At 56.8% G+C, this 57,671-nt stretch carries 49 protein-coding genes and 2 pseudogenes (2 of these 51 running past the window's edge); 26 read left to right on the top strand and 25 right to left on the bottom strand.

From position 1 onward, the window contains the following. From EJA72_RS07345 to EJA72_RS07315, 7 genes and pseudogenes are all read right to left on the bottom strand, one after another. Window positions 1-176, bottom strand: the beginning of a protein-coding gene (locus EJA72_RS07345) for an LLM class flavin-dependent oxidoreductase (protein ID WP_157710816.1). Its footprint begins 1,150 nt before the window's first position; only the first 176 of its 1,326 coding nucleotides appear in the window; it begins with the start codon at window positions 174-176; the stop codon falls past the left edge of the window. 7 nt (window positions 177-183) lie between these two features. Beyond that, the gene (locus EJA72_RS07340; protein WP_157710815.1) at window positions 184-2,538 is read right to left on the bottom strand and encodes a TonB-dependent receptor; all 2,355 of its coding nucleotides are present in this window, start codon (window positions 2,536-2,538) and stop codon (window positions 184-186) included. Window positions 2,539-2,665: 127 nt separating this feature from the next. Continuing rightward, window positions 2,666-3,748 carry an AraC family transcriptional regulator gene (locus EJA72_RS07335; RefSeq protein ID WP_157710814.1) on the bottom strand — a complete coding sequence of 361 codons (1,083 nt, stop codon included), beginning with the start codon at window positions 3,746-3,748 and terminating at the stop codon, window positions 2,666-2,668. Window positions 3,749-3,790: 42 nt separating this feature from the next. Then, entirely contained in the window at window positions 3,791-4,411 is a 621-nt protein-coding gene (locus EJA72_RS07330) for a glutathione S-transferase C-terminal domain-containing protein (protein ID WP_157710813.1), read from the bottom strand. Between the two features lie 15 nt (window positions 4,412-4,426). Continuing rightward, on the bottom strand, window positions 4,427-5,476 hold the full coding sequence (locus EJA72_RS07325; protein WP_157710839.1) for an ABC transporter substrate-binding protein: 1,050 nt from the start codon (window positions 5,474-5,476) through the stop codon (window positions 4,427-4,429). A gap of 259 nt (window positions 5,477-5,735) precedes the next feature. Next, a complete protein-coding gene (locus tag EJA72_RS07320; RefSeq protein ID WP_157710812.1) occupies window positions 5,736-6,140 on the bottom strand; it encodes a DUF6632 domain-containing protein in 405 nt (134 codons plus the stop codon). 299 nt (window positions 6,141-6,439) lie between these two features. Then, a pseudogene (locus EJA72_RS07315) lies at window positions 6,440-6,901 on the bottom strand (cell filamentation protein Fic); the annotation flags it as partial. 1 nt (window position 6,902) lies between these two features. Here EJA72_RS07315 and EJA72_RS07310 point away from each other — a divergent pair. The 3 genes and pseudogenes from EJA72_RS07310 to EJA72_RS07300 all read left to right on the top strand — a co-directional run. Continuing rightward, a pseudogene (locus tag EJA72_RS07310) lies at window positions 6,903-7,436 on the top strand (cell filamentation protein Fic); the annotation flags it as partial. A 585-nt stretch (window positions 7,437-8,021) separates the two neighbouring features. Then, entirely contained in the window at window positions 8,022-9,155 is a 1,134-nt protein-coding gene (locus tag EJA72_RS07305; protein WP_157710811.1) for an aminotransferase class V-fold PLP-dependent enzyme, read from the top strand. Between the two features lie 122 nt (window positions 9,156-9,277). Then, a complete protein-coding gene (locus tag EJA72_RS07300) occupies window positions 9,278-10,183 on the top strand; it encodes an alkaline phosphatase family protein (protein ID WP_157710810.1) in 906 nt (301 codons plus the stop codon). Between the two features lie 201 nt (window positions 10,184-10,384). On the opposite strand, the gene EJA72_RS07295 is transcribed toward EJA72_RS07300, so the two are convergent. Beyond that, window positions 10,385-10,906, bottom strand: a complete 522-nt coding sequence (locus EJA72_RS07295) for a cupin (protein WP_157710809.1) — start codon at window positions 10,904-10,906, stop codon at window positions 10,385-10,387. Window positions 10,907-11,668: 762 nt separating this feature from the next. Here EJA72_RS07295 and EJA72_RS07290 point away from each other — a divergent pair. Continuing rightward, window positions 11,669-12,907: an OprD family porin gene (locus EJA72_RS07290; protein ID WP_157710808.1), complete on the top strand. Its 1,239-nt coding sequence runs from the start codon at window positions 11,669-11,671 to the stop codon at window positions 12,905-12,907. Between the two features lie 45 nt (window positions 12,908-12,952). Here the strand turns inward: EJA72_RS07290 and EJA72_RS07285 are convergent, their stop codons facing one another. Beyond that, window positions 12,953-13,981, bottom strand: a complete 1,029-nt coding sequence (locus EJA72_RS07285) for an AraC family transcriptional regulator (RefSeq protein WP_157710807.1) — start codon at window positions 13,979-13,981, stop codon at window positions 12,953-12,955. A 160-nt stretch (window positions 13,982-14,141) separates the two neighbouring features. Here EJA72_RS07285 and EJA72_RS07280 point away from each other — a divergent pair, with 160 nt between their 5' ends. The 6 genes from EJA72_RS07280 (at window position 14,142) to EJA72_RS07255 (ending at window position 25,338) form a co-directional block, all read left to right on the top strand. Further along, on the top strand, window positions 14,142-15,080 hold the full coding sequence (locus EJA72_RS07280; protein ID WP_157710806.1) for a 3-keto-5-aminohexanoate cleavage protein: 939 nt from the start codon (window positions 14,142-14,144) through the stop codon (window positions 15,078-15,080). Between the two features lie 44 nt (window positions 15,081-15,124). Then, complete coding sequence (locus EJA72_RS07275) at window positions 15,125-16,441, top strand: MFS transporter (RefSeq protein ID WP_157710805.1); 1,317 nt, start codon at window positions 15,125-15,127, stop codon at window positions 16,439-16,441. Window positions 16,442-16,452: 11 nt separating this feature from the next. Further along, on the top strand, window positions 16,453-17,244 hold the full coding sequence (locus tag EJA72_RS07270) for an SDR family oxidoreductase (protein ID WP_157710804.1): 792 nt from the start codon (window positions 16,453-16,455) through the stop codon (window positions 17,242-17,244). A gap of 706 nt (window positions 17,245-17,950) precedes the next feature. After that, window positions 17,951-19,054, top strand: coding sequence for an alpha-xenorhabdolysin family binary toxin subunit A (locus tag EJA72_RS07265; RefSeq protein ID WP_157710803.1), 1,104 nt, complete (start codon window positions 17,951-17,953; stop codon window positions 19,052-19,054). Window positions 19,055-19,142: 88 nt separating this feature from the next. Further along, window positions 19,143-23,891: a hypothetical protein gene (locus EJA72_RS07260; protein ID WP_157710802.1), complete on the top strand. Its 4,749-nt coding sequence runs from the start codon at window positions 19,143-19,145 to the stop codon at window positions 23,889-23,891. A gap of 97 nt (window positions 23,892-23,988) precedes the next feature. Further along, window positions 23,989-25,338, top strand: a complete 1,350-nt coding sequence (locus tag EJA72_RS07255) for a hypothetical protein (protein WP_157710801.1) — start codon at window positions 23,989-23,991, stop codon at window positions 25,336-25,338. Window positions 25,339-25,422: 84 nt separating this feature from the next. On the opposite strand, the gene EJA72_RS07250 is transcribed toward EJA72_RS07255, so the two are convergent. From EJA72_RS07250 to xylA, 5 genes are all read right to left on the bottom strand, one after another. Further along, window positions 25,423-25,635, bottom strand: coding sequence for a hypothetical protein (locus EJA72_RS07250; protein ID WP_157710800.1), 213 nt, complete (start codon window positions 25,633-25,635; stop codon window positions 25,423-25,425). A gap of 807 nt (window positions 25,636-26,442) precedes the next feature. Then, the gene (locus EJA72_RS07245; RefSeq protein WP_157710799.1) at window positions 26,443-27,579 is read right to left on the bottom strand and encodes a sugar ABC transporter permease; all 1,137 of its coding nucleotides are present in this window, start codon (window positions 27,577-27,579) and stop codon (window positions 26,443-26,445) included. Next, entirely contained in the window at window positions 27,580-29,136 is a 1,557-nt protein-coding gene (gene xylG, locus EJA72_RS07240; protein ID WP_157710798.1) for a D-xylose ABC transporter ATP-binding protein, read from the bottom strand. It abuts the gene before it with no gap. A 153-nt stretch (window positions 29,137-29,289) separates the two neighbouring features. Beyond that, complete coding sequence (gene xylF / locus EJA72_RS07235; RefSeq protein ID WP_157710797.1) at window positions 29,290-30,291, bottom strand: D-xylose ABC transporter substrate-binding protein; 1,002 nt, start codon at window positions 30,289-30,291, stop codon at window positions 29,290-29,292. Between the two features lie 148 nt (window positions 30,292-30,439). Continuing rightward, window positions 30,440-31,756: a xylose isomerase gene (xylA, locus tag EJA72_RS07230; RefSeq protein WP_157710796.1), complete on the bottom strand. Its 1,317-nt coding sequence runs from the start codon at window positions 31,754-31,756 to the stop codon at window positions 30,440-30,442. A 175-nt stretch (window positions 31,757-31,931) separates the two neighbouring features. Between xylA and EJA72_RS07225 the strand changes: the two genes are divergently transcribed. Next, on the top strand, window positions 31,932-33,113 hold the full coding sequence (locus tag EJA72_RS07225; RefSeq protein ID WP_157710795.1) for a DNA-binding transcriptional regulator: 1,182 nt from the start codon (window positions 31,932-31,934) through the stop codon (window positions 33,111-33,113). Here EJA72_RS07225 and EJA72_RS07220 read toward each other — a convergent pair. The 4 genes from EJA72_RS07220 to EJA72_RS07205 all read right to left on the bottom strand — a co-directional run bounded on the left by EJA72_RS07220 (window position 33,110) and on the right by EJA72_RS07205 (window position 37,027). Next, window positions 33,110-33,550, bottom strand: a complete 441-nt coding sequence (locus EJA72_RS07220; protein WP_157710794.1) for a TspO/MBR family protein — start codon at window positions 33,548-33,550, stop codon at window positions 33,110-33,112. The genes EJA72_RS07225 and EJA72_RS07220 overlap by 4 nt on opposite strands. 130 nt (window positions 33,551-33,680) lie before the next feature. Further along, window positions 33,681-34,031: a hypothetical protein gene (locus tag EJA72_RS07215; protein WP_157710793.1), complete on the bottom strand. Its 351-nt coding sequence runs from the start codon at window positions 34,029-34,031 to the stop codon at window positions 33,681-33,683. 8 nt (window positions 34,032-34,039) lie between these two features. Next, window positions 34,040-35,509: a DUF1254 domain-containing protein gene (locus tag EJA72_RS07210; RefSeq protein WP_256679644.1), complete on the bottom strand. Its 1,470-nt coding sequence runs from the start codon at window positions 35,507-35,509 to the stop codon at window positions 34,040-34,042. A 105-nt stretch (window positions 35,510-35,614) separates the two neighbouring features. After that, entirely contained in the window at window positions 35,615-37,027 is a 1,413-nt protein-coding gene (locus tag EJA72_RS07205; protein ID WP_178129147.1) for a DUF1254 domain-containing protein, read from the bottom strand. Window positions 37,028-37,124: 97 nt separating this feature from the next. Between EJA72_RS07205 and EJA72_RS29170 the strand changes: the two genes are divergently transcribed. Beyond that, window positions 37,125-37,664 carry a hypothetical protein gene (locus EJA72_RS29170; protein WP_256679643.1) on the top strand — a complete coding sequence of 180 codons (540 nt, stop codon included), beginning with the start codon at window positions 37,125-37,127 and terminating at the stop codon, window positions 37,662-37,664. A 125-nt stretch (window positions 37,665-37,789) separates the two neighbouring features. Further along, a complete protein-coding gene (locus EJA72_RS29595; protein ID WP_157710792.1) occupies window positions 37,790-38,098 on the top strand; it encodes a hypothetical protein in 309 nt (102 codons plus the stop codon). A 38-nt stretch (window positions 38,099-38,136) separates the two neighbouring features. Here EJA72_RS29595 and EJA72_RS07190 read toward each other — a convergent pair whose 3' ends face one another. Then, entirely contained in the window at window positions 38,137-39,156 is a 1,020-nt protein-coding gene (locus EJA72_RS07190) for an amidohydrolase (RefSeq protein WP_178129145.1), read from the bottom strand. A 625-nt stretch (window positions 39,157-39,781) separates the two neighbouring features. On the opposite strand from EJA72_RS07190, the gene EJA72_RS07185 reads away from it, so the two are divergent. From EJA72_RS07185 to EJA72_RS29165, 7 genes are all read left to right on the top strand, one after another. Then, window positions 39,782-40,531: a DUF72 domain-containing protein gene (locus EJA72_RS07185; RefSeq protein ID WP_157710791.1), complete on the top strand. Its 750-nt coding sequence runs from the start codon at window positions 39,782-39,784 to the stop codon at window positions 40,529-40,531. Between the two features lie 210 nt (window positions 40,532-40,741). Continuing rightward, window positions 40,742-41,770, top strand: a complete 1,029-nt coding sequence (locus tag EJA72_RS07180) for an acyl-CoA dehydrogenase (protein ID WP_157710790.1) — start codon at window positions 40,742-40,744, stop codon at window positions 41,768-41,770. Next, window positions 41,770-42,540 (top strand): PIG-L deacetylase family protein, encoded by a 771-nt coding sequence (locus tag EJA72_RS07175; RefSeq protein ID WP_157710789.1) that lies wholly within the window; start codon window positions 41,770-41,772, stop codon window positions 42,538-42,540. Before EJA72_RS07180 ends, EJA72_RS07175 begins: the two co-directional genes overlap by 1 nt. Continuing rightward, a complete protein-coding gene (locus EJA72_RS07170) occupies window positions 42,537-43,136 on the top strand; it encodes an SAM-dependent methyltransferase (RefSeq protein ID WP_157710788.1) in 600 nt (199 codons plus the stop codon). The genes EJA72_RS07175 and EJA72_RS07170 overlap by 4 nt, the downstream gene beginning before the upstream one ends. Window positions 43,137-43,267: 131 nt before the next feature. Beyond that, a complete protein-coding gene (locus EJA72_RS07165; protein ID WP_157710787.1) occupies window positions 43,268-43,804 on the top strand; it encodes a hypothetical protein in 537 nt (178 codons plus the stop codon). A gap of 168 nt (window positions 43,805-43,972) precedes the next feature. Continuing rightward, on the top strand, window positions 43,973-44,674 hold the full coding sequence (locus EJA72_RS07160) for a glycosyltransferase family 2 protein (RefSeq protein ID WP_157710786.1): 702 nt from the start codon (window positions 43,973-43,975) through the stop codon (window positions 44,672-44,674). Between the two features lie 60 nt (window positions 44,675-44,734). Further along, window positions 44,735-44,947 (top strand): hypothetical protein, encoded by a 213-nt coding sequence (locus EJA72_RS29165; protein ID WP_372240686.1) that lies wholly within the window; start codon window positions 44,735-44,737, stop codon window positions 44,945-44,947. On the opposite strand, the gene EJA72_RS07155 is transcribed toward EJA72_RS29165, so the two are convergent. Beyond that, on the bottom strand, window positions 44,938-45,219 hold the full coding sequence (locus EJA72_RS07155; protein WP_372240684.1) for a hypothetical protein: 282 nt from the start codon (window positions 45,217-45,219) through the stop codon (window positions 44,938-44,940). The genes EJA72_RS29165 and EJA72_RS07155 overlap by 10 nt on opposite strands. Before the next feature lie 353 nt (window positions 45,220-45,572). Here EJA72_RS07155 and EJA72_RS07150 point away from each other — a divergent pair, with 353 nt between their 5' ends. From EJA72_RS07150 to EJA72_RS07135, 4 genes are all read left to right on the top strand, one after another. After that, entirely contained in the window at window positions 45,573-46,004 is a 432-nt protein-coding gene (locus EJA72_RS07150; protein WP_178129143.1) for a DNA methylase, read from the top strand. Window positions 46,005-46,221: 217 nt separating this feature from the next. After that, entirely contained in the window at window positions 46,222-47,361 is a 1,140-nt protein-coding gene (locus EJA72_RS07145) for a glutathione-independent formaldehyde dehydrogenase (RefSeq protein ID WP_157710784.1), read from the top strand. Between the two features lie 99 nt (window positions 47,362-47,460). Beyond that, window positions 47,461-48,285 (top strand): alpha/beta fold hydrolase, encoded by an 825-nt coding sequence (locus EJA72_RS07140; protein WP_157710783.1) that lies wholly within the window; start codon window positions 47,461-47,463, stop codon window positions 48,283-48,285. 200 nt (window positions 48,286-48,485) lie between these two features. After that, the gene (locus tag EJA72_RS07135; RefSeq protein WP_178129141.1) at window positions 48,486-48,725 is read left to right on the top strand and encodes a hypothetical protein; all 240 of its coding nucleotides are present in this window, start codon (window positions 48,486-48,488) and stop codon (window positions 48,723-48,725) included. 45 nt (window positions 48,726-48,770) lie between these two features. Here the strand turns inward: EJA72_RS07135 and EJA72_RS07130 are convergent, their stop codons facing one another. Continuing rightward, window positions 48,771-50,594, bottom strand: a complete 1,824-nt coding sequence (locus EJA72_RS07130) for an NAD(P)/FAD-dependent oxidoreductase (protein ID WP_157710781.1) — start codon at window positions 50,592-50,594, stop codon at window positions 48,771-48,773. Window positions 50,595-50,837: 243 nt separating this feature from the next. Here EJA72_RS07130 and EJA72_RS07125 point away from each other — a divergent pair, with 243 nt between their 5' ends. Continuing rightward, window positions 50,838-52,733: a sigma-54-dependent Fis family transcriptional regulator gene (locus tag EJA72_RS07125; RefSeq protein WP_157710780.1), complete on the top strand. Its 1,896-nt coding sequence runs from the start codon at window positions 50,838-50,840 to the stop codon at window positions 52,731-52,733. Between the two features lie 191 nt (window positions 52,734-52,924). Here the strand turns inward: EJA72_RS07125 and EJA72_RS07120 are convergent, their stop codons facing one another. The 3 genes from EJA72_RS07120 to EJA72_RS07110 all read right to left on the bottom strand — a co-directional run bounded on the left by EJA72_RS07120 (window position 52,925) and on the right by EJA72_RS07110 (window position 54,254). After that, a complete protein-coding gene (locus tag EJA72_RS07120; RefSeq protein ID WP_157710779.1) occupies window positions 52,925-53,107 on the bottom strand; it encodes a hypothetical protein in 183 nt (60 codons plus the stop codon). 83 nt (window positions 53,108-53,190) lie between these two features. Continuing rightward, entirely contained in the window at window positions 53,191-53,985 is a 795-nt protein-coding gene (locus EJA72_RS07115) for a glycosyltransferase (protein WP_157710778.1), read from the bottom strand. A gap of 59 nt (window positions 53,986-54,044) precedes the next feature. Then, on the bottom strand, window positions 54,045-54,254 hold the full coding sequence (locus EJA72_RS07110) for a co-regulatory protein PtrA N-terminal domain-containing protein (protein WP_157710777.1): 210 nt from the start codon (window positions 54,252-54,254) through the stop codon (window positions 54,045-54,047). A gap of 248 nt (window positions 54,255-54,502) precedes the next feature. On the opposite strand from EJA72_RS07110, the gene EJA72_RS07105 reads away from it, so the two are divergent. Further along, window positions 54,503-56,629, top strand: coding sequence for a TonB-dependent siderophore receptor (locus EJA72_RS07105; RefSeq protein ID WP_157710776.1), 2,127 nt, complete (start codon window positions 54,503-54,505; stop codon window positions 56,627-56,629). 114 nt (window positions 56,630-56,743) lie between these two features. On the opposite strand, the gene EJA72_RS07100 is transcribed toward EJA72_RS07105, so the two are convergent. Continuing rightward, a protein-coding gene (locus tag EJA72_RS07100) for an aldehyde dehydrogenase family protein (protein WP_157710775.1) crosses the window boundary here: on the bottom strand, window positions 56,744-57,671 show its 3' portion. 545 nt of this gene lie beyond the right edge of the window; 928 of the gene's 1,473 nt are visible here — the last part of the coding sequence; its start codon lies off the right edge, out of view; the stop codon is at window positions 56,744-56,746.

Here is a 57,671-nt window from a genome sequence, read left to right as displayed (position 1 = left end):
AGGTTATCGGCGAAGAATATCGCGTCGAACTTGCCGCGCTCTGCGCTCACCGTCAGTTTTTTGAAGTGCTGGAAATCCAGCCCGCCGCCTGACCAGGCGCGAGGGTGACGCCATGCAGCCAGGTGATGACCGCTGCTCATGAGAAAGGCGCCAAGGCTCATCTGTGCTTGTTTCATAGTTACCTCAGAAGTCATAACGCAGGGTCACACCGGCGGTGCGAGGCTGGCCGGGCGATGCGGTGTAAAGGCCGTTGGAGCCGCTGCCGACCGCCAGGTAATACTCGCGATCGAAGGCGTTTTTGACCCACAGCGAGGCGTCCAGCAAGCCATCGCCATAGTCCACGCGAGCACCCACGGAGAAGTTCGCCAGGCCGTAGCCATCGATTTTCGACAGGTCGGAATTGTCCAGCGTGCCTTCGCTGTCGGAGCGATAGGCGTAGCTGCCCGTGGCGTAAGGTTCGATGCCGTCGATGCGCGGCCATTTGTATTCGCCGTTGACGTTACCGATCCAGCGCGAAGCGCCGGCCACGCGCTGGCCACTCAGGTCGCACGTGGCGGCCCCGGTGGTTTCTGCAGGGCAGGGCGCGTTCTTGAACGACAGGTAGGTCACATCGTTGAACGAGCCGTTGACGTTGAGCGTCAGGCCGCGCACCGGAACGGCAGTCGCCTCGAACTCCACGCCGCGTGAGCGCACCGAGCCGGCATTCGTCAGCAACTGGTAACCCGTGAGTGAACCGGGCGGCTGGTAATACGTAGTCGCCTGATAGCCATTCACACCGGTCCAGAACACGTTCGCATTGAGCTGCAAGCGATGGTCGAACAATTGGCTCTTAATACCCAGCTCAGCATCGTTCGCCCGTTCCGGACCGACCAGCAACGATTCCGCCCCCGCGCTTGGAGCCGAGCCTACGGCGAGATTGACGCCACCCGACTTCTCGCCGTGGGACAGCGAGGTATACCCGAGTACATCATCGGTAAAGTGGTAGCTCAAGTTGGCCAGAAACGATGGCGCCGCGTTGTGCATGTGCAGGTCGCCGCTGTCGTAGGCGCCGACCTGGCCCGCGCGTATCGCGTTGCCGTCCACCACACCGGGAATCACCACCGGTGTACCGCCGCCCGTAGGCGCAAAGCGCTGCACATTGGCGTCTTTTTCTTCGTAGGTGCCACGCACCCCGGCGCTGAAATCCAAGCGATCGGTCAGGTGCCAGGTGCCTTGGGCGAACAAGGCATAGCTCTCGGTATCGACCTTGCCATTGACCTTGCTGTTGACGTTGTTCAGCGCATTGAGGTTCGCGCCAATCAGGTTGAGATCCGCCAGCGGACCGAGGTTGGTGAAGATCCGGTTGCCCAGGTCCTGCTTGAAGGCATAAGCCCCCAGGACGTAATCGAAGTACTCGCCCTTGGGCGAGGCCAGGCGGATTTCCTGGGAAAACTGCCGGTCGTGCACTTCGTAGCCAAAGTCCTTGATCACCGGCACTTCCAGCTGGTCGGCGTCGTTGGCGGGGTTGAAATGCCAACTGCGGTAGGCACTGATGGAGGTCAGCGTGTAGCCACCGGCGAGGTTCCAGTTGGCTTCCACGGAGCTCGCGTTCTGATGCACGCTGACGTTCTGGCGCCCATCGATGTTGCTTTTGCCGACTTCGGGGTGGGCGCCGACCAGCGCAGCCCTGCGCCAGAATTGCGCGCCGGCACCGTAGATCACGCTGCTGCCGCTGCTGGAGTTTTCGCTGTTGTATTCATTGATCCAGCGCAGGCTGAAATCGTCGTTGGGCTTGAACAGCAATTGCCCGCGCAACCCTTCACGTTCACCGCCGAGCAACGTGCGGTCGTCATGCTGATTGTTCAGGTAGCCGTCATCCCGCGTGCGGTAGAACGACAGACGACCTGCCAGGGTGTCGGTCAACGGCCCGGACACGCTGCCTTTGCCTTGAAAATAACCGTCCTGTCCGCCCGACACTTCGAGGCTGCGCTCCGGGGTGAACGTCGGGGCGCGCGTCGTAATGTTCAGCACGCCGGCCGTGGTGTTCTTGCCGAACAAGGTACCTTGCGGCCCGCGCAACAGCTCCAGTTGCTCGACGTCCAGCAGGTCGAACGCCGCCATGCCGGGGCGGCCCAGGTAGACGTTGTCGAGGTAGATGCCGGCGCTGCCTTCGAGGCCATCGCTGGCCGGGTTGTTGCCAATTCCGCGCACGGCGAAACTGGACACCCGGGCATGCACGTACGCAACGTTAACGCTGGGCAATGCCTGTTGCAGGTCCTGAATCTTGTAGATGCGCTGGCTTTCCAGATTGGCGCCGCTCAGCGTGGTGATCGGCGTTGGTACGTCTTGCGACGCTTCTTCGCGGCGGCGGGCAGTCACCGTGACGTGCTCCAGCCGGGGCGTGGCGTCATCCGCCTGAGCGGCGGTATTTACCGGCGCGTCGCTGTCGCTGGCAGCAAAACTCTGGGTGGCGGACAGCACACCGGGCAGCGCCAGCCATAAGGAAAAGCTCAGCGGCTTGAGGCGATGGGCCGTGGTGGCCGAATAACGTAAAAGCATGGACAGAAGGCTCCTTGTTGCCGCGCGACGCTTGGGGTCGGGCACGCTAGGATTGCCATGCTAAGGAGTGTGTCGGTGAGAAAAGGGGCCTGCGCGGACAACCTATGGTCCGTCGCAGACAAGCGGCCTAGACCGCAATCGAGAACGCCCGGTCAAAGGCTGAGGAAGAGGCGACTGCTGGCCTTGGCACATACGACTCGGGCACCAGGTGCAGGTCATCGCGCCGCCATTTTCCTGGGCTCGCCCCGGTCCAGCGGCGGAACGCGCGATTGAAACTGCTGGGTTCGTTGAACCCCAACCGATAGCAGATCTCGTTGATCGAGCAATCGGTCTGGCGCAGGTAACTGAAGGCCAGTTGACGACGGCTTTCATCGAGCAATGTCTTGAAGCTGGTGTCGTGCTTGAGCAAGTGCCGATGAAGATTGCGCACGCTCATGCCCAGATCCTCGGCGACACGGCTCTGCTGCACTTCTCCCAGCGGCAAATAACGGACGATGGCGCCGCGCACCCGTTCCGGCAGGTTGAGTTTGCGTTGGCGTTCCAGGTAGTCATTCAGCACGCTGTCCAGCCCCTGAGCCACTTCGTGATTGGCGCTGCTCAGCGGCGCATTGAGCCAGCGATTGGTGTACTCGATGGCGTTCTCGCTCGCGTCGAAGTGCACCGGGCAACCGAGCATCCGTGCCCAGCGCAGCGGGTCCTCGGGGGCAGGGCGGGCGAGCCGTACGCAGTGCACGATCGGCAAGTCGCCCCAGGTCTGGCGGGTGAATCGAACCGCGCAGGCGATCGACGCTTCGGTGGCGATCTGCTCCACCTCGGCGCCCGCAGCCACCCCGTAGATCAACCGCGCCGTGTGAGGGCCGTGCACCAGGCTCATTGCCGCCGCCGTCGTGATCACCGGGGCGTAACGGACGCCGCGCTCCAGTGCCTCGATCACGGTCGAGCTACTTTGCGCGGCGAAAAACAGTCCGTGAAAGTCTGTCGCGTAACTGTGCTTCGCCACGTGCAGACCGAAACACTCGTCATTGCTGACCCGTCGCGCCGCGCGCCAAAATGCACTCATGCACGCGAGCGCAATGCGCTGGTTGGGGTCATGCAGATTACACGGGCCGATACCGGCTTCACGCAGCAGCGGGGCCGTGTCGATGCCCTGGGCTTCCAGCGTGCGGGCGATGACTTGGGCCCAGGTGGCAATGGTATCGATGGTAGGCATGCGGTCACTCCGGCTCGCTCAAATATCCGTCCACGATGGCACTCAGGCCAGGCCTTCTGCGGCCAGTGCCTGCACCACCGATTCCCGCGCGCGATAACGCCCGAGGAAGGCCCGCAACGCCGGGAACTCCGCCAACAAATCATCCGCACGGGCGCTCCAGCCCACAAACACACCGAGGTAGATATCCGCCAGGGTCAGGCGATCGCCCACCAGATAATCCGACTGTGCCAGCCGCGCTTCGATGGGTTTCAAGGCGTTGGCGAGTTGCTGCAACGCTCGCTGACGGATGCCGGGGAACGCCGCTTCGTCGACGCTGTAACGCTCGGGACGGTTGATCGGCCGAAACGCGCCAACGTGCACCTCGGTCGCCACGTAACCGAGCCAGGCCTGAATCTGCGCACGCTCCACCGAACCGGCCGGGGCAAACAGCGAAGTGCCGGGGCGCAAGTCGGCGAGGAACGGCAGGATCGCGGTGTTTTCGGTCAGCAGGGTCTGATCATCCAGCAGCAACGCCGGCACTCGGCCGGTCGGGTTGATCCGGCGATAAGGTGAATCCTCACTACCGAGCACAACTCGCTCGACGGTGATGGGCAGTTGCAGTTCGTGAATCACAACATGGGCGGCGAACGAGCAGGCACCGGGGAAGATGAACAAAGTGGTCATGGGGAATCCTTATTATCAACGACTGGCTTGAGGAGATTGGAGGGCGTTGCTGGCCTGTTTTGACTCGGCTTGCAACGCATCATCGAGGAAGCGCGGTTCCGCCCAGCTCTTCACCTCGAACCCCTTGCGGATCAATTTGGCGTCCAGCGCGAGATCAACGCTGCGCTGCAAATTGTCGAGGAAGGGGGCGTCCAGTTGCGGTGCAAAAATCTTCACCAGCGACTGGCCTTCGGCATCCGCGGTGAGTATCTGCGCAGGAAAACTGGCGAGCCGTGCGACCAGGTTAATGTAGTCCTGTTTGTGTTCGTCATTGCGCAACCAGGCAATGGCGGGTTGCTGGGCCTTGATCAGGCGGGCGACCAGTTCGGGATGCTGGTCAACGAAGGCACCACGACCCAACAACACGGCCTGCATGCTGCCGGCGCCGTCCAGGTCCGCGGTGTTCAGCGGCACGTCGGCCAAGCCGCGAGCCTTCAGGGCAAACACGCCCGCGCCGGCCCATGTGCCGTCAATCTGCTTGGCCGCGAGCGCAGCATTCGCCGCGTTGTAATCCAGGTTGACCACTTTGTAGTCGCTTTCCTTCAGGCCCTGGTGAGCCAGCGCTGAAGCAAACGACAGCTGAGTGGCCGTACCGCGGAAAATCGCCACGCGTTTACCCTTTAACGCTTCGAGCGTGGTGATGCCCGAGCCAGGCTGCACCGCGAGGTAGAGCTTGACGTCACGGGCCACCGCGCTCAGCAAACGGGTGTCCAGGCCTCCGGCCTTGCCGATGATCGCCGGGAAATCACCGAGGTAGGCGAAGTCCTCCTGGCCGTTGGCCAACGCCTCATTGATGGCGGGACCAGCGCCTTTGAAGAAGTCCCAGCGAATCTTGATCCCGTCTTTTTCGAATTCCTTTTCTAGCGATTGTTGTTCGCGCAGCACATCGACAATCCCGGCCCCACTGGGGGTGGTACCCGCGCTGATGTCGGGAACTGCAATACGAATCTCTTTGACCGTATCCGCATTTACCTGGCTGGACACCAATAATGCGGCGAGTGAAAGCGCGGCGGCGGGAAGGGACATGCTTTTGAAAAAAAACGTTCGAATCACGCTGATGCTCCTGCAAATTCCAGCGAGACGCTGGATCGAAGCGAACATATAACGGTGCATAAATGAAGAAATAAAATACTAAAAAATACGCTGCTTATTCTTTATTGGCATATTCAATGTCGCTTAAGGCTTACGCGTGAAATGCCTTTAAAGCATATAAAATATGCATAGCGAAGACTTGTTTTCGGCGGGTTTTTCACGCTGTGGATCTCGATCCTGACAGCACCTGTTCTTAGGCCCCCTTGTGTGTTCGAGGCCGAGCGGCCAATTGCGTGCGGGGCGTCAAGATGGCCAAGGCAACCGCCACGATCAAGAGTGCCGGCACGTCACCTGCCAAGTGGCCCATTTGCTCCGGCTGGGTGACCGCCTGGACGGCCATGATTCCTCCGTGCACGGCGCTAGACCACACGGTGAACCAGATCAGGCTCAGATTGGCTAATGGATCACGGGCGGCCAGGATCAAGAACACGCCAAGTGTGGCGTAGAGGCCAACGATCATCATCGGATAGTCCGAGTGACCGACGTGCCAGGCCCAGCCGGACGGCCAGAACAACATCAGTGGGTAGAGCGCAAGGCACGCGAGGCCAGCCAAAACCAGAACGACGCGCAAATACCTGAGGCGATCGACTACGGACATGACGGACTCCTCTTTGGGTCTGACGCTAAACTGACCTCAAGTGGGGTGATTCACGGGCTTGGTGGATTACATTCCTTGTTCAGTCGTCTAACTCTGACAAGGTAGGGCATTGTGACAGCGGGTCACCACTGAAGGGGTTGATACACCCTGGGCGCAAAGCCCAATCTGCTCAATCGTTTCCGACAGTAGCCCAAGCATAGCTTTTCATTTGCTGTCGCTCCTTCCACCGGCTGCTTCTGGCCGATTGATGCCTTTCACGAAAGGCCGTTTCCGACCCAAAGGAGAGTTTGGCCAGAGGCCTATTGGTCGTCAGGCTCTGCGTAGGTTTCTGCCAGAAGAGCCTGGGCTTGACCTTCGAGGAAGTCGAAAACCTCTTCTTGGATATACCCGTTGTATTGCTTGCGCCGGCCCTTTGATACGACCCCATTCTGGTCTAAACACTGCATTATTAGCTTGCTCAAGAGGCTGCCGCGCACGTCGTAATTGTCATTAACAACCTTGAATAACGTGTCGTATCGTCGCAGATACTCGGTTTCTTCCCTCAGTTCGATTTCCAATGCCCGCTTGGCCATTTCCAGCGTGAAGGCCACACATTCAGTCGCATCCCAGTAACGATAGAGGCTTGGGTCGCCGGTGAAGTTTAGCGACATGTTGTCGGCATCGATCCAACGAACGTCCCAGAATTGCCGCGCAGGTTTCGAGAAGCTCTGTAGAGATTCAAGATAGCGTTGCTCCTCTCGTTTCATGGCCACGGAGACAGGGGGCGTCAACCTCTCGGTTTTGGCGCAGGCTCTACCTCGAATTGAAGATCAAATCCTTGTCGAGGCCGTAACCCAATCTCCCAGCAGCGGCTATCTGCGCAAAGTCTGCTTCCTCTTGGAAGCCTATTCCGACCATTTACTGGACTACACCGATAAGCCTCGGGGCCCCGGCGTACTGCTTTTTGATCCAGAACGCTACATCACGGGCCCATCGGGGCGAAACAACCGCTGGCGCGTGGACTTCAATGGGCTGGGGACGCTCCAATATTGCGTGACGGTAGAACGCACGCCTGAAGTCCAGGCTCTGCTTGAATACGACATTCTAGGGCGTTCGAAAGAGTTCATTGCTTCCTTGCCTAAGGAAATGATGGACCGCGCCATCAACTGGGCGTACCTGAGCGAAACAGATTCCTCATTTGCGATTGAAAAGGAAGCACCAAGCCAGCAGAAGTCAGAGCGTTTTGTGCAGTTGCTGCGCCAGGCACATGACCGCCAACCACTTACCGAAGACTACTTGGTCTCCCTGCAAAACAATATCAAATGGGCGTAACCCACTAGATTTCCCATTTTTTCCCCTGCCGCTGGCTAGATTTTTTTAACCGAGCCAAGATTTTCTTAAAATACGCGCCGAGCACTCAGAAAACATTAACAGAGAATGGCCGCGTAACCACTATTCTTGGGCTTTCTGCTTATCGGCGCGATGGGAATCTGCGCCGGCTCTGCCGCGCTCAACAAGGTTGGCCAACCTGAAGTTGGGCCGTTCGCGCCCTAACAGACCTGGACCATTGCAATATCAGCTTCGTGCTCTAGGGCATTTGGTCGCCGCCGCTGCGCACAGACTGGAGCGTGCCGGGTTAACGGCATCCCATGCCCAAGCACTGTACCGCCTGACAGACAGCTGAGATAAACGGCTGAAAATAACCGTCCGCTTCTGGCCGATTGATGCCTTTCACCAAAGGTAGCAAGCGAGTTGTTGGTCAACGGTAGAACTTGGCCAGGAGTGGATCTGCAGAAAGATTTGATTGCCGTGTTGTGTCATTCAATCCCAAGCAATCTTGTCATTTGCCAAGGCTTAAGGCAGGGTCGATACCACGGACATCTCTGCCAAAGGAGTCACCCCATGTCAAAGCTTTATCCCGATATCGATCCTGAGGGGCTGGTCGAGTACTCGGTGGTCTACACCGACCGCTCGCTCAACCACATGTCGCAGTCGTTTCAAGGCGTGATGAAGAACATTTCCACGACCCTGAAGCAGGTCTACAACGCCCAGGCGGTTGCGGTGGTGCCGGGCAGTGGCACCTTCGGCATGGAAGCGGTGGCGCGACAGTTTGCCACCGGTCAGCAATGCCTGGTGATACGCAACGGATGGTTCAGTTATCGCTGGAGCCAGATCCTTGAGATGGGCAACATCCCGGCGGCCACCACGGTGCTGAAGGCCCGACCGGTCGAGACGGGTCGCCAGGCGGCCTACGCCCCACCGCCTCTGGACGAAGTGCTGGCCGCCATTGCGGCGCAAAAGCCGCAAATCGTCTTCGCCCCCCACGTTGAAACCTCATCAGGGATTATCCTGCCCGACGAGTACCTGCGGGCCGTCGGCGATGCCGTGCATGCGGTGGGGGGCCTGTTCGTGCTGGACTGCATCGCCTCGGGCACGATTTGGGTAGATATGCAGAAATGTGCAGTCGACCTGCTGATCAGCGCACCGCAAAAAGGCTGGAGCGCTTCCCCTTGCTGCGCACTGGTGATGTTCAGTTCGTTGGCCCTCGAGCGTATCGAACAGACGCAGAGCAGCAGTTTCGCCTGCGACCTGAAAAAGTGGCTACAGATCATGCAGGCCTACGAACAGGGCGGGCATGCCTACCATGCGACCATGCCCAGCGATTCCCTCGCTCGGTTCAACGAAGTGATGAAAGAGACGCAAGCCTACGGTTTCGCCAAGGTCCGCGACGAACAACAGGCGCTGGGCGACCGGGTGCGCGCCATGTTGACCGGCAAAGGTATTAAAAGCGTGGCGGCAGCCGGTTTTCAGGCCCCGGGCGTCGTAGTGAGCTACACCGATGATGCCGACATCAAGAGCGGCAAGAAATTTGCCAGCCACGGCCTGCAGATCGCCGCCGGCGTGCCGTTGCAATGCGACGAACCGGCCGACTTCCAGACCTTCCGCATCGGTCTGTTTGGGCTCGAAAAACTGAACAATATCGAGCGCACGGTCAGCACCCTCGAGCAGGCGCTGGACGAGGTGATGGTTAACTAAGTCCTCATCTTGTGCGCAGCACCTACCGAACGTGTGAATTCCAGGAAGGCTCCTGCCCGGCCCATGGCGCAGAGGACGACTCTGAAAGGGAGTCTCCTGGATTTCATTGGAGATATTCAGCATTGGTATTCAATACCCGGCATTTCACCCTGTCATCGAGACTCAAGCTGCTGCTGACGCTATGCGCGATAAGCCTGCTCGGCTGTTCACGTAGCGAAGAGACAGGGCAATGTACTGCTGCGCCGCTGGCGCCTGTTCGACAGGTAATCATTATCGGCATCGACGGCCTGCGTACCGATGCGGTTAGCCCGGTACTGACCCCGTTCCTGTCCAAGTTGGCAGAGTCCAACGGTTTGGTGTGGGGGAGGGTCGATGTCAGCAACGGCCGCACGCAGCAGACGTTTTCCGCGCCGGGCTGGATCAGCGTGCTCACCTCAAGCTGGGCCAGCGAACATGGCATTGTTGATAACGACAGCCGGGGCCCCGTCAAAAGCCAAACCGTGTTTGAGCGTCTTCAAACCCGCAGGGCTGACAGTCGCAGTATGCTCATTACCTCTTGGAAGCCGCTGTACGACTTGGTCGAGGGACGATTGCGGGAGACCTCGGGGCTACACCATGCGGCGTTTTTGCGTAAGAACGATGCAGCGGTCGAGCAGGAAGTTTTGACCACCTGGCCCACATGCCAGCCCGATCTGGCCTTCATTCACCTCGATGCAGTAGACGATGCGGGCCATAAAGGTGCTTTCGACCCGAATGATCCGGGCTATGCGGCCGCTGTGCGAGAAACAGACGCGCGCATTCGTCGCCTCTGGGAGAAGGCATTTGCGTCACCCACCGCACAGGGTGCGCGGCCCCAGCGTCTGGTCTTTTTTGTCAGTGACCACGGGGGCATCGGTAACAAACACGGCCGCTTTTCAGAGACTGAACGCTGGGCGCCGGTGCTGGCCATATCGCCTGCTGGTTATCCCGCTGTGAAGATCAGTGAGTTGGTGGATGTTGGTCAGGCTTCGCTGGATTTCGTCCAGTGAGGGCTGGACGATCCTGGCTCAGATAGACCGCAGGTCCCGGCGGCATCGCGAGTTGCCGGCCGTAACCGTTTGATTTCCCCGTCAGTCATCGGGTCATGCGGTGAAGCCAAACAGGCGTGCCGGGGGGGGCCAAAGAATCTTCTGGCGGTCACTGGCATCCGGGAACATCTCGCCGAAGTTGCTCAGCACGGTGCCCTCCATTCAAATCCAATGTCGGCTAACTGGCCCGTGCAAACCCTGAATGGGGTCTAGCTCAGGAAACGGGAGTCTTAAAATGCTGTCCAGTTGTTCTGAACTCGGCGCTTGGCGACAGATATCTGGATGCTGGCCCGGCGGGTAAGCGCCCACTACCAGAAAATCGTCGCTGGACTCCACATTGCAGTGCCCGGTACCGGCGGGTAAGAGCAAAACGTCGCCAGCGCTGACTTCCAACACGCGTCCCTCCGGGCCCCCGAGCATCAAGCGAGCGAACCCGCTGGAGACGCCCAGCACTTCATGCCCTTGAGTGTGGTAGTGGTGATAGTCATAGACCCCGTCGCGCCACTGCGGTGGCCAACCATTGGCGGTGAAGGTTTTCTCAAACAAGGCTGCCGTGTCGCTCCCATCCACAGTGATAGCCTTGATGTAAATGAGTACTGGCAGGCGAGGGTTGTTCGGCACCCAGCCATTGCGCTCAAGGTGCAGGGTTTGAACGGGAGCATCCACAGCTTGCGACCTGACCATGAAAAGACCTCCACTGACGGGCATCCTCTAAAAGACAACCTGACGAAACTGCTGCTCGGGGGAGTCGTCACTATCACACCCTGCACAGGGTAGACCGTGGGCTCCCTTTGAAATTCGTCTGCACAACATCCTTCTGTCGAATGAGAAACAAAGGCGCCGTTGGGCCAGATCACTACCTTTGCGTTCAACGCTGCCCGTCCGTCGCGACTTTCGAAAATCTCATCAGTCATCGGGGGACGGACAGGAGCTATTGCGTTATGTAGCTGTCGATAAGAGTAGCGGGAGAGGGTTCAGTCATTGCGCAAATACACCCTCATCGCGCGACTTCATTCAAATTGAGAGGTGAAAATCATGAACAGCATTATTTACATAGTCGGGTTGGTGGTGGTGATCGCTGTAGTTCTGTCTTTCCTCGGACTTGCATAAGTTGCTTTCCCTGTCTTTGTCCTGTGCCGCTTGTGGACGTCCAGCTCATTAATGTTTTCCATGATGCATGGACGTCCTGCATTGAGCCGTCTCCCGCAGTCCACCTTCCGAAAGACCGCCAGGTTTGATCACAGGATGTCCCTTTTGGATCTCAGGTTGTCTGCTTGAGATCTTATGATCTTCCCCTGATCCCATTAGTATCGCCCCCATGCAAAACGTCGACGCAGGCCGCGCATTCACTTGGGCGCGGTCTTGGGCGGAGTGTCGCCCGAGATAAACCGCTGAAGACATTGCATGAACATTTCTCGCTCCGAATAACAATAAAAGAGAGTACTTATGCGCGATTCCGGGTCATTCAAGTGGTTGCTACTGGGCACCTCGTTCATCTGCCTTCCTGCCATGGCGGAAGGCGTTTTCGAAGACGCAAAAGTCAACGCCAACTTCAGGAACTACTACATCAATCGTAACTTCACCGAGAGTGCCTACCCCCAGGCCAAGGCCGAGGAGTGGACGCAGAGCGTGATCATGGATGCCCGTTCGGGCTTCACTTCCGGGACGGTAGGCTTTGGTCTTGATGCGCTGGGCCTGTACTCGCAGAAGCTGGATGGCGGCAAGGGCACCACCAACACGCAGTTACTGCCCGTGCACGACGATGGTCGGCCGGCAGATGACTTCGGGCGCCTGGCACTGGCGGCGAAAATCCGCTTCGCGAAAACCCAGGCGCGAATTGGCGAATGGTCGGTTTCGCTGCCGGTGATTCGATCCGACGATGGTCGGTCATTGCCGCAGACCTTTCGTGGTGCGCAGATCACCTCCAAGGACCTCGAGAACTTCACCTTTTATGGCGGGCAGTTCCGGGGCAACAGCCCCCGCAATGACGCGAGCATGGAACGGATGTCCATGTTCAACCGGCCGGGCGTGACTTCGGACCGTTTCAATTTTTCCGGTGTGGAATACGCCTTCAATGACAATCGAAGCCAGGTCGGTGCCTGGTACGCGCAACTTGAGGATATCTATCACCAGCGCTATTTCAACTTCACTCACAGCCAGCCGATCGGAGACTGGTTACTCGGTGCGAACCTGGGTTATTTCGAAGGCGAAGACGACGGTAAAAAACTCGCGGGAAACCTGGATAACAAGACCTACTCGGCGTTGCTGTCTGCCCGTTACCAAGGCAGTACGTTCTACGTCGGGCTGCAAAAAGTGGACGGTGACAACTGGATGCGCTTGAACGGTACAAGCGGGTCAACACTGGCTAACGACAGCTTCAGCAACAGTTACGACTTCGCGGACGAACGCTCCTGGCAGATTCGGCATGACTTCGATTTCGTTGCCTTGGGCGTGCCGGGACTGACATTGATGAACCGCTATATCCGTGGGTCCAACGTGCAGTCCGGCGGCGTCAGCGATGGCAAGGAGTGGGGGCGCGAATCCGAGTTGACCTACGTCGTGCAGAGCGGTTCGTTGAAGAACCTGTCGCTGCGCTGGCGCAACTCGGTGATCAAGCGTGATTTCAGCCTGGCGGACTTCAACGAGAACCGGCTGATCCTGAGCTACCCGGTCTCGATTCTTTAAGGTCCGCCTGTTGAGGTTGACGGACCGTCCCTGCGTCTGTCGACCTCAACCCTGGCGATAATCCTTGGTCGTTTTACCCGTCCAGCGTTTGAACGCCCGGCGGAAGTTGGTCGGTTCGGAAAAGCCCAGCAACAAGGCAATATCGTCGGTGCTCATGATCGTGGTCTTGAGGTATTCGATGGCCAGCGAGCAGCGCACGTCGTCGGTAATCGCCACGAAGGACGTATCTTCCTCAAGCAGTTTTCGGCGCAGACTGCGGGTGGTCATGTGCAGCCGTTCGGCGGCCATTTCCATGCTCGGAAACTCCCCTGGCGTCTGCATCATCATCTGATACACCTCGCCGGAAATCCCCGCTGACACCTTGGCCTGGCCGATCAATCGGTCACAGGTTTCCTGCAACACAGTCGCGGTCAGCCGATGAGCCAGGTGCGGTTTCTGATCGAGGATTGCACTGTCGTAATGCAACTCGCATTGGTCGTGATCGAAGATGCACGGGCACCCCAGGTACTGCGAATAGATCTCGGCGTGGGCCGGGGCCGGGTAGGAAAAACAGGCTTTGGTCGGCGGGCAGCTTTGGCCGAACACGTCCTGGAGGTGGGTGACGTGCTGGGTGAATTGCTGCTCGATCCAGAACTGTTTGATGTCGGGTGACGGGCTGGGGTTGGCGGCATCCGGGAATGTCCACACCGCCTCGTGTTCGTACTCGTGCCATTCGATGGTCAAGGTTGGCGTGGCCAGGGAGTGATATTTCACCCCGAGGCGGAAGTAGTCGCGCAGTGACAGACAAGACATCAGCGCGTAGCCGTACATGCCATACGCAGAGAGGTGGAGGCGGGCGCCTGTCTTGAACGGTGTGGCCGGGTCCTGCGACAGCGACACCGCGTTGCCGCACACCGCCGCGTACTGACGCACCGAGGTCAGCGCCGTCGCATCGTAAATCTGGTCTTCTTCGACGCCGCTGCCTTTCAAGCTGTCGGCCGGGGCGATGCCTTGTTCACTGAGGACTTCCACCAGGGCGGCAATTTTATACGGGGCATAGATGCGCTCATTGAACAGCGGCATTTTCGGTGGCATCGGCTGACTCCGGTAAGTGTCCCTTAGGGATTCATTGTTGTCCGGTAATGATCTTACTGGCCAGCGGGAAATTCAATAAGCTTCATCCCATCAGCAGCGGCCGTCAGGTCAACAGCGTCCAGCGCATCTGCCAAGTCCGATAACAACAAAGGTCACCGTCATGAGTCAGCCGAACCGCAAAGTCATCATTTCCTGCGCGATTACCGGGGCGACGCACACGCCATCGATGTCCGAATACCTGCCGCTCACCCCGGCTGATATCGAGCGGCAATCGATTGAAGCAGCCGAAGCCGGCGCCGCCATCCTGCACCTGCATGCCCGCGACCCGCTTGACGGCCGGCCCACTCCGGACCCAGCAGTGTTCAGTCAATTCGTCCCGGCGATTGCCCAGGCCACCGATGCCATCATCAACATCACCACCGGCGGAAGCACCCGAATGACCCTGGCGCAACGCCTGGCTTATCCGCTGATTGCCAAGCCGGAATTGTGCTCGTTGAACATGGGCTCGATGAATTTTTCGATCCACCCGATCGCCCGGAAAATCTCCAGCTGGACCCACGAGTGGGAGAGAGAGCACATCGAAGGCATGGAAGACGTTGTGTTCAAGAACACCTTCAAGGGCATCAAGGCGATCATGCTGGAGCTGGGCGAGTACGGCACTCGTTTCGAATTTGAATGCTACGACGTCGGCCACCTCTACAACCTGGCTTACTTCGTCGAGCAGGGGCTGGTCAAGCCACCCCTGTTTATCCAGTCGTGCTTCGGCATCCTCGGAGGCCTGGGGGCCGATCCGGAAAACCTGACCATCATGCGCAGCACCGCCGACCGCCTGTTCGGGCGGCACAATTACGAGTTTTCCATCCTCGGTGCCGGTCGCCACCAACTGCCCTTCGTGACCATGGGAGCGATCATGGGTGGCAATGTCCGGGTCGGCCTGGAAGACAGCATTTACCTGGCCAAAGGCGTCAAAGCCAAGACCAACGCGGAGCAGGTACGTAAGATCCGCCACATTCTCGAAGAGCTGTCCTATGAAATCGCCACACCCGATGAAGCCCGGCAGATGCTCGGCCTCAAAGGTAAAAACAACGTTCATTTGTAACCGGTTTGCTTGAGCCCAAAAAAATAACAAGAAGAGGTTTCACCATGACGATCATGCTCAGTACCGAACAGACGCACTGGCTGGCCACCCGGCGAGCCATGGCGCGCTTGATTCCATTGATGTGCGCCATCTACTTCATGTCCTACCTGGACCGCACCAACGTCGCGCTGGCCAAGGCAGCCTTGAGTGCCGACCTCGGCATCAGCGCGGCCGCCTATGGCTTGGGTGCCGGGATATTTTTCCTCGGTTACGCATTGCTGGAAGTGCCGAGTAATCTGCTGGCCCACCGTATCGGGCCGCGTCGCTGGATTGCCCGGATTGCCGTGACCTGGGGCGCGTTGTCATCGGCGATGATGTTTGTCCAGGGCGAGTGGTCGTTCTACCTGCTGCGGGTGCTCCTGGGCATCGCCGAAGCGGGGCTGTTTCCGGCGCTGATGTACATGGTCACCCTATGGTTTGCGCCAAAGGACCGCGCCATCGCCATCGGCTGGATTTACCTTGCACCGGCCCTGGCCCTGGTGATCGGTAATCCGATTGGCGGCGCGCTGATGAAAATGGACGGTATCGGCGGTTTGCACGGCTGGCAGTGGATGTTCCTGCTCGAAGGGCTGCCCAGCATCGTCGTCGGAATCATCTTGTGGTTCAAATTGCCGGAGCGCCCGAGTGATGCGCGCTGGCTGACCAAGGCCGAGGCCGACTCGCTGGAAGCCCATGCCTTGCTGCCAGGACATGCCAGCTCACACGAATACTCCGGCCACTGGGTCAAGGCGTTGACCCGGCCCACGACCATTCTGATCGGCCTGATTTACTTTCTGAACCAAGTGGCGTTTGTCGGGCTGGTATTCTTCACACCGTCGATCATCCAGCAGATGCAGATCACGTCGCCCCTGACCGTTGGCCTGTTGTCCAGCAGCGTCGGCATCGGCTTTCTCGCCGGGGTGCTGGTGCTGCCGAGGATTCACCGCAGGATTGCCCGCGACTGCTACTGCCTGGGCCTGTTCACCTGTGGTTTGATTGCCAGTTCGGTGGCATTCACCCTGATCGATGACGCCTCGGCGCGCATCGCCCTGTTCACGGCTACCGCATTCTTCGCCGGCGGTGTGTTGCCGATCTACTGGGCCATCGCCATGAAACGCCTGCAAGGCATTCAGGCCGCTGCCGGTTTGGCATTCATCAACACCATCGGATTGCTGGGCGGGTTTGCCGGTCCGTACCTGTTCGGGTTGGCGGAAAAGGCTTCGGGGCTGAGTTCATCGGGTTTTTATGTGATTGTCAGCGCCGCGGTACTGGGCTTGCTGTTGGTGCCGCTGCTGGCCAGAGCGATCAATGCAGAGCCAGGCCCGCTGCGGGCGACAGAATAAGAGGAAGGGTTATGAAGATTGTTGATTTGCTGACACCGCCGTCGAATTTGAAAGTAGTCATCAGCGGTGGTGCCGCCGGCATCGGCGCCGTGATCGCCAAAGCATTTTATGAAGTCGGGGCACAGGTCTACATTGGCGATATCAATGCCAGTGCGGTTGAGCAGATGAAGCGCGAGTACCCCGGCCTGCACGGCGGTGTGGTGGATGTCGGCAATCAGGTGCAGGTCAATCGCATCATGGACGAAGCCACCCAATTGCTCGGCGGCATCGATGTGCTGGTCAATAATGCCGGCATTGCCGGGCCGACCGGCAACGTCGAGGACCTGGACGCGCCAGCGTGGGAACAGACAGTGTCGACCAACCTCAACAGCCAGTTCTACTTCCTGAGCAAAGCGGTGCCGTTCCTGAAGCAGTCAAAGCAGAACCCGCACATCATCGCCATGTCGTCGGTGGCCGGTCGCTTGGGGTATCCGTTCCGGACCCCTTATGCCGCAACCAAATGGGCGATTGTCGGCCTGATGAAGTCACTGGCCGCTGAGCTGGGGCCGGACAACATTCGGGTCAACGCCATCCTGCCGGGTGTGGTGGCGGGGGAGCGCATGGATCGGGTCATCGATGCCCGTGCCCAGACGCTGGGCATAGACTTCGAGTCCATGCGTGACCAGTATCTGAATAAAATCTCATTGCGCCGAATGGTGACGATGGAAGATGTTGCCGCAATGGCATTGTTTCTATCGTCGCCAGCCGCCGCCAACATCAGTGGCCAGGCCATCAGCGTTGACGGGAATGTCGAGTATCTCTGACGAGGCCGAGCGTTGAAACAGTCGCTCTCCCGGAGTTCAAAAGTCCGGGATGTGCTGCGGACAAGATGAAGGCTTGGTTAACCACCACCTTGTCCAGTGCCTGCTCGAGGGTGCTGACCGTGCGCTCGATATTGTGCAGCTTTGTTTCGTCTTTACCCCAACGAACCGAAAACCAATCAGCTTGCCGCAGGTTTACTTTGACAGCGCTGAAATCCTCAAGGCCTCATAGCAGGCCATTGTTGGGAGAGCCGCCGCTCCTGAAGGTACTGGTCATACGATCCATAGCTGTTCAGCGCTCTATCACAAAAACACGCAACCGAGTAATGTGCTTTTGAATTAATACCTAATAATAAATGGAACGTTCATCGCCATTTCGTTTCATAGGCGGCTCATTTCGGGCGTTGCTTTGCGTCAGATCGTCTAGTCTTGCTTAACTTCTGCTTCAGTCCATCAGTGGAACTTCCATGGTTCTGGTAACTCGGCATGGCAATGATCGAATGCTACTTGCCGGGGTACTTGCCTGCGCTTTCGTTTTTCCTGGCTAAATGGGTGATGTTCCGGACTGTGTCGTTGTAATTAATGTTTTCAGCAACAATTTGAAACATGGCGGCCTTAAAAAAGGCCGTGGCTTTTTATTGCTTGAAGTTCAGCAAAGTTGACGGAGCAGTTTGATCCTTACACATCAATAACCTGGAAGGTGAACGTGATGAGTGAAGACAGGAAACCAAACATCGGACCGCAAGACCTGGCGGCGGTAAAGGGCTCGCCCTTTCTCCTCAGTCAGCAGGAGTGGTATGCCATTCAACGCTACGTGACGAGTGCGCTGTTGCTTCCTGATGATGAGAAAAAAATGCGCAAGGACCTGGCCACCGGACCAGCCGAAAAAATCCCGTACATCGGCCCGTTTGATGAGTTCAAGGATTTGCTGGCCGGCTATCAGCAAATCATTCCTCACGTCAAAAACTGGAAAGACAACATCTTCCCAAGGACTGTCCAACTGGCGCAGGACATTTCCAACTATGCAACTAGCGCAAGAACTTACTACGGCGCGTTAATCCCGCCTATCGACACTCTTTTTCTGGACCCTACCAATGAGGCGGCAAAAACCAGAATTGCCAGCCTTTGTGCCAAGCTCGCCAAGGAAGCGAAGGATAACGAAGACAGGGCCAACGCGGTGTACAAAGACATTAGCGAGTTTGCGCAGCAAACCAGCGATGACGAGACCCTGCTCAAGAACCTGTCTCAGCAGTACGAGGCGAAGTATGGACAGCACAGTGCGCTTTTAGCGGCAAACAAAAAGGAGATGGACAGCCTTGCAGCCTTGATCGAGAAGGAGAACAAGGAGTACGAACACGCTTGCATCGTGGCCGAGACAACACCCACCTATGGCTGGATAGTGTTTTGGGTCGCACTGATTGTCGCGTCGATCTATGGCGACAAGGCCCGTAAGTTGAAGCACGAAATAGACGTGAAGAAAGACAGGATCAAGAAACTTAAAGACGAAGAGCAGAGAGCGATGGCCCTGATGGGGACGCTGAATGTCGCCCTCAAGGGGCTTAGTGATATCCAGGACAAGATAGAGGCTGCACTGCCCAGTATTCAGAAAATCAAGGGCGTGTGGAATGCGATTGGCAGCGATCTGAACAAGATCGGCAAGATCATCAAACAGGACATTCTCGAGGAAGCTGATCTGAAGGACCTTGGTGTGGAAAATGCCATTGCCATGTGGCAGGAGTGCAAGCTCAAGTCCGATTCCTATCAGGCCCATGCGTTCATTGACCCCCCAGCACAGGAAGAAAAAACGGCTTGAGCAAATCCTCTCCGTGGTAAGGGCGGTCGTGCAAAAGCTATGACGATTGCCCTCGCTCTGCAGCCTTTTCATGACAGGAATCGCAGCGATGAACGTATGGCAAACGGCGTTTGATGAAGCGCGCAACACGCCCGCATGGAAAGGCATTTTCCCTGCGCGCAGAGAGAACATCCTCTATACGAGGGAGGTGAAAACAGCTTCGGATAAATGGGTCTTCAGGGACCTGTGCATTGACCTGCAAACGGATGTTGCCCAGAGACTGGCGGCGGCAGACACCAAGCCAATGACCATCTCCATCTTCGCCGACACGGTCTACGTGCCCAAGGCGCTGAGCATGACCTTGAAGAACATCGCGCTGATCATCGTGGCGCGCACGATTGAGGTTCCGGAGCCGGCCATTCTACGTCTGGATTTCAGCAACACCTTTGGCGCGAGTCTGATGCTGTTCACCAACAACGTGGTTGGCGACTTCAAGGTCGAAGCGCTGATGAGCAAGCCGGAGCAACTGCCCGTAACTCCTGGGCAGGCTGTCGGGGTCTGGTTCAAATACGATCATGCGGCACAAAAGACCAAGGTTGTAGAACCCCCGGCCCTGCTGGGGAGATGGTTTGAAAACGGCTCGCCGCTCTGGCTGATGGCCGTCTCGGCATTTCAGATGGCCACAGTCCTTGTCACGCCCTCGGTGAACCGGACTTACACGCCGGAGCAATCGTCGGCGCTGCGAGAGAAAGCCATTGCAATGCTCGACTTCATCCAGCGGTGTGCAAAGGACGCACCGCAGCAGAACGCTGAATGGCAGGACCTGTTGCAGGAGAGCAAAGCGCTGTCCGCAACCATTACGGCATCCGCCTCAGCGGGCCTGGAATGTGCGCAGACCTACGCTCGATTGCTAAATAGGCAAGCATCAGTCCAGGAGCGCCAACGTAAGTTGAAGGAAATCAGGCGCGCAACTGACCTGAAAAACCAGGCGCCATCGTACGAAATCGTCAAAACAAAAGTGCTGCCTCCCAAGCCTGAAGAGATCAAATACATCCGCCATGGTGCACAAACGATCGGTGTGAAGGAATTGAATGGATGGACGCGTCCGGTGCGGCGCGTCACCCTTTCCGGTGTTGAAATCGAACTGGACGAATTGGATCGCAGTGGGTTCCTGAAAACCTACGCCGGGCAGAAGGACATTCAGGAATTGTGTATTCACGCGGATACGCTGGTTATAAAAACAAAGCTTCAGTTCCCACAGACCGATATTTTCATCTATTGCCGCGAGCTTTACTTCGAAGGCGCTGACGCCTGCCTCGATACCCAGCCCGTCGCTACGGAATATCGAGGCACACTCACCAAGGACGGTCTGGATGGCGCCAAGGCCGGCGATATCTTCCTTTACGTGCAACGCTTCGCGACAACCGAAGAAGAATCCACAAGGCACTTCCGTGCGGTGGGTGGCAAGGGGCAGGACCCCGATGAAGGCGATCTGGCGTTTTCCTTTACCCAACGACATTTGGTTTGTATGACCAAAGACCAGTGGGACGGCCTGTTCAGCTATACCAATCGCAAGGTAAACGGCTCGCCGGTGACGGCGCCTGAATGGAGCCAGTACAAGGACTATCAACCAGCGACAGCGCTCGATCAGACACGAGGCATCGTCTACGCAGAGCTGAAAGTCGATGGCCACCTTGTTGACAGTGCAGGTACGAAGGACGGTCCTGGTATCGGCGGTAAAGGGCCTATACCGGGAAAACCGGGGACCGGAGGCGCCGGGGGTAATCTGAGCAGCACGCTGCCCGAGCAATTGGCTTCCTATGCCGATCTGTCTGGAGGTATTTCCGGCACCCGGATCACCTCGACCAAGGGCGGATGGGGAGGAACCCCCGATGCTGCCTACTGGTTCCTTTTTGAGAACAAGCAGGTAAACGGCAAGACCGAGTTCGTGCCGACCATTGAAAAACAGCAAGCGACTGCAGGTCCGGATGGCCCTGCCGGCCCTGAGCCCCGGGAACCAACAGGAACTGCTGGTAGCTGCACTCCGTTGGAGCAAGCACGGGTTAGCCCATGGTTGACGGCCATCAACCTGAAAACCGCTGTGCAATTTGCAAAAAATGCGCTCGCCAGCGGCAATGCCGACCTGGCTCGCGAATTCCTGAGTCCTTACCTGGAAGGGCTGGAGGCGATACCCGCAACAGACAAAGACGATACCCTGCTGCAAATGGAGGAAGAAGTGTCTAGCCTGGTGGAACAGGCGATTCAAAATGTCGACTACTTCGGTAATCCCCCTGGGTGGGTGCCGATGTTGTCGCTGGAGAGCGCGGTAAAAATCTATCAGAGCATCTTGAAGTCCTCGATAGGGGAGATTTACACCGCCTACTACCTGCAAAAGGCCTGGCAGGCCAAGGAGGATCGTCAGGCAGCTGTGCAGAATCTCCTCGGGCTTCTGACCAAAAACACCGAAACCACACAAAAAGCGTTGTTCACGACGCGTGGGAATGTCATCACGACCATCCAGGCATTGCGGCAACTCAATGTCGAGATAGAAGAAAAGCTCCTCAAGCCTCTAGGGCAAATAGAACGAAGATTGCGCGACAATGCCGATTACCTGTCCGGCGAGGCCGAAAAGATGGCGATCATTTCGGCGTCGTTCAAGATCTTCGCGGCAGTGGCTAAAGCGATTCCGCTTCCCGAGCCCTATCAGATGGCTGCCGGCGCGGTCGGAACCGTTTTCGATGTGGCCGGTGATTTCGTCAAGGATGGGGGCTTCACGGACAGTGCCTTTGGCAAGCTGAAAAGCGGCGTCAATGATTTCGTGACCTCCAACACTGACAATTTTGTAGAGCAGTCTGCAAAGGGGATGGATGACGCCCTGCTGGACGCGAAAAAGGACATCAATCAACTGAAGGACAAGGCCGACGTTGCGTCCAGGAAAAAAGACGATTTACAGGGCGCCTACGATGAGAAAAAGAAAACACACGACGAGTTGGTGAAAAAGGAAAAAGAGCTGCTGGATAAGAAGCGTGATCTGTTGTTGTACGGCCGTGGGCAGCGCAAGAAGGAGGAGGAAGCGGAACTGGTCAAAGGCTTCAAGGCATTTGAGGAAAAGCAAAAGAGTGAGCTGGATGGCAGTACGACTGATTACAAGGCCCAGGCCGGGGAAGTCACAAAGGTCGAAAGCGAAATCAAGAGGAAAGAGACCGCGCTGAAAGACTCGCAGGCATTGGTCGAGAAGGCGAAAAAAGACAATGCCGCGAAAGTGAAAAAGGGCATTGAACAGGTTAAAAAAATTGCTGCCGGCGTGGAAACCATTGGCAAAACCGTCAACGAATTGATGGTGTCACGATCACAGTTGAACAGCGCCTGGGATAAAACGCTGGCGAAACTGATGCTCAATGACAAGGAGTTCCAGGAAGTCACCAGTCAATTGGCGGTACTGAACCAGCGCAAAACGGCTTTGGCCACTCAGTTGCTGGCGCTGAAAACCAGTCTTGGCCAGCAAAGTAATCAGATCTCCAACAACCTGCTGGCGATCAACGTTCTCGGCAGCCAGTTGGGTGGCAGCCAGGATGCCCTCGATCCTGCGGCGCTCGCCTATGTACAGTCGATCAGCCACGAGGCGCATCAAACCCTCATGCAGTTCCTCTACTACGTCGTCAAGGCCTACGAGTATTACACCGTCGAGCCTTGGGGCAAGCTGGATCAGGGGGCACAAAAACTCTTTGAGAGTTTGCAGAATGTGCTCGAACCGTCTGACCAGATCACCGGGATCGACAATCTCAGCGAGGATGAGCAGAAGAAACTCCAGGCGCTGCTCAGCAAACCCGTCTCTTTCAAGGAAAGCATGCTGACGCAGGACGAATTCAAACTCCTGACGATTGTGTACGAGAAGCCATTGCGCGATATGGGCAAACGCCTGGCCAGCCAATTGGCCTCAGGTTCGGGGCGCCTGTTGAAGGAAGCGCCGAAAATCGTGACCTTGGGCAAGGAACAACTGCATGAGCTCAATGGCAGAATCAGGGAGTCAATTGTCGAAAACACCATTCCCGTATCGCTGACCCGACTGCGCCAGATCGACGAGACCAGCGAAAAGCAACGCATCGGCAACATCAAGGTCGTGAAGGTCCAATGCAGGAAACTGGGCAAAGCGTTTCCCGACTCCATCACGTTCAAAGTCAGCCATTGCGGTAAATCGGTGGTGCGCGCCCAAGGCAAACTGTTTGCGTTTGAACCCGAGGGCGGTCGTGAAGAAGAACGGGGCCAACAATCCAGGGTGGTGTTCAATACAAGGGGCGGCAAGACTGCAGATGATGATTGGGTGATCGAAAAAGAGATCGGCATTCTGCAAGGCAAGGCGTTATGGCAACCCACCACGGACAGACAGGAAAACCTGTTGACGCAATTTCTGAGCAGTGACGCGGCCGATGCGGGTATTACGCTCTCGGAGTTTCGGCCGGGCGTGTTTTCGGACTTTGAATTGACCGTCGAAATCAGTCCCCCTGAATGCAGAATCGAGCTGGAGGAGATCCGGTTGCAGATTACGACAGAAGCCGGCGAGGTACCCAAGGGGCAAAAAATCATCTGTGTGAACACCAGTCCCGATCTGGCCATTCCCATCACGACCAGTCTCAAAGACATGAGTGATTGTTCCGGTGGGCTCGGTAATTACGTGGGTGTTTTTCAGGACATGCAGAAAATGCGGGTAAGCGTGCCGGAACGCTATGGCAACTATGTGCACACGGGCTGGTGCATTGATGGAGAAACCAAGCCGCACAATGGGCAGAACTACTACGAGGTGAGTAAAAGCTCATACCTGGTGGCGCATTTCGAAGAAGCGAAGCCTGCGCCGAAATAGCCGAGACCCGAGCTCCATTCTGGCTGGCATATAGGGACATGAAACCGTGAGTCGCTTGGTTAACCAAACGACTCACGGGTTCACCGGGAGAATTATCATGAATCGATCCAACTCGGGTGTCAGGTCAATCATCTTGTCAATGCTGGTGGCCACGGGATTGGCATTGGCGGTATCCCGTAATGCAGCGGCAGAAAGTGGAGCGGTTGATTTCTCCCCGGGGGACGCCAGTCAATTGTTCGCCCTACCCGTAGGGATGTGGTCGAACATCAATCAATTTGCATTTCTGGTTTGCCTGGACGAACCGGGGGTGAAAGCAACCCTCAATGATCGCCTGAACCAGCTGGGGGGATATGCCGAACTTCGTTCCAGTTGCCAGGTTTGGGGATCAACAACCTTTTCGAATTTGCAGACACTGGCGACGGAGCTGGCCTCGGACGACATGAAGCAGTTTTTGTTGCGTCTGCAAACGGCTGTTCAAAATCTCTCCAATAACACCGGCGGCGCCCGGGGGGAGTTCGATCAGGCAGCCGACAATATCAGCAAGAAGTTAACGACGTTGAGTGAACTCAGCCAGCAGGTGAATCAACAGTCAATGGCCTTTAAAAATGCGAGCGACTCCGTCATCGGGCAATACAGAAAAAACAACCCGCCTGATTCAAGCTGGGTCAACATCGGGCCGAAAATGGAGGATGTGGGGTTGGCAATGGGTTCTATGGTAGGCCGGTGGAATATGTTGACCTCGAATCTGGCCTATCTGCGCAAGACGGTCGCTTTGCCCGCGGGAACCTCCGGCATACCGCAGTTGTACGACCTGGACCTGGAAGTCGGCCTCAATGCCTGGGACGAAATTTCCCGGCGTGCCCGTCAGTTTCTTGCCGATATGCCTGCACAAAACGCCTATTTGTCCGGGGCGAATTACTATCAAAACTGTCCGCTCGATGAAAATAGATGGTACTTGATGACCAACTCTTTTTTGTCCGACAAAGGCTATGTACTCACGGCCCGGCGTCCCGGTCCGGTGTCCGCGGTCCCGCAGCATACTGCCGGGACAATCATGAAACCACGCGCACGACAAAATGATCAGGGCAACTACAACGAAGCAACATCCCAGCAGTGGCGGTTTCACCGTTATGGTAAAGGGTGGTGGGGCATTGAAAGCCGCATAAGAAACGATACCGGTAGTCCGGCAATATTTTTACTGGGTACAACTGCACAAGTGGAACGTGTGATGCAGGGGCAGGGTGGGGTGGTTTCGAAAAGTTATTGGTGGCGCTGCCTGAAAACCGACTCGAGTGGCTGGTTTCGCCTGGCGAATGCATCATTGGGTGACTTGAAAATTTTGGATACGTACAATAACCCTGACACTTTCTTTCCTGGGTTTATGGGCAATACGAAAGAAAATTACAGCGGTCAATTCTGGAAGCTAGAACCTGTTGCAAATCCATGAAGTTAGCGAAGGTGTAGAGCTTCTTGAAAAGGTTACGGATGGAAGGCTGACTCAATCGCAACCTTTATTCATCAAGAGACAAAGTTACATGTCAAATTGAATCCTGTGCACTTGCCCTGTATCTGCAGTGACCTCGGCTTGATAATTGCCAAATGGAAACGTAGCGTTGGTGTGTCCGGGGAGACCATTTGCCCAGAGGTCCACCATGTTTTGAAAGGCTCCAACCATAGGGGTCAGGCCATGATTGGCGGCAAACGCCATCAGATCGTTTGCTGCCGCGGGATTCCAGACTGCCATTTGATCACCTCTTGGTGTATCTAGAGATAGTTTTCGGGGAAGGGAAGGGGTTACATATCAAATTCTATTTTATCCACTTGCCCTGCATCTCCGGTGACCTCCGCTCGATATCGCCCAAAAGGAAATACGGCGTGAGCAAACCCGGGTAGAGCGTCTGCCCAGTTGTCCACAGTCTGTTGAAAGGCGCCAACAAGTGCATCCAAGTTATGGTTAGCAGCGAACGCCATCAGATCATTTGCTGCACTCGGCTTCCAGTGTGCCATGTGATTACCCTCAGTTAATCGAAAAAATGCAGGATTAGATGTTTCATATCGCTGGATAATTATGTATGGAAATCACTGATTCGCAACGTACCAATTGATAAGTTTACCCATTTGCCGATAGGTGGTATCGAGGCGGCCAGTGTTTTTTACTTCGGGCGTAAAGTGGGTGTTCGTGGCGATGGGAGGTTTGGCTGAATTTGGTTTTTATGTGCGGTGGGAGTTATTGTTTATATAGCTATTCGAAGTAATGTTTAGTTGCTTTGGGTTGCGGCGATTCAAGTGAGTTGCAATTAAGTTTAGAGGTGTTAAGTTGCTAGGGGAAGTGTAGTTTTAGAGCGGATGGTTCGACTATTTTGAAATGGGAAGTGTTGATTTTGACAGAGTCGAACGGCGTGAGCAAAACAGGGTGAGTGACCTGGTGCGGGTTCCGTCACCAGCGCTTTCTGCTCAAGCCGAAACCATTGATTGGGCTGCGTTACGACCGTCACGACGTCTGGCATCTCGCCAGACGCAAACTGTCGTGGATGACTTTATTGGCAACCGATCAGCGTCGTCCGGTCCGGGTGCTCACATCGACCCACACGGCCAACACCAGAATGCTGCCTTTGACGATCATCTGCCAATAACTGTCGACGTCGAGCATCGACATGCCGTTGTCCAGGCTGGTGATGACCAGCGCGCCGAGAAGGGCGCCGTAGACGGTACCGGAACCGCCGCGCATGGAGGTGCCGCCGATGAAGCAGGCGGCGATGGCGTCGAGCTCGCCCATGCTGCCGGCCGAGGGTGAGCCGGCAGCGAGGCGCGCGGTGTTGACCACACCGGCGAGGGCGCACATCACGCCCATGATGCCGAAAATCCAGAGCTTCACGGCCTGTACATTGATACCGGACAGGCGCGTTGCTTCCATATTGCTGCCCACTGAATAGACGCGTCGGCCGAACACGGTCTGACTGGTCACGTAGCTGAACACGCCCAGCAGAATCAGCAAAAGCAGGACCGGCACGGGGATGCCGTCATAACTGTTGAGCGTCTGGACGAAGCCGGCCAGCACTGCGCCGATCAACACCACGCGCATGATGTCACGCACCCGTGAGTGTGCCGCCAGACCGTGGAGGGCACGATTGCGCCGTTGTTTCCAGGTCAGGAACAACGTCAGTGCGAACAGCAGAACGCCCAGGCCCGTGCCGACCGTATGCGGTAAATAGCCCTGGCCAACGTAAACAAGCTCCGGTGATACCGGGGCGATGGTCGTGCCGCCGGTAATCCCCAGCAAAATGCCCCGGAAAGCCAGCATGCCGCCCAGCCCCACAATGAAGGACGGAATGCGCAGGTAGGCGGTCATGTAACCGTTGGCGAGGCCGATCAGCAGTCCGCACAAGGCAACAAGGGAAAGGTTCGCGAGCAGCGGTATGTGGTAGATCACGTCGAGAATCGCCGCCAGCCCACCGAGCAGCCCCAGCAGTGAGCCGACTGACAAATCAATCTCGCCGCTGATGATCACCAGCACCATGCCGCAGGCAAGAATCCCGGTGATGGACATCTGCCGCAGCAGATTGGAGAGGTTGCGCGGCGTTAAGAATCCGCCCTCGGTCTGCCAGCTGAAGAACAGCCAGATAACCGCCACGGCGATCACCAGCGCGAGCATTTTGTAGCGGGAGAAGAGTTGTTTGACCTGATTCATTTACGCGGTCTTCCGATCATTATTGTTATGGCGATCAGGTTGGTTGAGTGCAGCGACGAGCACCTGTTCCTGGGTGAGTCCGTGGTTGATGAAGTCGCCACGCAACTGGCCTTCTCCGATCACCAGAACGCGATCGGACACGCCGAGCACTTCTGCCAGCTCCGAAGACACCATGATGATCGACACACCTTCGGCCGCCAGCGCCCCCATCAACTTGTAAATCTCGTACTTGGCGCCGACATCCACGCCGCGGGTGGGTTCGTCGAGAATCAGTACCCTGGGTTTGGCCAACAGCATCTTTGCCAGTACGGCTTTTTGTTGGTTGCCGCCAGAGAGACTCGTGATCGGCAGCAGCGGGCTCGCCGTTTTGAGGTGCATGCGCGAGATTTCCCGGTCAATGCTGCCCAGTTCGGCTTCGGCATCGATGCGGGTCAGCTTCGAGTATCTGTCCAGCACGGCCAGGGTGATGTTCTGGCCGACGCCCAGGTCCGGAATGATGCCCTGCCGCTTACGGTCCTCGGGCACCAGGCACAGGCCGGCCTGGATTGACTTGAGCGGCGTGCCGGTATCGATGAGTTGGCCGTCCAGCCAGACTTCGCCTTCGTGGCGACCGGGGTAGGCGCCGAACAGCGCTGTCACCAGTTCTGTGCGACCGGCACCGACCAGCCCGGCGATGCCAAGGATTTCCCCGCGTTTGAGGACGAACGAAATATCATCGACGCGTTTGCGTTTGGGGGCGTCGACGTCGTAACAGGTGATGTGGCGGGCCTCGAAAATCACTTCGCCGATAGCGTGAGGCTCGGTGGGGTAGAGGTTACTCATTTCCCTGCCGACCATCTGGGTGATGATCTGTGGAATGTCCATGTCTGCCATGGCGGTCGTGGCGATGTGTTTGCCGTCACGAATCACCGAAATGGTGTCGCACACGGCGGCCACTTCATCAAGTTTGTGAGAGATGTAGACGCACGCAACGCCCTTGGCCTTGAGGTCGCGGATGATGTCGAGCAGCACCTCGATTTCCGAACGGGTCAGGGCCGAGGAGGGTTCATCCAGGATCAGCAGGCGTGCTTTTTTGTTCAGTGCCTTGGCGATTTCCACCAGTTGCTGATAGCCACCGCCGTACTGCGAAACCGGCAGCGATACGTTCATGTCGGGCACTTTCAGTTCACGCATCAAGGCTTCGGCGCGGTGGATCATCGCCGGGTAATTCATGCGCCCACCCGGTAGCGTCAGTTCATGGCCCATGAAGATGTTTTCGGCAACGGACAGGTCAGGGACCAGCGTCAGTTCCTGATGAATGATGACGATGCCGGCGGCTTCGGTGTCGCTGATCGATTGCGCCCTGAGCGGTTGACCGTCCCAGAGAATTTCACCGTCCCAGGTGCCATGGGGATACACCGCCGACAGAATCTTCATCAGCGTGGACTTGCCGGCGCCATTCTCGCCGCACAGCCCTACGCATTCCCCCGGCTTGACCTTGATGTCGATGCCGTTGAGCGCTTTGACACCGCCAAAGGTTTTGACGATGCCGTTCATTTGCAGCAGATAATCGGACATGGCGGAGACTCATAAGCGGGTACAAGACGAGTCCTGTAGGAGCGAGCTTGCTCGCGAAAAACACCAGGACAACGCGGGCATTCAGACAACCCACGTCATCGTTGACGTTTTTCGCGAGCGAGCTCGCTCCTACAGAGGGGTATTACGGGAGGATCACTTCCCGGCTATCTGCGCCTTGGTGTAGAACCCGTCCTGTTCCAGCAAATCGATGTTGTCCTTGGTCAATGCAGTCGGCGTGAGCAAGATGGTGTCGACTTTTTTGCTGCCGTTGTCGTATTGCGAGCTGTAGGCCGGTTTCTCGTTGCGTGCCAGTTGCACCGAGAGCCTGGCGGCTTCGGAGGCGATGAGTTTCAGTGGCTTGTACACGGTCATGGTTTGAGTGCCTTCGATCACTCGCTTGACCGCTGCAAGGTCCGCGTCCTGCCCCGAGATTGGCACCTTGCCGGCGAGTTTCTGCGCGGCCAGTGCCTGGATGGCGCCGCCTGCCGTGGCGTCATTGGACGCGACGATGCCATCGATCTTGTTGTCGTTGCGGGCCAGGGCGTTTTCAACAATGTTCAGCGCTTCGGTGGGATTCCATTCCTTGACCCACTGTTGGCCGACGACTTTGATATCGCCCTTGTCGATGGCCGGTTGCAGGACTTTCATCTGACCTTCACGCAGGACTTTTGCGTTGTTGTCGGTGGGCGCGCCGCCGAGCAAAAAGTAATTACCCTTAGGCGCTGCGTGCAGCACGCCGCTGGCCTGCATCTCGCCGACCTTTTCGTTATCGAAGGAAATATAAGCGTCGATATCGGCGTTTAGAATCAGACGGTCATAAGACACCACCTTGATGCCAGCCTTCTTCGCTTCGGCGACTGCGTTGGTCAGTACCGTGGCGTTGAACGGCACGATGACGATCACATCGACGCCACGGGAAATAAGGTTTTCGATTTGCGAGATCTGCTTCTGCTCGTTGGCGTCAGCCGACTGCACGAAGACTTTGGCGTCCATCTTTTCCGCCGCCGCGACGAAGTAATCGCGGTCACGCGACCAACGCTCCAGTCGCAGGTCATCAATGGAGAAACCGATTTTCGGATGGGCAGAATCGGCCATCGCCGGCAACGACAGCAGAGCCAGAGCGCCGGCCAATAGCGTGCGTTTTACTTTCTTCATGGTGGTGCGTCCTTTTATTGTTGTTTGAAAGACACTGCCTGACGATGAGTATCGGGCTGGTAGAACTGTAGAGAATCGGCAGGCGCAGCGGACACAGATTTGTCGTGCGAATGTCACAGCGTTACTGCGCCGCAGACTTCGTTGGCGATCAGCGATGGATAAACCGGTTGACGACGTTTTCGAGCATCTCCTGCCTGCCGCTCACGGCTTGTGGATTCAGTTCGTTGGCGAACGCATGTTCGGCCAATGTCTGAAGGTTGAACTCGCCCTCCAGCACCGCCTGCCCAAACGGCTGTTGCCAACCGGCATAGCGCTGATCCTTGAACTGCTGGAGCCTGTCGTTCTGCACCATGGCGGCCGCCCGTTCCAGTGACAGGGCGAGGATGTCCATTGCGCCGACATGGCCTTGGAACAGGTCGATCTCGTCGAGGCTTTGGCGGCGAACCTTGGAGTCGAAGTTGAATCCGCCATTGGTGAAACCACCGGCCTTGAGAATTTCATAGGTGACCAGAGTCATTTCTTCGACGCTGTTGGGGAATTGATCGGTGTCCCAGCCGTTTTGCGGATCGCCGCGGTTGGCGTCGATGCTGCCGAAAATCCCCAGTGAGACGGCCGTCGCAACCTCGTGATGGAAACTGTGCCCGGCGAGGGTCGCGTGGTTGCCCTCGATGTTGACCTTGATTTCGTTCTCCAAGCCGAACTGCTGGAGAAAGCCGAAAACGGTGGCGCTGTCGTAATCGTACTGGTGCTTGGTGGGCTCCTGGGGCTTGGGTTCGATCAGCAGGTCGCCTTTGAAACCAATCTTGTGTTTGTGCTCGACCACCATGCGCATGAAGCGACCCAGTTGTTCGCGTTCACGCTTCAAGTCGGTGTTGAGCAGGGTTTCGTAGCCTTCTCGACCGCCCCACAACACGTAGTTTGACCCTTTCAAGCGTTGGGTGGCGTTCATGGCGCTGAACACCTGAGCGGCGGCGCAGGCGAACACTTCGGGGTCCGGGTTGCTGGCGGCGCCTGCGGCAAAGCGCGGGTTGCTGAAGCAGTTGGCGGTTCCCCATAGCAGTTTGATCCCGCTGTTTTCCTGATGCTGCTCCAGGTGGTCAACCATTTGCGCGAAGTGGTTGCGGTATTCCCGGAGCGAATGGCCTTCCGGTGCGACATCGGTGTCGTGGAAGCAGTAGTAGTCGATACCCAGTTTGGAGAAGAACTCGAACGCGGCTTCCGCCTTCCCGATGGCCAGTTCCATTGGGTCCCCGGCGTGCTGCCACGGGCGCTTGAAGGTACCGGCACCAAACACGTCGGAGCCCGGCCAGACGAAGGTGTGCCAATAGCAGGCGGCCATGCGCAGGTGTTCGCGCATGGGTTTGCCGAGGATGATTTTATCGGCGTCGTAGTGGCGGAAGGCGAGGGGAGAATCGCTGGCAGGGCCCTCGTAGCGGATCTTGTCGACATCGGGGAAGTACGGCATGGCAATGTCCTTGTTGTTCTTGGCGGTGTCTCGATACTAACAACGGCTCCGTGCCTGCTGATTATGAAAGTCACCAACAGAGGGTGCGATTTTGCGTATTGAGATTTGTCGTTCCCACGCCTAGTCTCTGCACACCGCCTCGGTGATCACCGGCCCCGGAACAAGAATAAAAACAATGAAAACAGTACCGCCTGTTCACCGTATTGCCCTGCTGTTCAACGGCAGCAAGATCTACGACCGTGGCATCATCAGCGGCATCGGCAATTACCTGAGCAGCACTCGCGCATCCTGGGACCTGTTTCTGGAAGAAGACTTTCTCTGCCGACTGAAAGGGATCGAGCGCTGGCAGGGTGACGGGATCATTGCCGATTTCGACGATCCGCTGATTGGCGAGGCGCTGGCTGGCAGCGAGCTGCCTGTGGTGGCGGTGGGTGGTTCCTATCAGGATGAGCGCGCCTACCCCAAAGGAATTCCGTACGTCGCTACCGATAACGACGCGTTGATCACATTGGCTTACGAGCACTTGATCGAGGCGGGGCTGACGCGTTTTGCCTGCTTCAGCCTGCCGGAGGCACAGGCCAATCGATGGGCCCAGGAGCGGGAAAAATCCTTTCGACGACTGATGAAACGTGACGGCCTGCAGGCCGAGGTCTATCGCGGCATGGGGACCAGCGCGCCGCTCTGGGACAGCGCCGTCGAGCAACAGATCGCCTGGCTGCAAAGCCTGCCCAAGCCCATCGGCATCATCGCCGTCAGCGACGCCCGCGCCCGGCAGTTGCTGCAAGCCTGCCTGACCGCCGGGATCGCCGTGCCGGAACAAGTGGCGTTGATCGGCATCGACAACGACCCCCTGACGCGCAGCCTGACCCGGGTTCCGCTGAGTTCGGTTATCCAGGGCACCGAAACCATGGGCCGTACCGCCGCGCAACTGCTCCATCAGATGCTGCACGGCATGCCCTCCACGGGCACGCACATTCTGATCCCCCCTGATGCGATCAACGTGCAGGCGTCGAGTTTGCATCAACCCTTAGGCAACCCTCATGTCATGCGGGCGCTGATGTTCATCCGCCAATATGCGTGTCAAGGCATCAAGACGGCGCAGGTGGCGGCTTATGTCGGGGTGTCGCGCTCATCGCTTGAGGCGCACTTTCGCAACGTGCGGGGCTGCAGCGTGCACGACGAGATCCTGCGCTTCAAACTGGGGGCTGCCACCAGCGGCCTGGAGAATACCCACTCGGCAATTGCCGACATTGCGCGCAATTGCGGCTTCAAATCCGCGCAGTATTTGCACACGGTGTTTCGTCGAGAATTTGGCTGTACGCCTCGTGAGTATCAGCAGGGCGCCAGGGGCAACTAACGGTTGTTGCGCAATATGAAGAAATTCAACGCGCCCGCTAAACAAAGCCACACAAGGTAAGGAAACAGGATCAAGCCAGTGATCACGTCAAGCTGCAAAGCCAAAAACACCATCACAGCGACCACCAGCCAAAGCAGCGTGAGGATCACCATGCTGGCGAGAACGTGGTGAGCGCCGAAAAATACCGGTGTCCATAGCGTATTAAGCGCAATCTGCGCGGCCCAAAAAGCCAGCACACCCTGACTGCCTGGTATCTGGGTCAACCGATATCCAGCCCAAGCGAGCAACAGGTAAATAGTCGTCCAGGCGACTGGAAACAGCCAGTTGGGTGGCGTGAAGCCGGGTTTGGCAAGCGACTCATACCACTGGCCCGGTTTGAAAAAAAAGCCTGTGCTGGCCGCTGCTCCGCATGCGAGGAGGAAAATATAAAATGTCATCACCTTTCCTTAGCCGAGGTCAGTTGTCTTGAGTGGCGAAGCCATGCCCACTGCATTGAAGAGAAGACGCCAGGTAAAGTGAAAAGTTTGGGGAGAGATGGCATTTTTCTGTTTCCCGAGCGCGAGCCACTCATAAGGTCGAAGCAGTTTGCATCTTCGTAACCACAGCGCCGAACATGAATTTGCTGCCACCGATGCGGAGTTCGATCTGATGACTAGCTACTGTCGAGCCCCGGATGAGGATGAGCGGCTCCAAATTGAAATTCACCGCGTTTGACGAGCAGTGCCACCTTGAGTTGAGTTTGGGATGTCCGCTTCTGGAAGATTGCTGCTTGTCGCGGCGGGCTGCTTCCGACCCATAGCTGCCGGTCAGCAGTGACCGAATTCGGCTAAAAGCAGTCATTGATGACTTGCGAACAAAGGCAATAAACGTCAGCCGCAAAAAAGCGAACTTACCTGATGCGGCTGACGCACGTTTCACCGCACTATTCACTCAACCAATTCAACATCCGCCAGCTTGAAGCGCTTGTCGTTCAGCTCTTCGGTGCCGCCATAAAAGCGCATGGCCGGTAGCGGTCGTTTGCCGGCAGTGGGAATCCAGTTGTTTTCCAGTCCGGCAGGCGGTTTGGGGCCAATGTAGATAGTGACGCCGCCGTCGGCGTTTTTCTTCATGGCATCCAGGTCGTAAGAGGACAACGTCGTGCGATTGCTATCGCTATAGATGAACGACATGGTGTCACGGTTATAAACGGTCAACGCCCAGAACTGCTTGACCGGCATTTTTGCCGGTACATCGATCTTGTAGTTCTTGCCCGCTTCGAGCGGTTTTCCGTTTTTATCCGCCATGGCCATCAGGTATTGAGTGGCGGGTGACGCGCTCAATTCCTTCGGCATGTAGGTGCACCAGAAGTACTCCGCCGCACGTCCGATCAGATCAATACTGTCGGTGTATTCAAAAGAGAAACGCTTGTTTTCATCGGTCATCAGCAGCGAGGCATAGTGGCGATCCGGCCAATAGAATTTGTCTTTTGGCATGTTATCGAACCAGTGCTGCAGGTAGAACCAGGCATCGATTGCTGCCTGGCGCATGGCTTTTTTAGTGACCTCGTCCGGAGCAAAGGGCTTGCCCGGTTCGATGCCCAGTGAACGCAGCATCCCGATCATCACCTTGTCCTGTGGCCGCGCCGGTTCAGTGCTCAGCACCGCATGCATGTCGGCGAAGTGACGTTCGTCATAGAACGGTAGCGTCGGGTAAATCTTGTCGATCGGGTCAATGAAGCGTTGCTGCGGTGGATTGTTCGCGTCTGCCAGGTAATACATGCGCAGTTTCTTTGCATATTGGTAGGCGTCATCAGCGGTTTTACCGGGGGCGCGAACCGAGCGAAAGGCGAGGGCAATTCGATAGTTGGGGGACGGAACGTGAATGTAGCCGGCTGGCACTTCACCCTTGTAACCCGGTGGAGTGAACAGCAATTTGCCACCCTTGCCCTTGTCCAGTCCCGATGGGCCAACGTCGGCGATCGTCAGCTGCCACGCATCCACCACTTGCCCGTAGACGCTGCCTTCGTCGCTGGCGGCGGGCAATTCGAGAACCACCGGGCCTTTTTTCAGGTCGGTAAAGGCCGTGATGTAAGGCGTGCTGCTGTTGGCAGTAATGGCCTCCAGTTTCGGTGTTGCCGGTGCCGAGTAGGCAATGATGTCGTTATCTTTGACCCCCAGGTTGTCAAAGGCAGCCCGCCTGAAACTGTAGATGGCAACCGCCGGCATGTTCCAGAGCACGGCCTCGAACGCGCGCTGGTATTTGATCTGGTAGTCGAAGTCCTGAATGGAACTGTGCGAGCCCGGAGGTGGTTGCCCACCCTGGGTTTCCTGTCCATCTGCGGCGAAACTCGCCTGGTGGCCACCCAGCACTGCAATGGCCAGCCAGGTGACAGTGAAGGTCCTGAACCTGTGCATCATGAAGACTCCCTCAATCGATCGGTGATGGGCAGGCAAGCGATGAACACTTGTAGGCGAATGTTGAACCATGCACCCGCCAGGTCATCCAGGCGGATCATGGATACATCAGTTGGTCTTGTTGATCTGCGGAAGTGCCCATTTCCCGGACAGGATGTCGTTTGAAGGTTGATACAGGCGCAGGATCACGTAGAACTCGCCCTCGGGGGCGGGCAACCAGTTGGCGGCGTTTTCACCTTCCGGCTTGGTGTGGGAGATGGGGATGGTGATCGAACCGTCCTGGGCGACTTTCAAGCCCTTCGTATCGGGCCCGACCTTGTATCGCCCCAGTTCGTTATCAACCAGCATCTTGTCACCGGCGTTGTACACGGTCAGTGACCAGAAGGCGCCTACCGGCGGTGCCGAGTCCAGTTTCACGACATACTGATTGGCGCCGCTGAGGGTCTGACCTGCGCTGTCGGTGTAACGAATCGGGTACATCGCCTCGTGCTCGCCCTGGCCACCCAGATAGGGCCCTGCGATCATCGCGCGCAGCGGGTAGTTGAAGCCGAAGCTGTCCAGGCCCGTCACCCAGTTCCAGCCATTGCGCACGGTTGCTGTACTGGCAAACGAGGAAATTGCGACAGAAGGGGCAATCGCCAGGCCTTCAACCATCCCCTTGCGCATTGCCGGGTCAAGTTTGCTGGGATCGAAGCCCTTTTCCGTCAAGCCGATCCGAGAGAATTGTCCGAACAAGGCCGCGTCAGCAGGTTTGACGGGATTGCTCTTTAGTGCAGCCGCCAGTTCGGTGAAGAACCCCAGTTCATCATCGCCCGTGTCCGGCAGCGGCGGCAGCGTTTGGCCCGTATGGGGTTTACCACTCAAAGGGGTGAGCGTGAACCTCTTCTGAAGCGCCAGGACCGGTGCCACATCCTCACCCTGTTTCAGGTGCAGGCGGCCCCATAGCCACACCTTGCTGGTCGAGACATCCAGGCGCTTGGCATCCTTGGGCAGTGCGCCCTTCCAGCCCGGCGGCACCAGGACATACTTGCCGGCCTTGGTTCCCGTCGTGCGTCGGCCGATGTAGTGCTCAAGCTCCTGCCACATGTTGAACACATCCACTACGTAGTAGCGGTCATGGGTATCGGGCACGGTCAAGACATAAGGCTCGGTCAGGTCGACGACCGCACTCAAGTAATAGGTATCGTTGTTGGCGGTCGGCATGTCCTTGGCTGCCGGGGACGCCAGCGAGGTAGCCCAGCCGATTTGATTCAGACCGCCTCGATAACTGGTATCGGGCTTGGGAGAGGGCACATTGGTATATTCGCGGGCGACCCGTTCCATCCGCACCAACGGATAACCCCAGTTATAGGCAGAGATGGCCAGGCTGTAGCCATCGGCTTGCAAACCCTTTTGTACGACTTCCGGCGATGCAGGCGTCGAGAGAAGAAGATCGGGTTGTGTTGCCTGTGCGTACATGGCGTAGGTCATCGAGAGATACAGCGGTGCAACCATCAACAATACTTTGCGTGAACGCGTCATCAGATCACCTTGCCTTGAGAAAGTCAGACCCGCACCATGGGCTCTCCCTGTCGGGCAGGCCAATGGATGTCTGCAAGAACGCTAGGCGCTCAACCTGATGTCGTCAAACCACTCGCTCTTTTTGATGCATGATCGGATTCGTGTGAAGTCCAATGTCTGCTTTGGGTCGAAATCAATCTTTCGAGACTGGCAGCTAATGGCCGTTCTCTGCCGGTCGTCATTCCAGCATGCGCTGTTCAAGTCGCTGCAAATGACTGGTCAGTTGTGTTGCAAACGGGGGCTAGGCCTTGCAACTCCAAAAGCCCAGTCGCCGCCTGGGCTCTTTTCTGCCCGCTCATCCGCTCAGTCGCACACTTTTAACCTGCCAATTTCAAACGATTACGGCCCAGAAAAGCTGGACCTCATAGGTGAGGTGGGTATGTCTATCGATTTGAGTGTTCAAAACCAAACACAAGGTTTCTTTCCATCCAAACCTGAGCCAGGTTCTGATGAGCCGACGCTAGATCCAGACGATCCGAAGAAATACGACCCGTTGAAAAACCCAAGCGATGATCGTCCAGAAAACCAGAAGGAATCAGGTGAGAGAACTACCCCAGAGGCGGATGAACAGACACCGCTTTCAGATGATAGGAGATAGGAAAATAAACCCGGCCAGTGAGCCGGGTTTTTCTTCTCCGTTCGTCCACTGCGCTGCACTTGTAACGCTTTGCCGTTTCTCATGTTTACGCACGGACATCCCGCGCATCAATACGGAGGTTCAGCATGGACATTGACGAGAACGCACCTGGCAACAAATCACAGCAGCCCGAAACGCGCACGACGGACAACGAAACCGGCCATGACCCCAAGAAGGACGAGGCCGAAGTTCCGCTGCCTCCCGACGACGAGACTCCTGTCGACGAAGACATGACTGACGTGGTCGCAAATAACTCGGTGTCGAGTGAGCATCCAGAAGCGGGGCAGAGCAGTAGAGTCAATAACCCTGATGCGGCACCACAGATGAACGATCTGGACGAAAACGATCAGGAAGCTCGCGGTATGCCTGCGAGTGATCCTGAATCAGGTGCCTGAATCGGTTCGGAAGATTTCCGGTTTTGGCTAATTGTGGTTCACGCAGTAAAGCCAAACAGGCGTGCCGGGGTGTCCCAAAGAATCTTCTGACGGTCACTGGCCTCCGGGAACATCTCGCCGAAGTTGGTCAGAACAGTGCCCAACTCCATGTTTTGACGCGCGCGCAGAAACGGCCAGTCGGTGCCCCACATGCAGTTGTCGGCGGAGAAGGCTTGCAGCAACGCGAGTTGGTAGGGTTTGGCATCGGCGTAGGGGTAACTCTGCTTGGAGTATTGCGACAACCCGGAGAGTTTGACGAAGGTGCGTCCGTTGCCGGCCAGAACCAGCAGTGCCTGGAAAGCCGGCTGTTGCAAACCGGCACTGGCATCAGGGCGGCCGGAGTGGTCGATCAGCACCCGGGCACGCGTGCGCTCAATCAGGGGCAATAGTGCAAGTAACTGGTCATCTTTCACCTGGACCTGGGCGTACAGGTCGAGCTCGGCCAAACGTCCCATCAAGGTGTCGATCTTCAAAAAACGCTCGGGGCCCAACAGCGCCGCATTGAGCGCCACACCGACGACACCTTGGGCCTTGTACTGCGTGAGCGCCTCGCTGGAAATGTCGTTCGGCACTACAACCACACCTTTGTGCCGACCTTTATTGCGCGCCAGGGTGTCGAGCAGGCAACGGTTGTCGTAGCCATAAGCAGAGGTCGGCTGCACGATCACGGAATGACGAATGCCAAAGGCCTGCATGACCTGCTCGTAATACGCTGCAGGGCCGACCTCCGACCCCGCCGGCTGGTAGGTAGAGTCTGCAGGGTAGGGGAATTGTGCAGGGTCGATGATGTGATGGTGGCAATCAATTTTGGGCTGTGACAACAGGCTGAGCAGTTGGCGATCCATGACTGTACCTTGCGAGTGATCGGTGCCCGCTTTGTTTGCACTGTGCTGGGTATCACCGGTGGTGGCCCGGCTCAGCATCGGCAGACCCAAAGCGGCGCTGGCGGTCAGCATAACGGAGCTATTTTTCAGCAGCGTGCGGCGGGACAAACCGCTGTCATCGAGAGTTTTGGCCATGTTCAAACCCTGTTTTATAAGTATGTGCGGCCACAGAGAGTTCATCACTGCCACCGCTGTTGACCTTAAGGCAAGTGCCTGGACAACGTCGTCTGTGAACTCATTAAGCAGGTATCGGTTTTATTTATGGGCGCGAAACCGATTGATCAAATGGAACCCCCACACGAGATGGATACGACCTATCCGCACTGAAAGCGTCAACGGCGCGAACTTTCATTCACTTCTGTTGGTCGACAAAATTCCAGCCTCACGGGTGCATCCGGTGACTCAAGTGCTCAGTGTCTCAACCGATACATGGGTGGGAGTTAAAAAAACAAGAATGGGTGATAGCGATGAATTGTCTTATCTGTGTCGGCGTGGCGGAGCGCATTCAGTGTAACGGTCCGTGGGAGGAGAGAGATTGTCCGGACTGCGGGCGCTATCGGGTTTCTGATGAGCTCCTGTTGTCGTTGATGGATCAGGGCCAGATCTTCGATGTAAACAAAACCAGAGTCTGGTTGGCCAACCGACGCAAAGAGGGCATTACACCTTCAATCGAGCTTCATGAAGCGCTACTGCGCCTATAGGCGTTCTCGACGGCGTCAAACCGCTCTGTGCGCTAGACCTTTTCGGTGGGACTCGATCGATGCCTCTAGCTCAAACCACTTCAACCCACCAGACGATTTTCATTGGGTGCGCGGGATGGACCGTAGGTCGCGAACAGGCCGCAACCTTTCCTGAGGAAGGTACCCACCTGCAACGCTACGCCTCGCAACTCAATTGTGTCGAAATCAACAGCTCGTTCTACCGCCCGCATCGTCATAGTACCTACGCGCGCTGGGCTGACTCTGTGCCGAAAGCATTTCGTTTTTGCGTAAAAGTGCCCAGGCAAATCACTCATGAACGGCGGTTGGTCGATTGTGAAGAGGCGCTGCAAGCGTTCATTGGCCAATGCACCGGGCTGGGCGAGCGCCTGGGTTGCATGCTCTTGCAGTTACCGCCCTCACTCGCCTTTGATGAAGTGGTTGCAGAAAGCTTCTTCATAACGCTGAAACAACAATACAAAGGGCCGGTGATAGTGGAGCCTCGGCATGAATCGTGGGTGCATGCCACTTCCTTGCTAATGGCTTATCAGATTGCCCAGGCGGCAGTCGATCCATCACGGTTGAGCACCGACACGTCACCTGCAGGAACGAGCGAAGTGCAGTACTGGCGACTGCATGGTTCACCTCGCATTTACCACAGCGCATACGATCTGCCGTACTTGGAAACGCTTGCGAGAAAGCTGCAAATCACAACGGCTGAAGGCGCAATGGTGTGGTGTATTTTCGACAACACGGCCAGCGGCGCGGCCCTGCGCAATGCATTGGAACTGTCGGCCTTGCTTTCGAAATAAGCAAATTCATTTATCCGACTTTCAGCCGAGCGATAGGCAACGAGTGAGAGCCAACACTTCAACTGGCGAGTAACGGCCGTCATTTCAATGAACTCCTGCAGGACGCTTGCCTCTGAACATCAAGGGCGGTCTGCCGCAGGTTCTAGTTCCGACATTGCGTCAGATGCTCATCAAACCCGGAATTGAGTTCCACATCAGGGAGAAAGGGCTATGAGCAGCGCGGCAATCTTTGAAAAACTGCTGAACGATTTTGCAGCCCGCCCCGTGTTGACGGCACCGGATAACACACTGCAGCGCGTGATGCTCGAGCTCATTCAAGGTGGATTCACCACATTGCCCCTGCCCGGACAAGGCCACACGCTTGACCGGTGGCGGGCATTGTCTGCCGTTGCCGCTAGCGATTTGGCATTGGTCAAATTGTTCGAAGGTCACACCGATGCACTGGCAATCATGAAGGAGCTTGAACCCGGCGAACCGATTGCTGATGGCACATGGGCCACTTGGGCGGCGGAACCTCACTTTGCCCGGGTCAAGATCATTGATCGCCAGGCAGATCTTGTTTACATGCAAGGCCGCAAAGCCTGGTGTTCCGGCGCCCCCATGCTTGACCAGGCCCTTATGACCGCCTGGGATGAACATTCGCGACCGCAACTGGTGTGCGTGGATTTACATCAGGCGAACATCAGGAGAGTGGAAGATGCTTGGCAGGCGGTGGGTATGGGAAGCACTGCCAGCGTTGATGTGGAATTTGAAGGGGCGGTCGGTCGTTGCATCGGATCACCCGGCCAATATCTTGATCGGCCGGGTTTCTGGCAGGGGGGCGGGGGAATTGCGGCCTGTTGGTATGGCGCGGCCTGCGCGCTGGCCAGTTATCTTCGCGAGCACTGTAAACAAGCCCACCATGATGCGCATTCTGCTGCTCATCTTGGGGCGGTGGACGCTGCGCTTTGCGCTGCTTCGGCGTCCTTGAGGGAAACCGCATTGTGGATTGATGCCAACCCTCGGCGCTCTGCAGAAATCCCTGTCCGACGGTTACGTGCCCAAGTAGAACTGGCGGTCAACGGAGTACTCGAACACGTGGGACGAGCACTGGGCGCAACGCCGTTCTGCCGTAACGGCCATTTCGCCAGGCTCGCTGCCGATTTGCCGGTATTCCTGAGGCAAAGTCACGCCGAGAAAGAGCTGGCGGCGCTTGGAGAACTGATCGCCGCGCAACCGGTTTCCGGGTGGTCGCTGTGATGCGGGAGCAGGCCGCACAGGCAGAGAATCTCATTGTCGGGGCGGGCACCTCGTTGGCTGAGTGGCAAACCAGTTTGGCATTATCGCGCGTGCCGATCATTGCTCATCATCAATTGGTGCCCATGGGGCGGCGCCTGGTGGTAGTCGCCCCCCACCCAGACGATGAAGTCCTTGGGTGCGCCGGCATACTATCCGGAATGAAGGGGCGAGAGGCCGATGTGCTGATGATCGCAGTCACCGATGGCGAAGGCAGCCACCCCGAATCGCTGGAGTGGACACCTTCACGACTGTGTCAGCAGCGCCCGCTGGAGAGCCTGCACGCTCTCGACCGATTGGGGCTTGATACCCGTGTTTTGAACTGGCGACGATTGAGATTGCCGGATAGCCGTGTGGCGGAGCATGAGGATCAATTAGTAGACACTCTGATGGACATCATTCGTCCTGGAGATCGGGTGATCTCGACCTGGAGACGCGACGGACACTGCGATCATGAGTCGACGGGGAGGGCAACCGCTTACGTGACGACTCAACAAGACGCCTGTTTGATTGAGGTACCGATCTGGGCATGGCACTGGGCAGGACCGGAGGATCCGAGAATCCCTTGGGCGCGGGCACACAAACTCATGCTGGATGCGCGGGTATTGGCCAGCAAGCGCTTAGCAATTCGCGCTCATTGCTCTCAAGTCAGCCCCGATGGCGATACCCCGGCAGTGCTTGAAAGCGAAACCCTCGAGCGACTTTTGCAACCCTTTGAAATGGTGTTTCTATGAGTGTATCGCCTGACTACTTCCAGCAACTGTTCAATGCCAGTGACGACCCCTGGTCTTTTCGCACTCGCTGGTACGAGAAGCGTAAACGCGAGCTGACGATGGCGTGTCTGCCCCGTCAGCGTTATCAGCGTGTTTTCGAGCCTGCCTGCGCTAACGGTGAGCTTAGTCTCCTACTGGCCGAACGCAGTGAATCATTGCTGTGTCAGGACATCATTGACAAAGCGGTAACGCTCGCGCGCCGTCGATTGAGTCATTTGCCTCATGTGCGCGTCGAGCCGGCGGGTATTCCCGATGACTGGCCCGAGGGTACTTTCGACCTGATCGTGTTGAGCGAAGTCGGGTATTTTCTGGATGTGGATTCCTGGCAAACAGTTATCGAAAATACGTTGCTCAGCCTTGGGCCAGAGGGGGGCGTGCTGGCCTGCCATTGGCTCCACCCGATTGAAGGGTGCTCGCAGGATGGTCGCGATGTTCATCTGGCACTTGCCGAACACCTGCACCTGCACCGTGGGTTGCGTTATGAAGAGGCGGATTTTTTAATTGAATACTGGAGCCGTAAGCCGTCGTCGATTGATCTTGACGAGACTTACGAATAATCAGAAGGCCAGCGACCTCAGGTAATTGCCAAAGCTTTCCAGGTAACGGCAGTCTGTGATGCAGGTTAATGGAATGAAACCCGTTCCACAGGGGTCAATGGTTATGACTCATCTTTTAGGACGAATCCGATTTGCCGAGAATTTTGACCTCTCAACTAAGCGATACTGAACTCACTGCGCGCGATGCAAAGATGTTTGGCTCTCCCAAAGAGCGCCTGGATTTCTACCGTCGAGAGATTCAGTACGAGACCGCCATTTTATCCAATCGAACAAACGCGTACCTGACTGCGCAATCTTTTTTGGTGATCGCGTTCGCGTCCTGCATGGCCAACGTCAATCCAGAATGGGGCAAGTTATTTACGTTAGTGGTGCCTCCCTTCCTGGCGCTTCTGGGTATTCTCAGTTCGTTGAATGCCTGGCCTGGCATCCGCGCAGCGTATGACATCATCGATCATTGGTATTACAAGCAGAGCGAGCTGCTCAGAAGTGAACCGGTGATGGGGTTGGCGTATGACGAGTCGCCGTTGTTCAGTGAACGTGAGTCCAGCCATAAGGGATATCGTCCGGCGCTGCTTTTTTCAGTACGTACCCCGTGGATATTTGCGGCGTTTTGGGTATTGCTTGCCAGCTGGGCAATCTATATCCAGGTTACTAATCCAGGTGCTTAACGACCGTTATTGCATCGGAGTAAGGCGTTTGCCAAATCCCTCCATCCGTTACCATTTTCAAATCGCCCCCAAATGTCGGTAGACACTCTCGTAATTTTTTAAACCTAATGGTGCATCGGATGGTCGACTGCTGGAGCCATTAAACTCTGGTAACCGGGGATAAATTTTATGATAGGTGTGGTGATACCTGCCCATAATGAAGAGAGCCATATCACTGCCTGTCTTTCATCCATTTTGTTAGCCGCTGAACATCCGGGCCTGGCAGGCCAGCCAGTCTCGATAGTCGTGGTTTTAGACGATTGCTCCGACCAGACAGAGCAGATCGTTTCAGCTCATGGTGTCAGCGGTATTGAGGTTTCTTTCAAGAACGTGGGCAAGGCAAGGGCCATCGGTGCAGATCACCTGCTGGCAGCTGGCGCGAAATGGCTTGCCTTTACTGATGCCGACACCGTAGTGCCACGGGATTGGTTGGCCCGCCAGATTGAATTCAAGGCCGATGCAGTCTGTGGGACAGTCGAGGTGGATAGCTGGAATGACCACGGTGAATTGGTACGTTCAAAGTACATGAAGCTTTACCAGTTCATCGAAAACCATCGACATATCCACGGCGCCAATCTTGGTCTGAGTGCCGAGGCCTACCGTAACGCTGGAGGGTTCCAGCATCTGACTGCGCACGAAGACGTCCACTTGGTCGCTGACCTCAAGAGGGTCGGTGCTCATATCGTTTGGACTGCGACCAACCCTGTGATCACCAGTGCCCGTAAGGATTACAAATGTCGTGGAGGGTTTGGCGAATACCTGGCCAATCTGGGGGCGTCACTGGGGTTACCTGCACTTGACCCACAGGTGAGTGCCGGCGTCTCTCTTTAATAAACGGCATGTGTTGGAGGCGTCACGTTGGAGTACATCGATTACCTGCAGTGGCCGGCCATGGTGGTAACAGTTGCCTCTGCCTGGTTTATCGGTTCGCAAAGAGCGTATCGACGGATGATCGCTTTTTGGGGATTTATACTCAGTAACGCGCTATGGGTTATCTGGGGACTTCATGCGGACGCCTACGCCCTGATACTCCTTGAGTGCATACTTATGGGGATGAACGCGCGAGGCTTTAAAAAGAATCTCGATGGCCACCATCAGTCCTGAGAATGCTCGTTTTCCTTACCCTTCGAGTTTTTCCTGAACCCTCGAAGATTCATCAGGAAAAGACAGACCTGCAAGACGATTAATGCATACGCCCCAGCATAGACTCCCCAGATCACCCACAACACGTTGCTCAAACTGAAGCATACGAATCCGATCATTCGTCGTCTTGGTCGCTGCGATCCGATTAGCCATGCGGCGAGAACGGTCACAACCATCGCGGGCCATTGAACCCAATCCAGGTAAGCCAAAATTTCCTCCCCGCACAATTCCATGAGCTGAATCGTTATGTGAATGCCACTCTAGTCAATCGGGGTTTTGATGGCTGGGTAAAGCTTTCGATTTTCCAAGAATGTAGCAGGGGTGAAGCTGCCCATTAGGATGGGTTGTGACGACCACCGATATCAATGACCAGCCTTCATGAAGCTTCAGGTTAGCTTCGTTAACTGACAGCGCTTCCATGACTTGGCTTGTCTCAGATAGATGCATTGGGTCTATCTCCATCACTTGGGATCACCATTAGGCGCCACGCATGAATAAGGGTTCCTTTATCCATGCCTCACTCAGTTGAATCGTTCGCCGCAGCGATGCGGTCTACATTGAGACCATGGCCTGAAGGAATGAACCAGTGAGCAATCTGATCAGCGCACATGACTTACAAATCGACCTTCAAGGTGCAAATGAAACCGGGCTCTTCAAATGGCTGCTTGCCAGTTTTCTGATGGGCAAAAGAATTCAGGGGGCGATTGCTGCCAAGGCGTATCAGATTATCGTCGAGCAACACAGACTCGATACGCCACAGAAAATCGCGCATTGCACTCACCGTCAGTTGGTGGTGATGCTAGGTCAGGCTCACTACGTCCGTTATGACGAGACTACGGCGTCGCGGTTATTGGCATTGGCCAACAAGATGAATGCTGAATACGACGGCAAGGTCAGCAACATCGTTGCGACTAGCGGTGATCGTCAGGCGTTCGAAAAACGCTTGTCTGAATTTGAAGGTATAGGGCCAAAGACTGTCGAGATTTTTATGAGGGAAGCCGCTGCTGTTTTGTATTGAGGGGCGAATTTAGAAGCCGTTCTGAGCCTTCATCACTGCACGCGACTCGGAAATAGAAAGCAGCGTACTCATTTAATTCATTGTTTTCGACATTCAGTGCCGCGCAGTACCGTCCGTCAGACATGCCTCTGAAACGATTGAACGGAGGTGCTTGCCCTTCAGACAGATAAGTCTGAGCAGACGAATTTTTCCGTCGCCTTGCTAACGGGAGAACACCATGAAAGCTATCGTTTATAACGGCCCGCGTGATGTCAGCGTGCAAAATGTCGCGGATGCCAGAATTGAGAAATCCACTGACGTCCTGGTTCGAATCACCACAACCAATATCTGTGGATCGGACTTGCACATGTATGAAGGCCGTACATCAATGGAGACCGGAAGGGTATTTGGCCACGAGAATCTCGGTGAAGTGATCGAGGTCGGCGCTGGCGTTGATCGCGTAAAAGTCGGTGACCGGGTTTGTCTGCCGTTTAACATTGGTTGCGGGTTTTGCGAGAACTGCGAAAAAGGCCTGACCGGTTTTTGCCTGACCGCCAACCCCGGTAACGCTGGTGCCGCTTATGGATTCGCCGATATGGGGCCTTACCAAGGCGGGCAAGCTGAACTGCTCCGCGTGCCGTATGCCGACTTCAATTGTCTGGTACTACCTGAAGATGCTGAGGAGCGCGAGGATGATTACGTCATGCTCTCTGACATCTTTCCGACCGGCTGGCACGCGACTGAACTGGCTGGCCTCTTGCCAGGTGAGAGCATCGCGATTTACGGAGCTGGCCCGGTCGGTTTGATGGCTGCGCACTCGGCCATGATCAAAGGCGCGTCTCAAGTCTTCGTTGTCGACAATCATCCCGACCGTTTGAAGCTGGCCGCCCAATTGGGAGCGACCCCAATCAACTCACTTGAGAAAGAGGCGGTGGATCAGATTCTCAATCTGACCCATGGCAAAGGCACCGACCGTGGTTGCGAGTGTGTGGGTTATCAGTGCTGCGACCGCCACGGCCATGAAGCCAATCATCTGACCATGAACAACCTTGTCGCCTCCACAAAGGCCACTGGCGGCATCGGCGTTGTTGGCGTGTTTGTGCCGCAAGATCCAGGGGCCGAAAACGAGCTCGCCAAGCAAGGCAAGATGGCATTCGATTTCGGCTCTTTCTGGTTCAAGGGGCAGCAGATCCGCACCGGTCAAGCCAACGTCAAACACTACAACCGCCGCCTCGCCGAGCTCATTCATCACGGTCGGGCCAATCCTGCACAGATCATCTCGCATCGCCTGAAACTCGCCGAAGGGCCGGACGCCTACAAGCATTTCGATGCACGCGATAAGGGCTGGACGAAAGTTGTGCTCAAGCCAGCGGCTTGACTCGTTCTGGTATGTCTCCGCCGGCTGTCAGGCAGCAGGCTGGTTTCTTAGCCGCGGAAGCCGGATAAGGAGCGTGCCCGTAGACCCAAAGGCGGAATCATGACAACGCACAAACTGACCGTTAATCACTGGCAGTTGAACGTTTCAATCAGTGGTGAAGGCTCGCCGCTCCTTTTGCTCAATGGCTTGGGTGGTTTGATCCGTACCTTCGATCCCCTGCGCGATGAACTGACGGACTACACCACCATTACGTTAGACGTGCCAGGAGTAGGGAAATCGCAAATGCCCCGCTGGCCAATACGTCTGCCGCGCCATGCCGACTTGATCGCCGAGATGCTCCAACAATTGGGAATCGACCAACTCGACGTATTCGGCGTGAGTTGGGGCGGTGCATTGGCGCAAGAGTTCGCCCTGCGTTACCCGAGCATGGTGCGCCGCCTAATCCTTGCGGCCACCTCTGCAGGCCCGGTTGTGCTGGTGAAACCCGCCGACATCGTGGATTTTTTTGGCAGCCGCAAAGGTTCCAAATTGCACAAAAAAGATGACTCGCGTCATTCGATAAGGACGCTGCTGCGATTCGGTGTAGTCAAAGGCATGCTCAGCGTTAATCCGCGAGCGTATTACTACCAGCTTGTTGCCTTAATCGGCTGGACAAGCGTGCTTCGGCTGTTCCGTCTGCGACAACGCACGCTGATCCTGACAGGCGACCGCGACACCTTGGTGCAGGTGTACAACGCACATATTATGCGCCGCAGCATCCGCCGCGCTGAACTGCACATCCTGGAGGGTGAGGGACATTTTTTCGTGGTTACCAGCGCAAGGCAAACTGCACAGTTGATTCGCGAATTCCTTTGCCAGCAGCACGACGATGAAGAGACCGCACAGATGATTAGCGATGGCACCTTCAAGCCAAGCCTGCTGTAACCAAAAGGCGTCAGACGTTTTCGCTTACTAACCTGCAGACGCTGTTGTGTAAGTCGGCGCGGTTGACGAAAAAAATATGCAAAATCGATCAGACTATCTCGACTCCCAGAAATATTGAACGGCTATTGGAAGGGATTACCTAATGATTAGCTTGTGGACATTTCCACAGTCAACCTGCCAATACCGGCATGCTTCGAGAGGTGGTCAACGTGGCTAAAGACGATAAGAAAAGCAAAGGTGATGCTTCGAAAGCCAGCAAGGATTTGAAAGACAAAAAATCATCACCGGAAAAGAAATCAACATCGGCCTCGGCTCTTTCCAAATCTTCCGGGAAGAAGAAGGATGCCGAACCTAAGAAATCTGCAAAAAAAGCTGATAGCAAGCCAGAAAAAGCCAAGAAATCAGATAAAGCAGAAAAGTCGGCTAAAAAGAAAAAGTGATACCTACGAAGAGGGGCGCCCAACCACGGCTGGGCGCCATTTGACTCAGCCGGTGTGGTGACTCTTTGCTAGGCCATAGACGGATGTGTCGATGCCTTCAAACCGCGCTTTCAACTGCAGCGCCAGATACAGCGAGTAATGCCGTGACTGGTGCAGGTTGCCACCGTGGAACCAGAGGTTGTCCTGCTGCGTGGGCTTCCACATGTTCCGCAGTTCGCCCTCGTACGGGCCAGGGTCATTCGTGGTGCCAGAACCCAATCCCCAACACCGGCCGACCTTGTCAGCGACTTCCTGGGAAATCAGCTTCGCCGCCCATCCATTCATCGAGCCGTAGCCCGTGGCGTAGACGATCAGATCGGCCGGCAGTCGGCTGCCATCGTTGAGCACAACGGCATCGGCTTCGATGCGTTCGACACCCAGGCCAGGGGCGCTCTTGAGCTTGATCGTGCCGTTAGCGATCAGTTCGGAGGCGCCGACGTCGATGTAGTAACCAGAACCACGGCGTACATATTTCATGAAAAGGCCAGACTCGTCGTCACCGAAATCGAGCATAAACCCTGCTTTGGCCAGGCGATCGTAGAAGTCCTTGTCGCGCTCCTTGATCGCGTCAAAGATGGGCTGATGAAAGCTTGGCATTACTTTGTAGGGGATTGAGGCGAACAGCATGTCGGCCTTGTCTGTGGTCAACCCGGTCTCCAGGGCGTCTTCCGAGTAGAGCCCGCCGAAAACAAGGTCCATTAGGCTGTCGGAACGCACGATGTGGGTGCTGGAGCGTTGCACCATGGTCACCTCGGCGCCGTTCTCCACCAGGTCGGCGCAGATGTCATGTGCCGAATTGTTCGCACCGATGACCACGGCGCGCTTGCCGCTCCAGGCGTCACCGCCAGGATGGCGACTGGAATGATGCTGCTGGCCATTGAAAACCTCGGCACCCGGATAACCTGGAACATTGGGTACGCCAGACATGCCGGTGGCCAGGATCAGTTGGGTAGGCTGTAACGTCACACGCTCGCCATCACGCCGCACTTCAACCTTCCAGGTACCACTTTGTTCATCAAAGCTGGCGCTCACGCATTCCGTGCGCGGCCAATAATTGAGCTCCATGACTTTGGTGTACATTTCCAGCCAGTCGCCTATCTGGTCTTTTGGGGTAAAGACGGGCCAGTGATCGGGGAAGGGCAGGTAAGGCATATGGTCGTACCAGACAGGGTCGTGCAGGCACAGCGACTTGTAGCGACCGCGCCACTGATCGCCAGGACGCTCGGCTTTGTCGACGATCAGGGTGGGTACGCCCATTCGCTTGAGTCGCGCAGCCAACCCCAGCCCCCCTTGGCCACCGCCTACGATCAGGCAATAGGGTTGGGTGGTGATACCCAGCGAAGCTTCTTCATCGCGTCGGCGCTCCAGCCAGTTGCGTTTGTCTGCGTGGGCGTGACCATGACTGGCACCCATCGGGCGACGGCGACCGCTGGGCTCTTCAAAGCCTTTGAGCTCGCGCATGGTCGTCAGCAGCGTCCAGCACAGGCCTTCCTTCAGGCGCACGTAGCCTTTGCCTCGCGCCGCTTCGGTTTCCAGGCTGATCCAGCCCTCCAGCACACCGTTATTCAACGAAGCCTCACCTTCCACTTTCCACCCTTCGGGGCGAGTCTGGTTTAGGCGTGTTTCGAGCATGTCTCGGATGGCAGGCTTGCCTTCCAGGGTGACCAGGTTCCAGCTGAAAAGGAGCAGGTCACGCCAGTGACACTCTTCGGCAAACAGTTCCACGGTGCCGTTCACATCACGTTGGGCGAGACGCTCGCCGAGGTTTTCGACCCAAGCCGCGAGCTGAGCAGTTGGCGTGTTCAGGGGTGTTTCGACAGCAATGTTCATGGGCTTCTCCGATCTTGTTGTTTTTGTAACAACCTGCCCCTGAGCAAGGCCCGGGCCATCTCCGTGAAAGCCCCGTTGCAGAGCGGCTGGCGCAGTACTGTTCAGGCGGTGGCTCGGATCTATGTCACGAATCTGGAAATGACGGATGACACAGTGTCACTCGGTGCAAAAAGCGCTCGTTGCGAGCTTTTCATATAAGCTGCGAACAGACCCGTGTCCTAACCGTAACGGAGAACAAGAACAATGAAGCCGGCCCTGATCAACGCCCATGCACAGCAGGTGCTGCAAGCCGTGCAGGGCATTCACGCCAACCACAGTCCGATTGCTGACCGGGCCATCACACGGTCCTGGCGCCGGTGTCTGGATCAGTATCAGCTCGATCCTGCCAGTCGGCGCGCACCTAACGTCTTAGAGCATCCACGCTTGCAGGATCACCGCGCACCACTGGAGCACATCATCGGTGTGGCGCACTGGCAGATGAACAACCTGCACCAACAACTCGGTCGTGATGGCCACGTGGTGCTGCTCACCGATGCTCGGGGTGTAGCGATCGACAGTGTGTTCAACGAATCCGAACGAGCCGAATTTCAACGTTCCGGGTTGTGGCTTGGCTCGGTCTGGAGTGAGGACTGTGAAGGCACCAACGGTGTTGGCACCTGCCTGGTCGAGCAAAAGCACGTCACCATCCGTCGTGATGAGCATTTCCGTGGCAAGCACGTCGGTCTGACCTGTTCGGCGAGCCCGATATTCAATGCGAGTGGAGAGTTGCTGGCCGTGCTCAACCTCTCTTCTGTGAGGGATGACCTCAGCCTTCAGCAACACTTCCAGGCCATGGCACTGACCAACCTGTCCGCCAAGCTGATAGAGAGTTGTTTTTTCCTGGGGCATGATCCGCAGCGATACTTGCTGCGCTTTCACCCTGAGGCAGGCTTCGTTGGGCTGCTGGGTGAGGGACTGCTCAGTTTCGACGAGAGTGCGCGTATTTGCTCCGTCAACCCTGCTGCGCTGGAGCTGTTGGGCCTCAGTCGTGATCAAGTGATCGGCCAGTCTCTAACCATGCTGTTGGAAACACCTATCGAGCAGGTAATGAGCCAGGCCAGCGCTCAACCGAGTGTCTGTTGGCCGATGCGACTTCTGAACGGACGCCAGTTCTACGGGCAGCTACGAGAACCCGTGCGCCAGGCGCCCTTGGTCATTCCCGCAACTCCCAGCTTCAACGACGTGCACGTCTGCCTGGAAGACCCACGCCTGCAACGAGGCTTTGCTCGCGCGTTACGTGTTTTGGAACGTGACGTTCCGGTGTTTTTGCAGGGCGAAACCGGCACTGGCAAAGAAGCGTTTGCGGCGGCGCTGCACCGTGCCAGCTCCCGTGCCAACCAGCCGTTTGTGGCGATCAATTGCGCAGCCATCCCGGAAGCGCTGATCGAAAGCGAGCTGTTCGGCTATCGCGGCGGCAGCTTCACCGGTGCTCGTAAAGACGGGATGATCGGTAAGCTGGAACAGGCCCACGGCGGCATACTGTTTCTGGATGAGATCGCCGATATGCCGCTGGCATTGCAGACTCGGCTGCTACGCGTTCTGGAGGAGCGTCAGGTGGTGCCTTTAGGCGGCGCGACGGCACGTCCCGTGGACATTCGCCTCATCAGCGCCAGCCACCAGGATCTACACGCCTGTGTGGCCGAAGGGCGTTTGCGCGAGGATCTGTTCTACCGCGTTGCCGGGTTTGCCGTGCAGCTCCCACCGCTGCGCGAACGATCGGACAAGGGGCGTTTGCTTGATCTGTTACTGCGCGAGGAGTCGGCGGGCGCCAGAGTTCGGTTGGAGGAGGGCGTCAGACAGCGTCTGTTGGCTCAGCCTTGGCCAGGCAACGTCCGGCAGTTGCGTACGTGCCTGCGCACACTGGTAGCGTTGGCGCTGGAGGGGCGTGTCACACTGGAGGACTTGGCGGAGTTGCTGCCGGCAGCACCAGAAGAAGTCGAACTGGCCGAAAATCCATTGGGCCTATCCGAGCGGCAGACGCTGCTCACGCTAATTGAGGCGGAACATTGGCATATCGCCCGTGTTGCCGCACGCCTGGGGATCAGCCGCAATACGCTGTATCGCAAACTGCGACATCACGGTATTTCACGACCTGGTTGAACGCAGGATGACATTGTCGCGTTTCTTGCTTTTGTGGTCTTGGACTGAGGGAAGAGGTGACATGTGCTCTGGACTTTATCGACGCGAATGGCGCGGGACGATATCTAAGTCTGGGCCATACAGCTCGCGTGACTGGCCACTTTCTATGGGGCGTTATGGCAACCGACCCGATGAAAAGGTCCCTTATTTTCTCAACTTGCCTTGCGGGCATCGTCAAAACGCTCGGTGCGCTTCAGAGTTCTGCGCAGCATACGTGCCCGGCTCACGGCATCAGGCGACGGATTGAAACCGCTGTCATCCTCAACAGCGTCGCGCGCAGTTGGCGTTGAGGTAAATGCCGAAAAGATCACGTTCAAGCCAAAGACATTTTTCATAGGTTGCTCCAGATCATAGAAGAATGGAGCAACGGTAATCGCGCGTCGTCACCTTGAAAAACAAAGAGCAGGCATACCCGTTATCAACGGCCGCGATTTTCAACGGCGAAGCAGCTCTGCTCGTACATCCGAACCCTGCGGTGATTGCGCGCATAACCGCCCATCGCTGACACGGTGCCGCTTTGAATGTGATCCAGGTACCGGAACATCTTTCGCGGAGAAACAAAGCGCACCGCGTAGCCGCGGGCCGTCATGCGGTCCTGCAGTTCGTAACCCGGATTGCGGTCATCCATTTGAAAGTGAAAGCCGTGGTGCTTGATGAGCGCCACATTCCACAGTGTGCAGAAACTCTTCAGATGCTTTTCTCGATACGGCTTGGGCGCTCTTGCCTGAACGCCGAGCGCCAACAGACTCCGGCGGGTGTAGTGCTTGCAAAAACGTGAGGCAAGGCGCCAGGCCGAGCGAACGACTCCCCGATCCAACTGCTCCAGACAGCCCACGGCTGCCACTTCGCGGTGCCACATGCATTGGTCGATCATCATCGCGAAGACGGCCGGGTCGTAAATGAAGGTGTCGGTGTGCATCAGAAACAGATAGTCGGTTTCAACCCGCTCCAAAGCGAGGTCCAGCGCCCGACCATGGGCAAGATTTCCCGCTTCGGGGCCTGTGTGTTTGCGCTCGATCAGTTCGATCCAGTCCAGCGAACGCAAGTACTCGCTGCTCGCATCGTCGGAGTGGTTATCCACCACGATCACCGGAACACCCGTCCCGCGCAGCGCCTCCTGCAAAAGCGTGAGACAGGTCTTGGTCAGATCAAGCGTTTTGTAGTTGACCAACGCAATGCTGAAGTTGGCGGGCGTTGGAGTTGGACCGTTCATAACCTGTTGAACCTCGATAATTTAGCCGATGCCGCGCAAGATTTTCAGAATTGACGGGGTCAATTCGAACGCGAGACGTCATTGGAGGAGGTGTTCTGGTTGCTGACCGTAGCGGTAGCCGTGTTAGCCCCTGACGGTAGAGGCGTGGCCATGGCGGTGGCCCTGGCGGCTTCCATTTTCGCCATCACGGTATCGCCACCGCCTTCTGCCATTGCGGCGATGGAGGCAGTCATCAAGGTCACGATCAAAAGGGCTTTAAGGCTGTTCATGTGTGTACTCCAGTGGTGAGTTGAGCCAACGCGGTGTGGGTTGGCTTGGACTCATCCTGACGCTCACGGCCTTTCGCGCTGTTCGCCGCTAAATGAATTTTTCGACAGGTTTGTGGCGGCACACAAAAATTACATCCAGAAAATACAAATGCGAATACGTATCAAAAGCCGATAATGTGGTATACCATGCGCCGCAAATTATTGGCATGTATGCCGCCCTATTTGGCTATTTACACAAGGTTCTTTCGATGCGTCGTACTTTGGTGTCTATCTGTGTGCTTCAGGCTTTTTCCGCCTCATCCTGGGCGGAGCAAGCAACAACCGATAAGGCCAGCCTGGAGCTACAAGCGACCGACATCGTCGGCACCTCGGAGTACGAAACGGCCCAGGGGCCGGTGAAGGGGTACCGTGCAACGCGCTCCGCCAGCGCGACGCGAACCGACACGGCGATTCATGAAACACCGCAGTCGATCAGCGTGGTCACCAAGGATGTGGTCGAGGACATCGGGGCCACCCGCCTTCAGGACGCGCTGGACTACGCCGGCGGAGTGGGGCGGGCCAACAACTTCGGTGGCCAGGGGCTGACCACCTTTACGGTGCGCGGATTTACCACCGGCGAGTTCTATCGCAACGGGTTTCCGATCAACCGTGGTTACCCGAACATGCCGGATGCAAACACCATCGAGCGGCTGGAAGTACTGCGCGGCCCTGCAACGACGCTCTATGGCCGGGGTGATCCTGGTGGCACGTTCAACGTGGTTTCTAAGCAACCTCTGGCTGAACGCACGGTGACGCTGGGCAGCCAGCTTGACGATCAGGGAATGAAGCGCGGCACACTGGATGCCTCCGGCCCGCTCGACGAAGAAGGCCGTCTGGCTTATCGCCTGAACGTGGTGGGAGAGGGCGGTGATACCTTTCGCGACCATGTCGAAACCGAACGCTATGGCGTGACGCCGGTTATTTCCTGGCAGGCCACCGACGACACCAAGGTGATCTTCGAAGGCGACTTCATGCGCAACAACCACCCGCTGGATCGCGGCCTGACGCGTTATCCCAATCAGGTTGGCACCGCGTCGCGCGACACGCTCTTCGGAGAAAAAGACGTCGGCAAATTGCACAACGACAACAACATGGCCCAACTGCGTTTCGAGCATTTCCTGAATGACGACTGGACATTGGGCGGCGGTTTCCAATGGCTCGATGGCACCTTGCAAGGCAACGCCGTCGAAGCCAATGGCGTGGCAGCCGATGGGCGCACGCTGGGGCGCAACTTCAACTATCGCAAGCTGGAGTGGACGGACAAGGACACCCAACTGAACCTCACCGGGCATTTTTCAGCCGGCGGCTTCGACCACACCTTGTTGACCGGCATCGAGTACGAAGATTACGACTACAAATCCATCATCCAGCGCTCCAGCGGTGCGGTCAGTGCCTACCCGATTGATATTTTCAACCCGGTGTATGGCCAACCTCGCCCGGCGCTGACCCGCACCCCGACCAACGATAAGGAAAACCTCAAGACCTACGCCGCGTTCGTTCAGGATCAGGTGGCATTGACTGAACGTTTGAAGGTTTTGGCAGGCGCCCGTTTCGAGCGTTTCGAACATGATTACGAAACCTTTGTACCCGGTGGCAGAAGCTGGGAAGCGAGCGACAATGCAGTGACGCCGCGTCTTGGCGTGCTTTATGACCTCACTGAAACCGTGGCGGTTTATGCCGATACAGCGCGCTCATTCAAGCCCAATACCGGGGCCAGCCGTCAGGGTGGCGGCTTTGAGCCAGAAAAGGGCAAGTCCTATGAAATGGGCGTCAAATGGGAAGCGCTGGATCGTCAGCTGAGCGTGGACGCGGCGATCTATCAGATTGAAAAACGTAACGTCCTGACCACCGACCCCGTGGACTCGACCTTCAGCGTGGCGGCTGGCGAAGTACGCAGCCGTGGCCTTGACCTGAACGTGGCGGGCAATATCACCCCGCAGTGGCGAGTGATTGGGGGCTATGCCTATGTCGACGCCGAGGTCACCAAAGACAACGTGATCCAGTCGGGCACCCGGCTGATGAACATTCCGAAAAACAGCTTCAGCCTGCTCAACGTCTATGAGTTCCAGGACGGCACTCTCAAAGGACTGGGCCTGGGTGCGGGCGGCAAGTATGTCGATGAACGTGCGGGGCAAACGGCTAATACGGCGTTTTCGATGGGCAGTTACACCGTCGTCGATCTGCTTGGCTTCTACAAGATCAATGACCAGGTCCGGCTGAATCTCGATGTGAAAAACGTCTTCGACCGGGATTACGAAGAAGGCGCCTTTGGCAATGTCTACGCTTACCCGGGTGAACCGAGAACGGTGCAGGTCGGTATTTCTTACACCCTGTAGACGAACCCGAACATTGAATTCAAAAGGCCCGAAAAGGGCCTTTTTTATTTCGCGTTTGTTCAAGGCAAGCAATACCCGTCGTAGGGAGGGTGCTTGAACTAAAGAACCGACCGACTATTTCAGGTACCAGCCCCATGGCTGGTCGCTGACGTATTCGGTCACTTGCTTCACCTCCAGATAATTGTGCAGCCCCCATTCACCGAGTTCCCGGCCAATACCGCTGTGTTTCATGCCGCCCCAGGGTGCTTCGACGAAGGTCGGTTGCGAGCAATTCACCCAGATAATCCCGGCGCGCAGTTGGTTGGCGACGCGGGCGGTGCGTTGCAGATCAGCGCTCATCACGGCGGCGGCGAGGCCGAAGCGGCTGGCGTTGGCCATTTGCAGGGCTTGCTCTTCGGTCTTGAAGCGCTTGATGCACAGCACTGGGCCGAACACCTCTTCGCGCCAGAGGATGCTGCTGTGTCCGGGCTCGTCAAAGATGGCCGGTTCGATGAAATAGCCCTCCGGCAGATGCGCCGGCAGCCGCCCCCCGGTGAGCAGGCGTGCACCGCTGGCCAATCCCTGATCGATAAAGCCGAGGACCTTATCGTGCTGTCCTCGGCTGACCAAAGGCCCCAACAGCACGCCGGCTTCCATCCCGGGGCCGATGGTGATCTTGCGGGTTTCCTCCACCAGTCGCTCGATCAACCGCGAGGCGATGTTTTCCTGGACCAGCAAGCGAGAAGTGGCGCTGCACACCTGGCCCTGGTTCCAGAAAATCCCGAACAGAATCCATTCCACCGCCGCCTCGACATCGGCGTCGTCGAACACAATGAACGCAGACTTTCCGCCGAGCTCCAGGCTGATGTTCTTGATGTCACGAGCGGCCGCCGACATGATTTTTGCCCCGGTGGGCACGCTGCCAGTGAAGGCCAGTTTGTCCACGCCCGGGTGTTCGGTGAGCGGGCCGCCGGCGTCGGCACCCAGACCGGTCACGACGTTCAGGACCCCGGCCGGCAAACCGATGCGGTCGGCAGCCGCAGCCAGTTCGAGCGCCGTCAGC

The organism is Pseudomonas sp. PB120 (assembly GCF_009761815.1).
Lineage (GTDB): Bacteria > Pseudomonadota > Gammaproteobacteria > Pseudomonadales > Pseudomonadaceae > Aquipseudomonas.
This window is presented reverse-complemented; position numbering and strand designations above follow the sequence as displayed.

Coding starts and splice junctions, on each gene's coding strand:
- EJA72_RS07340 (WP_157710815.1), bottom strand. CDS start 2,538: ATGCTTTTACGTTATTCGGCCACCACGGCCCATCGCCTCAAGCCGCTG.
- EJA72_RS07335 (WP_157710814.1), bottom strand. CDS start 3,748: ATGCCTACCATCGATACCATTGCCACCTGGGCCCAAGTCATCGCCCGC.
- EJA72_RS07330 (WP_157710813.1), bottom strand. CDS start 4,411: ATGACCACTTTGTTCATCTTCCCCGGTGCCTGCTCGTTCGCCGCCCAT.
- EJA72_RS07325 (WP_157710839.1), bottom strand. CDS start 5,476: ATGTCCCTTCCCGCCGCCGCGCTTTCACTCGCCGCATTATTGGTGTCC.
- EJA72_RS07320 (WP_157710812.1), bottom strand. CDS start 6,140: ATGTCCGTAGTCGATCGCCTCAGGTATTTGCGCGTCGTTCTGGTTTTG.
- EJA72_RS07305 (WP_157710811.1), top strand. CDS start 8,022: ATGTCAAAGCTTTATCCCGATATCGATCCTGAGGGGCTGGTCGAGTAC.
- EJA72_RS07295 (WP_157710809.1), bottom strand. CDS start 10,906: ATGGTCAGGTCGCAAGCTGTGGATGCTCCCGTTCAAACCCTGCACCTT.
- EJA72_RS07290 (WP_157710808.1), top strand. CDS start 11,669: ATGCGCGATTCCGGGTCATTCAAGTGGTTGCTACTGGGCACCTCGTTC.
- EJA72_RS07285 (WP_157710807.1), bottom strand. CDS start 13,981: ATGCCACCGAAAATGCCGCTGTTCAATGAGCGCATCTATGCCCCGTAT.
- EJA72_RS07280 (WP_157710806.1), top strand. CDS start 14,142: ATGAGTCAGCCGAACCGCAAAGTCATCATTTCCTGCGCGATTACCGGG.
- EJA72_RS07275 (WP_157710805.1), top strand. CDS start 15,125: ATGACGATCATGCTCAGTACCGAACAGACGCACTGGCTGGCCACCCGG.
- EJA72_RS07270 (WP_157710804.1), top strand. CDS start 16,453: ATGAAGATTGTTGATTTGCTGACACCGCCGTCGAATTTGAAAGTAGTC.
- EJA72_RS07265 (WP_157710803.1), top strand. CDS start 17,951: ATGAGTGAAGACAGGAAACCAAACATCGGACCGCAAGACCTGGCGGCG.
- EJA72_RS07260 (WP_157710802.1), top strand. CDS start 19,143: ATGAACGTATGGCAAACGGCGTTTGATGAAGCGCGCAACACGCCCGCA.
- EJA72_RS07255 (WP_157710801.1), top strand. CDS start 23,989: ATGAATCGATCCAACTCGGGTGTCAGGTCAATCATCTTGTCAATGCTG.
- EJA72_RS07250 (WP_157710800.1), bottom strand. CDS start 25,635: ATGGCAGTCTGGAATCCCGCGGCAGCAAACGATCTGATGGCGTTTGCC.
- EJA72_RS07245 (WP_157710799.1), bottom strand. CDS start 27,579: ATGAATCAGGTCAAACAACTCTTCTCCCGCTACAAAATGCTCGCGCTG.
- xylG (WP_157710798.1), bottom strand. CDS start 29,136: ATGTCCGATTATCTGCTGCAAATGAACGGCATCGTCAAAACCTTTGGC.
- xylF (WP_157710797.1), bottom strand. CDS start 30,291: ATGAAGAAAGTAAAACGCACGCTATTGGCCGGCGCTCTGGCTCTGCTG.
- xylA (WP_157710796.1), bottom strand. CDS start 31,756: ATGCCGTACTTCCCCGATGTCGACAAGATCCGCTACGAGGGCCCTGCC.
- EJA72_RS07225 (WP_157710795.1), top strand. CDS start 31,932: ATGAAAACAGTACCGCCTGTTCACCGTATTGCCCTGCTGTTCAACGGC.
- EJA72_RS07220 (WP_157710794.1), bottom strand. CDS start 33,550: ATGACATTTTATATTTTCCTCCTCGCATGCGGAGCAGCGGCCAGCACA.
- EJA72_RS07210 (WP_256679644.1), bottom strand. CDS start 35,509: ATGATGCACAGGTTCAGGACCTTCACTGTCACCTGGCTGGCCATTGCA.
- EJA72_RS07205 (WP_178129147.1), bottom strand. CDS start 37,027: ATGACGCGTTCACGCAAAGTATTGTTGATGGTTGCACCGCTGTATCTC.
- EJA72_RS29170 (WP_256679643.1), top strand. CDS start 37,125: ATGTCGTCAAACCACTCGCTCTTTTTGATGCATGATCGGATTCGTGTG.
- EJA72_RS29595 (WP_157710792.1), top strand. CDS start 37,790: ATGGACATTGACGAGAACGCACCTGGCAACAAATCACAGCAGCCCGAA.
- EJA72_RS07190 (WP_178129145.1), bottom strand. CDS start 39,156: ATGGCCAAAACTCTCGATGACAGCGGTTTGTCCCGCCGCACGCTGCTG.
- EJA72_RS07185 (WP_157710791.1), top strand. CDS start 39,782: ATGCCTCTAGCTCAAACCACTTCAACCCACCAGACGATTTTCATTGGG.
- EJA72_RS07180 (WP_157710790.1), top strand. CDS start 40,742: ATGAGCAGCGCGGCAATCTTTGAAAAACTGCTGAACGATTTTGCAGCC.
- EJA72_RS07175 (WP_157710789.1), top strand. CDS start 41,770: ATGCGGGAGCAGGCCGCACAGGCAGAGAATCTCATTGTCGGGGCGGGC.
- EJA72_RS07170 (WP_157710788.1), top strand. CDS start 42,537: ATGAGTGTATCGCCTGACTACTTCCAGCAACTGTTCAATGCCAGTGAC.
- EJA72_RS07160 (WP_157710786.1), top strand. CDS start 43,973: ATGATAGGTGTGGTGATACCTGCCCATAATGAAGAGAGCCATATCACT.
- EJA72_RS29165 (WP_372240686.1), top strand. CDS start 44,735: ATGGTGGTAACAGTTGCCTCTGCCTGGTTTATCGGTTCGCAAAGAGCG.
- EJA72_RS07155 (WP_372240684.1), bottom strand. CDS start 45,219: ATGGAATTGTGCGGGGAGGAAATTTTGGCTTACCTGGATTGGGTTCAA.
- EJA72_RS07145 (WP_157710784.1), top strand. CDS start 46,222: ATGAAAGCTATCGTTTATAACGGCCCGCGTGATGTCAGCGTGCAAAAT.
- EJA72_RS07140 (WP_157710783.1), top strand. CDS start 47,461: ATGACAACGCACAAACTGACCGTTAATCACTGGCAGTTGAACGTTTCA.
- EJA72_RS07130 (WP_157710781.1), bottom strand. CDS start 50,594: ATGAACATTGCTGTCGAAACACCCCTGAACACGCCAACTGCTCAGCTC.
- EJA72_RS07125 (WP_157710780.1), top strand. CDS start 50,838: ATGAAGCCGGCCCTGATCAACGCCCATGCACAGCAGGTGCTGCAAGCC.
- EJA72_RS07120 (WP_157710779.1), bottom strand. CDS start 53,107: ATGAAAAATGTCTTTGGCTTGAACGTGATCTTTTCGGCATTTACCTCA.
- EJA72_RS07115 (WP_157710778.1), bottom strand. CDS start 53,985: ATGAACGGTCCAACTCCAACGCCCGCCAACTTCAGCATTGCGTTGGTC.
- EJA72_RS07110 (WP_157710777.1), bottom strand. CDS start 54,254: ATGAACAGCCTTAAAGCCCTTTTGATCGTGACCTTGATGACTGCCTCC.
- EJA72_RS07105 (WP_157710776.1), top strand. CDS start 54,503: ATGCGTCGTACTTTGGTGTCTATCTGTGTGCTTCAGGCTTTTTCCGCC.